Below are 57,489 nucleotides of genomic sequence, written 5' to 3'. Positions count from 1 at the left end.
AACTGTCCGAATAAGCAATCGTGTCTTCGCCGATTTCTGACAGCACCATGAATTCATGGTTGTCTTTACCGCCGATTGCTCCGGAATCCGCAATGACTGCTCGGAAATTCAATCCGAGGCGGGTGAAAATATTGGTATAGGCCTGCATCATCACATTATACGTTTCGTCCAGGCTTTCAGGCGTCGCGTGGAATGAATAGGCATCTTTCATCAGGAATTCACGGCCGCGCAGCAATCCGAAGCGCGGGCGTTTTTCATCGCGGAACTTGGACTGGATCTGGAACAGGTTCAGCGGCAGTTTCTTATAGGATTTGATTTCATCGCGCAAAAGGCTCGTAATGACTTCCTCATGCGTCGCACCGAGCGCAAATGCACGGTCATTCCGGTCTGTAAGCCTCATCAGCTCATCGCCATACGAATACCAGCGGCCGGTTTCCTGCCAAAGTTCAGCTTGCTGAAGTGCCGGAAGGAATACTTCCACACTGCCCGCCGCTTCCATTTCTTCACGGATGATGGTCTCCACTTTCTGGAGGACGCGCTTTCCGAGCGGAAGGAACGAATAGATGCCGCTTGTGTTTTGGCGGATAAAGCCTCCGCGCAATAAGAGCTGATGCGATTTTACATCCGCATCAGCCGGTGTTTCTCTTAATGTTGGGATAAAAGTTGCTGTTTGTTTCATTCCGGAATGCACCTCGACTGACTATTGAATTTTTTAGAAGAAGAATTTTTGGATATCGTTCCATGTAACGATGATCATGAGCAGCATGAGCAGCATGATTCCTACAAAATGCACCATGCCCTCTTTTTGGCTGTCCACCGGTTTTCCGCGAAGCGCTTCAAGGATGAAGAACATCAAGCGCCCGCCGTCCAATGCCGGAAGCGGCAGCAAGTTCATGATTCCTAAGTTGATGCTGAGCATACCCGCCCAGCTCATCAATGTGAAGATGCCGTATTTCGCAACTTCTTCCGTCGTTTTATAAATTCCGACCGGCCCCGACAAGGCATCGATCGTGAACTGCCCGGTTACGAGCATGCCCAGCAAACGGAAGATTTCTTTGAACCAAAAGATGGTCTGTTCAGCACCGTATACGAATGAGCCGAAGAAATCCTTTTCCAGCGGACTTTGGTACAGCACGCCGATAACGCCGACTTTTTCCGGAGATTCTTCAGAAACTTCCGGTGTGATCGTAAACGCCATCTGCTCTCCGCCGCGCTCCACTTCGAACTCGAGCGGATTCCCTGCATTTTCCTGTACGATGCCGACAAGCTCGTTCCAAGAAGCGATCGCTTCTCCGCTAATGGCCGTGACCAAGTCGCCGTCCTGCATGCCGGCAGCTTCTGCCGGACTGTCTTCCGCCACTTCTGTAATGACAGGTTCATTGGTCGGAATGCCTTGCATCAAGGCAATCGCTGTAAAGATGAAAAATGCCAGGATGAAATTGAATAGCGGGCCAGCCAAGATCGTCATGAACCGGTGCCCGACGCTTTTCGAATTGAACTGGCGGTCATATGGGGCAAGAATGGTTTCTTTGCCGTTCTCTTCCACAAGTGCCTCACGGGCCACCTCGATGCGGACGAATTTCTCGTCTTCATCGTACCCTTTGATGTACAGCTCTTTTTCCAGATCGGCTTCTTCCACTTCCAGGAACAAGATATCCGGATGCATCGTCTTCTGGTTCATGATGACTTTCGTCGCCACGCCGTCTTTGTTCAACAGGACGCCGATGCGGTGGCCGGCTTGGATATGGATAGCATCCATCTCTTCACCCGCCATGCGCACGTAGCCGCCGATCGGCAGCAGACGCACGGTGTAAAGTGTCTCGCCTTTTGTGATCCCCAATATTTTCGGCCCCATGCCGATTGCAAATTCCCGCACCAATATGCCGGCGCGCTTCGCGAAAAGGAAATGGCCGAGTTCATGGAAAAAAACCAGAGCACCGAAAATTATGATAAACGCTAATACTGTTTCCATTCAAACCCATCCTTATTAACCTTTTTCGGTTTTGTCTTAAGCTATTTTAGCATGTTTTTAACGGATTTTCTTGTTTCAGCGTCTACCTCTAAAATTGTCCCCAAGTCCGGTTTTGATACCGTCTTATGGCTGTCCATGGCACTTTCGATCATTTCCTCGATCTGCAGGAACTTAATTTCTTCATTCAAAAACATGGCCACTGCCTGTTCATTCGCCGCATTGAAAACGGTGGTCATCGTACCGCCTTCGCGCCCGGCATCAAATGCCAATTGCAATGCCCGGAACCGTTCGTAATCCATTTCCTGGAAATTCAATTTCCCGATTTCCGCCAAGTTGAGGCGTTTCGCTTGAGGACGCGGCAGGCGGTCCGGATAAGTAAGGGCATACTGAATCGGAACACGCATGTCGGGCGTCCCCAATTGGGCCATGACGCTCGTGTCCTGGAATTCCACCATGGAATGGATGATGCTTTCCCGGTGCAGGAGGACATCAATGTCGTCATATGCGAAATTGAAAAGCACGTGCGCTTCAATCACTTCCAGCCCTTTGTTGACCATACTTGCGGAATCGATTGTGATTTTCGCTCCCATGGACCAGTTCGGATGCGCCAGCGCTTCCTTCACAGTGACATGCTGCAATTGATCACGGGTCAAATCGCGGAAGCTGCCGCCGGAAGCTGTTAAGATCAGCCGGCTTGCCTGTTCGAGCTTTTCCCCGTTCAAGGCTTGGAACAGCGCTGAATGTTCGCTGTCCACCGGCAAAATTTTCGCACCATATACAGAAGCGCTTTCCATGACGAGATGCCCGGCTGTCACCAATGTCTCTTTATTGGCGATGGCGATCGTACGGCCGAGTTTGATGGCCTCGAGTGTCGGCTGAAGCCCGACGCTCCCGATGACGGCATTGACCAGGACATCTGCATCGTATGTAGCGGTCTCGATCAGGCCTTCACTGCCTGAAACGACAGAAACGCCCGGAAATTCGCTACGCAAAGCGGCAGCATCTTCTGCCCCTTGCACGCAAACGATTTCCGGCCGGAATTCCCGAATGATGTCTCTTGCCATTTCTATGTTTTTCCCGGCTGAAAAGCCGGTTAATTGGAACTTATTCGGATGTTCCCTTATGATATCTGCTGTCTGCACACCGATCGAACCAGTGGCTCCGAGCAAGATGATGCTTTTGCGCATTCAGAAGCTCCCTTTCTTAAATGAAATGTAAAAAGTGCAGCAGCGGCATGACGAACAGGATGCTGTCGAAGCGGTCCAATATCCCGCCGTGCCCGGGCAAAATATGTCCGGAGTCCTTGACGTTGAAATGCCTTTTAAGCGCAGATTCGACCAGATCGCCGAGCTGCCCGAAAATCGATGCTGCGATGGTGACGATTACAATGATAAGAATCGATTTGTCCAAATCGACGAAATAATTCAAAACGAGCGCCACAGCGATCGCCCAGATAATGCCGCCCACAAATCCCTCGATTGTTTTGTTCGGGGAGATTTCCGGCCATAATTTGCGCTTGCCGATTTTCCGTCCGGTGAAATAAGCCCCTGAATCGGTGAACCAGACCACTAATAAGGCATAGACAACAAAAGCTAGCCCTTCGATGCGTGTTTCGATGAAATAGTAAAATCCGACGCCGATATATAAAGTACCTAATATAGCAAATGCGGCATCGTCAAATGTAAAGCTGTTTTTGACCACCACCGTATGGATGAGCAGCAGAATGACCGCAATAAAGGCAAATTCCACTTTGACATATCCGGTGAGTTCATAGATGTGAACTGCCCATTCGTCCGGCATCATAAATGCATACAAAGCGATCAGGGAGATCAGCCCGGGGATGCTAAACAAGCTTCTGCCTTTCATATTCAACAGTTCCTGCAGCCCGACGGTTGCGAGTGCGAACGTCATCAGAATAAACGGGATCCCGCCGTAGATGACGAACGGAATGAAAAGAGCGGCCGCAATGATTCCAGTAATGATGCGCTGTTTCAATTTGCTTCTTCCCCTTTCAATCCTCCAAACCGGCGATTCCGTTTCTGGAAATCTTCAATCGCTTCAAGCAGCGATTCTTCTCCAAAATCCGGCCATAAAGTTTCGGTGAACCAGAATTCCGTATACGCCAACTGCCAGAGCATGAAATTGCTCAGGCGGACTTCCCCGCTTGTACGGATCAGCAAATCCGGCTCCGGCAGGTCATTTGTCATCAATCCGGCTGTAATATGGTCTTCCGTGATATCTTCAAGATTCAACGTGCCAGCTGCAACTTGCGCTGCGATGTTTTTTACTGCATCAACAATTTCTGCACGGCTGCCATAATTCAAAGCAAAATTCAGCACAAGCCCGGTATTGTCTTTGGTCGCTTCCTTCGCTTTGCGGATCGCTTCCAGTGTATGTGCAGGCAAGTTATGGTGGTACCCCATCATTTCAACCCGGACATTCTCTTCGATCAATTCCGGCAGAAACACCGATAGGAATTCTTCCGGCAAACGCATGAGGAAATCCACTTCCATTTTCGGGCGCTTCCAATTCTCAGTTGAAAAAGCATAAAGCGTCAAAACGCCTACGCCCAGTTCGTTGGCCAGCTTCGTGATTTTGCGCACCGTCTTCATACCTTCATGATGGCCCGCAACCCGCGGAAGAGACCGCTTTTTCGCCCATCGACCATTTCCATCCATGATGATGGCGATATGGGATGGAACACCCATTGCTGCAACTTCTGAAACGAAGCCTTCATTTTCAATTGCAGGATCTGCCATCCTTTTTAATAATTTATTGAACATATTTTAATCCTCCACCTATTGCAAATCGGCATGTCTAAAGCTTATCATATCAAAAAAAACAGGGTTGTGCGCTTTCTTTCTGGCTGTTGCCACATTTTTGGCAGAAAAAAAGCGTCCTGCTAGACAGGACGCTTTGCGTGATTAAAAGTTCTGTTTAAACTTCCATAATCTCTTTTTCTTTGTCTTTCGCCACATCATCGATTTTCGCAATGTACGAATCCGTCAATTTCTGAACGTCGTCAGAATAGCTGCGCAAATCATCTTCTGTGATTTCACTTTTCTTCTCAAGCTTCTTAAGATCATCGTTCGCATCGCGGCGAATGTTGCGGATTCCGACTTTCGCTTCTTCCGCTTCTTTTTTCACTTGCTTGACCAGATCCTTGCGGCGCTCTTCTGTCAATGCCGGAATCGCCAGGCGGATGACAGAGCCATCGTTCGACGGGCTCAACCCAAGATCAGACTTCAGGATCGCTTTTTCGATGTCGCCCAAGACCGATTTGTCGTAAGGCTGGATCATGATCAAGCGTGCTTCCGGTACGGAAACACCGGCCACTTGGTTGATCGGAGTAGGTGCACCATAATAATCCACTGTCAATTTGTTTAGAATTGAAGGGTTTGCGCGTCCAGCACGGATGGAAGAAAGTTCACGTGAAAAAGCTGAAAGTGCGTTTTCCATTTTCGTCTTCGTATCGTTCATCACTGTTTTTGGCATTATAATGTTCTCCTCACCACTGTCCCGATTTTTTCACCGAGAACAGCCCGTTTTATATTTCCGTTTTCCATAATTGAGAATACTACGAGTGGGATGTCATTGTCCATACATAGGGTAGAAGCGGTGGAATCCATGACCTGCAAGCCTTGCTGGATGACGTCGAAATACGATAATTCTTCGTATTTCACTGCATCCACGTCTGTTTTCGGATCCGCTGAGTAAACGCCATCCACATTGTTTTTAGCCATCAGAATGACATCAGCTTCAATTTCTGCAGCGCGCAGTGCAGCTGTCGTATCGGTTGAGAAGTAAGGATTGCCGGTGCCTGCCGCAAAAATGACAACACGCTTTTTCTCCAAGTGGCGAATCGCCCGTCTGCGGATATAAGGTTCGGCTACCTGGCGCATTTCAATAGAAGAAAGCACGCGGGTTTCGACGTCCTGTTTCTCCAAGGAATCTTGCAGCGCCAGAGAATTCATCACTGTTGCGAGCATTCCCATATAATCTGCAGTGGCACGGTCCATGCCCATTTCAGAGCCGATCTTGCCTCTCCAGATATTGCCGCCGCCGACCACAACTGCCACTTCCACACCAAGTTCCACTACATCTTTCACCTGGCTAGCCACCGATTTGATGATTTCAGGAGATAAACCGAATCCCTTTTCCCCAGCCATCGCTTCTCCACTAAGTTTTAATACAATGCGTTTATATTGTTGAACACTCATCGGTACCCTCCATTACACTTTTATTGAAAAATAGGGAACACATGCTGTGTTCCCTGGGTGGATCATATGCTTTTCGAACTTATTTTTTGTTGACTTGGCTCATAACTTCATCAGCAAAGTTATCTTCGCGTTTTTCGATGCCTTCGCCGACTTCGTAGCGGATGAATTCTTTTACTGTTCCGCCAGTTGAAGCTGCAAAGTCACGTACTTTCTGGTCAGAGTTCTTAACGAACGCTTGGTCCAAAAGGCAAACGTCTTCGAAATATTTGCCAAGGCGGCCTTCAACCATTTTCGCAACGATGTTTTCTGGCTTGCCTTCGTTGAGAGCTTGCTCAGTCAAGATTTTGCGCTCGTGTTCAACTTCGTCAGCTGACACTTCGTCGCGTGAAACGTATTTCGGGTTCAAAGCAGCGATATGCATCGCGATGTCGCGTGCAGCTTCTGCGTTTGTAGAGTTTTCAAGTACAACCAATACTGAAATGCGGCCGCCCATGTGCAGGTAAGGACCGAAAGCGTCAGCATCTGTTTTTGTGCGGATTTCGAAACGGCGCAAAGTGATTTTTTCACCGATCTTCGCGATTGCGTTCGAGATGTGGTCAGCAACAGTCAAGCCGTTTGACATTGTTGAAGCAGTAGCTTCTTCAATTGTAGCTGGCTTCGTGTCGATCAAATGCTCGCCCAATTCTTTTACAAGTGTCTGGAAGCCTTCGTTTTTAGCAACGAAATCAGTTTCCGCGTTCACTTCGTAGATTACAGCTTCGTTGTCTTTCACAAGGATGTTTGTAATCCCTTCAGCAGCAATGCGGTCTGCTTTCTTAGAAGCGCTTGAAAGGCCCTTTTCGCGCAAGAAGTCGATAGCTGCGTCGATGTCGCCATCTGTCTGCACTAGCGCTTTTTTGCAATCCATCATACCTGCGCCTGTTTTTTCACGCAATTCTTTTACCATTTGTGCTGTAACTGCCATGATTGAATTCCTCCTTAGGATATGAACAATTTCTCAAAAAAAGGTGATAAGTGGGTTTCGCCGCTTATCACCTGTAACACTTGTGAATTACTCAGCAGCTTCAGCTGGAGTTTCTTCGTCTTCTTCCGGTTTAGACTCAAGCAAAGCGTCCGCCATTTTACCAGTTAAAAGTTTAACAGCGCGGATTGCATCGTCGTTTGCAGGAATTACATAATCGATTTCATCAGGGTCGCAGTTTGTATCAACGATACCTACGATCGGGATGTTCAATTTCATTGCTTCTGCAACAGCAATGCGTTCTTTGCGTGGGTCAACTACGAACATAACGTCCGGCAGTGAACTCATATCACGGATACCGCCAAGGAATTTAACAAGGCGTTCGTGTTCTTTTTTCAATTGAACTACTTCTTTTTTCGGTAGAACTTCAAAAGTTCCATCTTCTTCCATGCGCTCGATCTGTTTCAAACGGCTCACACGTTTTTGGATTGTACCGAAGTTTGTAAGTGTTCCACCCAACCAACGCTGGTTGATGTAGTAGTTGCCAGAACGTTCAGCTTCTTCTTTGATCGCGTCCTGAGCTTGTTTTTTCGTTCCAACGAATAGTACTTTACCGCCTTCTTCGCCCACTTGTTTCATGAAGTTATAAGCTTCTTCCAATTTGCGGACTGTTTTTTGAAGGTCGATGATGTAGATACCGTTACGCTCAACGAAAATATATTTTTTCATTTTCGGGTTCCAACGGCGAGTCTGGTGGCCAAAGTGTACACCAGCTTCAAGCAATTGTTTCATAGAAATTACTGACATGTGTGTTTCCTCCTGATAGGTTATTTTTTCCCTCCGCATTCTTCTTCTCTGTACCGTTACTTTTGAAAAAGCACCTGCGGCACAAATCCGAATGCGTGTGTATTTAACACCATTTGAAATTATACCACGGCCCTCATACGGACCGCAACAAGTTTCTCTTATAAATTAGCGGAAACGCTTCGGGCATTCGCTTCCCACTAATTCATCTGGATAGTTCATTTAGAATACGGAGCACCGGAACGATGAAGCCAGCAAAGAAAGCAAAATAAAAAAGCACCGGAAAGGATCCGGCGCTTTAGATTTTATGCTTAGTTCATTTTCAATTGTTCAAGCTCTGCAAGGAATTTCGTGTTCAATACTTTGATGTATGTCCCTTTCATCCCAAGCGAACGTGATTCGATAACGCCGGCACTTTCAAGTTTGCGGAGTGCGTTGACGATTACAGAACGTGTGATGCCGACGCGGTCAGCGATTTTTGAAGCGACAAGCAAGCCTTCGTTGCCGTCCAGCTCTTCAAAAATGTGCTCGATCGCTTCAAGCTCACTGTATGAAAGCGAAGAAATCGCCATTTGAACAACCGCTTTGCTGCGTGCTTCTTCTTCAATGCGGTCGCCTTTTTCGCGAAGGATCTCCATGCCGACTACAGTCGCACCGTATTCGGCAAGAATAAGGTCATCGTCATGGAATTCTTCTTTGACGCGGCCAAGTAGCAATGTGCCCAGACGCTCGCCGCCGCCGATAATCGGAACGATCGTAGTCAAAGCATCTTTAAACAATTCACGCTCTTCGACAGGGAAGATTGTGTGTTCACTGTTTACATCAAGGTTAGCAGACGTTTCAGTGATGTTTGAAAGGTTTTGTGTGTATTCCAACGGGAATTGGCGCTCTTCGAGCATCCCTTTCATGCGTTCGTTTTCGATTTGCTGGCTGACAGCAAATCCTAGCAATTTACCTTTACGGCTAACTACGAACGTGTTGCATTCAATTACTTCGCTCAATGTCTCAGCCATGTCTTTAAAGTTCACAGGTTTCCCTGCCGCTGCTTGAAGCATTGAGTTGATTTTTCTTGTTTTTTCCAATAAATTCATTTAAATGAACCTCCTACGGTTTTCATGCAGTATTTATTAAATATTCTAAAGGTTTTTACTCTTTAAAGATACTGAAACGCCTTGAATTACAGGATAAATTGTGACAAATCTTTGTTTTTTGCCACATTTTCAAGCTTTTCATTCACATATTGAGGCGTGATGTCGATTTGGGCAGGCGAAATTTCACTTGCTTCAAATGACAGCTCCTCCAATAAGCGTTCTAAAATGGTGTGAAGCCGTCGGGCACCGATATTATCGGTCTCCTGGTTCACATCATAGGCGATTTCAGCCAGTCTAATAATTGACGCATCATTGAAGTTTATCACAACTCCCTCTGTTTCGAGAAGTGCTTTGTACTGATTTATCAATGAATGCTTCGGTTCTGTTAAGATTTTGACAAAATCATCAACTTCCAGCTTCTGCAGCTCCACGCGGATCGGGAAGCGCCCTTGCAATTCCGGAATCAGATCGGACGGTTTGGACATATGGAATGCCCCTGCTGCCACAAACAGCACATAATCGGTCTTCACGGCGCCGTATTTCGTGTTGATGGTCGATCCTTCCACAATCGGAAGAATATCGCGCTGCACGCCTTCGCGCGAAACATCCGCCGAAGATGAGCTGTTCTTGCTCGCAATCTTATCCATCTCATCGATGAAGATGATGCCCTGCTGTTCGGTCCGCTCGATGGCTTCTGCCGCCACTTCCTCGTCATCAACCAGTTTAGCCGCCTCTTCAGCAGCCAGTATCCGGCGTGCTTCTTTCACTTGGACTTTGCGTTTTTTCTTTTTCTTCGGCATCAAAGAAGACAAGGCGTCCTGCATATTCGCACCCATCTGCTCCATTCCCGAACCTTGCAGGGCGTCAAACATACTCGGAATGTTTTCCGAAACTTCAACAGTCAGCCAGTTTTCTTCCAGCTTTCCAGCTTTGAGGTCAGCTGCAATTTCACGGCGCTTGACCCGCACTTCCACTTCAGCCACCGGATCTTCCTCTTCCTGGTCCATCTTCTGCCCGAAAAGCATTTCGAGCGGATTCTGGCCATTCGGCTTTTTCTTCAAGGAAGGGGCGAGCAATTTGACGATGCGGTCGTTCGCCGCTGCTTCCGCCTGCTCTTTCACCGCTTCAAAACGCTCTTCTTTGATCATGCGGACAGCCGCTTCCACCAGGTCGCGCACCATCGATTCCACGTCCCTGCCGACATAGCCGACTTCCGTGAATTTGGTCGCTTCCACTTTAACGAAAGGGGCACCGGTCAGTTTGGCGATCCGGCGGGCGATTTCCGTCTTGCCGACGCCTGTCGGCCCGATCATCAGAATATTTTTCGGTATCACTTCATCGCGCAATTCGTCATCGAGACGGCTTCTGCGGTAGCGGTTGCGGAGTGCAATCGCGATGGAGCGCTTCGCATCTTTCTGCCCGACAATATACCGGTCCAGATGGTCTGTGATTTGCCTAGGAGTCAGATCTTGCTGTTTTTTCATTTCGCCAGCTCCTCCACTACGATTTGATGGTTGGTGTAGACGCAAATATCCGCTGCTGTCTCCAGTGCAGACTGGGCGATTTCATAAGCAGTCAGTTTGTCGCCTGCATATTTCTTCAATGCACGGCCGGCTGCCAGTGCGTAATTCCCGCCCGAGCCGATGGCCAGGATCCCGTCATCAGGCTCGATGACTTCCCCGGTTCCGGAAACCAACAGAAGCTCATCTGCATCCATGACGATCAGCATCGCTTCAAGCTGGCGGAGCATCTTATCGCCGCGCCATTGCTTTGCAAGTTCGACTGCTGCGCGCTGGAGGTTTCCGTTGTATTCCGTCAGCTTGCCTTCGAACATTTCAAATAGCGTGAAGGCATCCGCCACGGAACCCGCAAATCCGGTCAATACTTTGCCATTGTATAGCCTCCGCACTTTCCGCGCCGTGTGCTTCATGACAACTGCATTGCCGAATGTCACTTGCCCGTCGCCGGCCATCGCGCATTCCCCGTTATGCCGTACTGCAAATATCGTGGTTGCATGAAATTCGTGCATTTGGATATCCCCTCTCTAAGCTCTTGGATGTGAATTCAAATAGGTCTTCCGTAAATGCTCTTTTGTAACATGAGTATAGACTTGGGTGGAACTCAGATGTGAATGGCCCAAAAGTTCCTGGACCGTCCGCATGTCCGCCCCGTTGTTCAATAAATGCGTTGCGAACGTGTGGCGGATCATATGGGGATAGATCGCCGAATTGGCGGACGCTTTTTTCATGCATTCGTTCAGTATATGGCGGATGCCGCGGTCCGTTACCGGTTCGCCGCGGTTGTTGACGAATAAGCTTTGGTGATCCTGCTTCTTCATCAGCTTAGGACGCACTTCTTCGATATAATGTTCCAAGGCATCGTGTGCAAACCCGCCATACGGAATGTAGCGCTCTTTGCGGCCTTTCCCCATGACTTTGACGATATGCATCGTCCGGTCAAGATCCTGCATCCGGATCGACACGCATTCACTGACCCGCATGCCGGTCGCATACAGCAATTCCAGCAGCGCGGTGTTCCGTTTGGACAGCTTATCCTCTCCCTGGACCGATTTGAACAGCACTTCCATCTCTTCTTCATAGAAGAATTGGGGCAGCCGTTCTTCTTTCTTCGGGTGATAGAGCGACCGGAAAGCCGCTTCGCTCAGCCCAAACTCCCGGCTGCCATACCGGAAAAAGGAACGGATAGATGAAATCTTCCGGGATATGGTGGTGCGTGACAGCTTCGTTTCATAAAGCTTCGTAACATAATTTCTCGCGTGCAGGTATTCCACTTCCTGCAATTCACCGATTCCTTCCTGTTCCATAAACAGAAAAAAATCCTCCAAGTCTTTCTCATAGTGGTGGACGGTGTGTTCGGAATAATTTTTTTCAAGTTGGATGTAGGCCATGTAAGATTTAAGCAGTCCGTGTTTATCCATTTCTCGTGAGCCCACCTTTTCCGCAAATACAAAAGCCTCTAAATTATAACAACATTTAGAGGCTTTTATCAATTAAACAGTTACGGTATTCATAAAATTGTGAATAGCTTTCAACGCCCGGTCTGCGTGTTTTTCTGCGCGTTCCTGCTTCGATTTGATGCGTTCCCCGAGGTCCGGGAACAGGCCGAAGTTGACGTTCATCGGCTGGAAGTTTTTGCTGTCCGCTTCTGTGATATAGCGCGCCATGCTGCCTAAGGCCGTTTCAGCCGGCATAACGATCAACTCTTCTCCTTGCGCCATACGGGCCGCATTGATGCCGGCCAGCAAACCGCTTCCTGCCGACTCGACATAGCCTTCCACGCCGGTCATTTGCCCGGCAAAGAAGATGGTCGGGTTGGCTCGCAGCTGGTATGTCGGCTGGAGCACTTTCGGTGAATTGATGAATGTGTTGCGGTGCATCACACCATAGCGTACGATTTCCACATTCTCGAGGCCCGGGATCAATTTCAAGACCTCTTTCTGAGGTCCCCATTTCAAATGCGTCTGGAAACCGACGATGTTGTAAAGCGTACCAGCTGCGTCATCCTGGCGCAGCTGGACGACTGCATACGGGCGCTTGCCTGTTTTCGGGTCTTCCAGTCCGACCGGTTTCATCGGGCCAAACGTCAGCGTTTTCTCGCCTCTCGCCGCCATCACTTCAACCGGCATGCAGCCTTCGAAATAAATCTCTTTTTCGAATTCCTTCAACGGAACCACTTCCGCTTCGACGAGCGCTGTGTGGAAGCGCTTGAACTCCTCTTCTGTCATCGGGCAGTTCAAGTAAGCCGCTTCCCCTTTGTCGTAGCGGGATTTCAAGTAGACCTTGTCCATATCGATGCTGTCTTTTTCAATGATCGGCGCTGCCGCGTCGTAGAAGTAAAGATAGTCTTGGCCGGTCAAATCACGGATTTTTTCAGCAAGCGCCGGAGAAGTCAACGGCCCCGTAGCGATAATCGTGATGCCTTCAGGGATTTCTGTGACTTCTTCGTTGATCACTTCAACCAGTGGATGGTTCCGGACTTTATCGGTCACCATGCCGGCAAATTCGTGGCGGTCAACTGCCAATGCGCCGCCTGCAGGGACAGAAGCCTTGTCTGCCGACTCGATGATAACGGAATCGAGCTGGCGCATTTCTTCCTTGATGACGCCTACTGCATTTGTCAATGAATTGGCGCGGAGCGAGTTGCTGCATACCAATTCCGCAAATTTATCCGTGTGGTGTGCAGGCGTCTGCTTCACCGGACGCATTTCATAAAGCCGGACATTGATGCCGCGTTTTGCTACTTGCCAAGCCGCTTCGCTCCCTGCGAGGCCAGCCCCAATTATATTTACATACTTTTCCATTCTGAAACACCTCTATCGATTATTGAACTTCTTCTTTATAGTCGCATTTCGTACACGTAATCTGCACGCCTTTTTTCACTTTTTTCTCTACGAGCAATTCGCTGCATTTCGGGCATGGCCGTTCGATCGGCTTGTCCCATGAAACGAATTCGCATTCCGGGTAGCGGTCGCAACCGTAGAATACGCGGCGTTTTTTGCTCTTCCGCTCGACGATCTCGCCTTTTTTGCATGTCGGACATGTAACGCCGATGTGCTTGACAATCGCTTTCGTATTCCGGCAATCCGGGAAATTGCTGCAGGCCATGAATTTGCCGTAGCGCCCCAGCTTGAACACCATCGGGGATCCGCAAAGTTCGCAGTCTTCCCCTGCAGGCTCATCTTTGATCTGGACTTTTTCCATTTCGTTCTCGGCCACTTCAAGATCTTTTTCGAAATTTTTGAAGAACGCATCGATGATGTCTCTCCATTCGATTTCGCCGTCTTCGACGCTGTCGAGGTCATGCTCCATCTTCGCCGTAAATTCGATGTTCAGAATATCCGGGAAAAATTCAAGAACCAATGCATGCACAATTTCGCCCAGTTCAGTCGGGATGAACCGTTTCGCATCTAGCGCAACATATCCGCGTTTCTGGATTGTGTCCAAGGTCGGGGCATATGTTGACGGGCGGCCTATGCCTAGCTCTTCAAGCGTGCGAACCAGGCGCGCCTCGGTATAGCGCGGAGGCGGCTGTGTGAAATGCTGTTTCGGCTCGATGCCGACAGCTTTTACAATATCACCTTCTGCCATCTCAGGCAAAATATTGTCTTTTTCGTCTTTCTGGTCATCAGTTCCTTCAATATAAAGCTTCATGAAGCCCGGGAATTTCACCTGTGACCCATTCGCCCGGAACACCGCTTCGCCGTTTTGCAGCTCGGCCATCACCGTATCAAGAATGGCAGGCGACATCTGGCTTGCCACAAAGCGGTCCCATATCAATTTATACAATCGGTAAAGGTCCCGGGACAGGATGCTCTTCAGCGATTCCGGCGTCCGCATGACACTTGTCGGGCGCACCGCTTCGTGGGCGTCCTGCGATTTTGCTGATTGTTTGGCCGCAGTCGTTTTCGTGACATAGTCGTCTCCATAATTCTGCGTAATAAAGTCAAGAGCGTCCCTTTTCGCGGTATCCGAAATACGCGTTGAATCCGTACGCATGTATGTGATCAACCCGGTGATGCCTTCTTTCCCGACGGAAATACCTTCGTAAAGCTGCTGTGCCAGCATCATGGTCTTTTTCGCACGGAAGTTCAGTTTGCGGGCAGCCTCCTGCTGGAGGGATGAAGTTGTAAAAGAAGGGGAAGGATTTCTCTTTCTTTCCTTTTTGACAACGCGGTTTACAGTGAAGTCGTCGCCTTTCATGGTGGCCATGACGGCTTTCACGTTTTCTTCATTCTGCAGTTTCGCTTTTTCGTCTGCTGTGCCGTAATACTGGGCTTCAAATTTCTTTTTCGCTTTTTCAAATTCGCCCGTGATGGACCAGTATTCTTCCGGTTCGAAGTCCTTGATTTCGTTTTCCCGGTCGATGATCAAGCGGAGGGCTACCGACTGGACGCGTCCAGCCGACAAGCCTTTTTTCACTTTTTTCCAAAGAAGCGGACTGATGCTGTAGCCTACCAGCCGGTCGAGGATGCGGCGTGCCTGTTGGGCATCCACGAGATCCATATCGATTTTCCTTGGGTGTTTGAACGATTCCTTGATGGCATCTTTTGTAATTTCATTGAATACCACCCGGCAGTCCGAGTCCTGATCCACTCCAAGGGCATGGGCCAAGTGCCATGCAATTGCTTCCCCTTCGCGATCCGGGTCAGCCGCCAGAAAAACTTTTTTCGCTTTTTTCGCTTCTTTTTTCAAATCCTGTAAAATCGGGCCTTTGCCTCTGATCGTGATATACCGGGGTTCGTAGTTGTTTTCTACGTCTACTCCCATTTGGCTTCGGGGCAAATCGCGCAAATGTCCCAATGACGCGCGGACTTTATACTTTTTCCCTAAATACCGTTCAATTGTCTTCGCCTTTGCCGGCGATTCAACAATCACCAAAAAATCCGCCATACTTTTTCCTCCTCATAGAGGTTTCTTAAAATTTGCTAAAAGAATTACCTGATGCAAAATGTATAACAGTTTTTACCGGATTGCAAGGCTTTTCGTTTTAAGCCATTATTTTTCAACCGTCAATTGCCTGTATTCCTCTGCAATTTGGCTGCCTTTCCAGACCGGTTTTGCGCCTTCCAGAATCAATTTATGGGGGCCTTCCGACAGCGGGGACCGGATGTCGCCCGGCACTGCAAAAACATCTTTTCCATGGTCGAGGGCATGTTCAATCGTGCTCAGCGTACCGCTTTTCGGCCGCGCTTCCGTCACGAGTACGCCTCGGGACAATCCACTGATGATCCGGTTGCGCATGGGGAAATTCCAGCGCTCCGGGCGCATATAAGGCGGATATTCCGTAATGGCTAAAAATTTTTCTTCTATTATATTATGCAGTCCGGTATTTTCTCTCGGGTAGGGATGCAAAAAGCCGCTGCCGCAAACCGCAATGGTTTCGCCGGCGAGTTTGATGGCAGTTTCATGGGCCATCGCATCGGCGCCTTTCGCCAACCCGCTGACGATCAGGAACCCTTCGTCGATAAGTTCCGGCAAAATGGCATTCATGGCTGTACGGGAATATGGAGTGGCTTTGCGCGAGCCGATCACTGCCAGCTTCCGGGGGAAAAGAAGCAACTCGGGACGGCCTTTCGCGTAAAGCACGGCTGGGGGATCGGCCAGCTCCGTCAAAGATTCGGGGTAATAAGGATGCTGATAAGATACGGGGGTTATCTTATGTTTGGCGTAGATGTCCCGAAACGGAATCCGCAGCGCTTCGAGATAAGCCGATTTCAACTTTCCGGCTTGCCCTTGGCTGATCTGAAGAATAAATGCCAGTTCAGCGGAGCTCTTCTTGCCGAGAGCGATCAGTTCGGGATCGTCCGCCATCAATCTCTTTAAACGGTTGAGCGGTTTGGGGTAGACGTAATGAAGTGCGTACAGGCGCTGCAAGAAATCTTCGTTCATCTTATTCCTCCTTGTTTTTTGGGATAAAAAGAAGGCGCATCAGCAAGATGCGCCTTACTCTTATATTAATGTGTTTTGCAGCGGTCGTACAAGCCATTTTCTTTGATGACACGGATTAAAGTTTCACCGATTACTGATGGCGTTTCTGCAACCTGGATGCCAGCTTCGTTCATTGCTTTGATCTTGTCTGCAGCTGTACCTTTACCTCCGGAAATGATCGCACCAGCGTGGCCCATGCGTTTTCCTTCTGGAGCCGTTTGTCCGCCGATAAAGCCGACAACCGGTTTTGTCATGTTTTCTTTGACCCAAGCAGCAGCATCTTCTTCAGCTGTGCCGCCGATTTCGCCGATCATGACAACCGCGTAAGTATCTTCGTCCTCGTTGAATGCTTTCAAAACATCGATGAAGTTTGTTCCGTTGACCGGATCTCCCCCGATACCGACAGCAGTCGACTGGCCGATGCCTTCTTGAGACAATTGGTGAGTCGCTTCATACGTCAAAGTACCTGAGCGTGAAACAACGCCAACGTGCCCTTTTTTGTGGATGTAGCCAGGCATGATGCCGATTTTGCATTCTTCCGGCGTGATGACGCCTGGGCAGTTCGGTCCGACTAGGCGGGTTTTCTTGCCTTCCATATAGCGCTTCACTTTGACCATATCCAATACCGGAATATGTTCAGTGATGCAGATCGCCATATCCAAGTCAGATTCAACCGCTTCAAGAATTGCATCAGCAGCAAAAGGAGCCGGTACATAAATTACAGAAACGTTTGCTCCTGTAGCTTTAACAGCGTCTTCAACTGTATTGAAAACAGGTACGCCTTCTACTTCCGTGCCACCTTTGCCTGGAGTAACTCCGGCAACGATTTTAGTTCCGTATTCAAGCATTTGCTTTGTGTGGAAAAGGGCAGTTGACCCTGTAATCCCTTGCACAAGCACTTTCGTGTCTTTATTAATATATACGCTCATTTTTGTCCCTGCCCTTCTTAGCCTACAAGTTCTACGATCTTTTTAGCGCCTTCTGCCATTGTGCCGGCAGCGACGATATCAAGACCTGATTCGTTCAGCAGTTTTTTGCCTAGTTCAACGTTTGTTCCTTCTAGACGAACGACTAGAGGTACGCTCAAGCTGACTTCTTTGGCAGCTTGGATTACGCCTTCAGCAATGATGTCACACTTCATGATTCCGCCGAAAATGTTAACGAAAATCCCTTTTACATTCTTATCAGAAAGAATGATCTTGAAGGCTTCCGTTACTTTTTCAGCGGTCGCACCGCCCCCAACGTCAAGGAAGTTAGCGGGTGTTCCGCCGTAGTAGTTGATCGTGTCCATTGTTGCCATAGCAAGCCCGGCGCCGTTAACCATACAGCCGATGTTCCCGTCTAAAGAAATGTAGCTCAAGTCATACTTGGAAGCTTCGATTTCTTTTGGATCTTCTTCGTCGTAGTCGCGCATTTCCATGATGTCCTGGTGACGGCCTAATGCGTTTGCGTCAAAGTTGAATTTCGCATCCAATGCTACAACTTGTCCGTCTCCTGTAACTACTAGAGGGTTGATCTCAACGATTGCAGCATCTTTATCAATGTAAGCCTGGTAAAGGCCAAGCATCAGCTTAGCAGCTTTATTGACAAGTTTCGCCGGGATGTTCATTTTGAATGCCATGCGGCGTGCCTGGAAGCCAGTCAAGCCGACAACCGGGTCGATTTCTTCGTAGAAGAGGCGCTCCGGGTTGTTTGCTGCTACTTCCTCGATGTCCATTCCGCCTTCTTCAGAACCCATAAGAGTTACACGTGAAGTTTCGCGGTCAAGAACTAGACCAAGGTAGTACTCTTTTTCGATGTTGCTTCCTGCTTCGATGTACAGGCGTTTGACTTCTTTGCCTTCAGGACCTGTCTGGTGCGTTACGAGCACTTTTCCAAGAAGCTCTTTCGCGTAAGCGCGCACTTCATCCAAATTCTTGGCAAGTTTGACGCCGCCTGCTTTACCGCGGCCACCTGCGTGGATCTGGGCTTTCACCACAACAACATCAGTACCAAGTTCTTTAGCGGCTTTGACTGCTTCTTCTGGTGAAAAAGCGACATAGCCTTCAGGAACTGCTACTCCATATTGTTTTAGGATCTGTTTCCCCTGATATTCATGGATATTCATCTTTCGTCCTCCAATCAAACATCTGTATCGTAATTTTATTGCCTTTACCATTGTATTAAAGTTGCCATAAAATGTCCACAGTTGTCGGCTATACTCCAAAAAACTTGAAATATTCCAATATCTCCGGCCTAAGGCAGCGAATGTTCCGCTTCCAATATGGACTTCACCGGTTCGAACGTTTTCCGGTGGATCGGGCAAGGGCCGTGCAGCCTCAGCGCTTCGACATGGTCTTTCGTCCCGTAGCCTGAATGCCGGTCAAATCCGTATACCGGATATTCTGCAGCGTATGCATCCATGATGGCATCCCTCCCAGTTTTGGCGAGGATCGAAGCGGCGGCGATGCACAGGCTCTTGGCATCCCCTTTGATGATCGACTCACAGCGCACGCCTCCTTCAAGCATCATGGCATCCGCCAGAATGACTGCAGGCGCCGGCTGGAGCTGGGCAGCCACTTCTGCCATCGATCGCTTCGTCGCCTGGTAGATGTTCAGCTCGTCGATCTTTTCAGGGGGCTGGATATGTACTGCGTAACTTACCGCCAGTTCCTTGATGAGTTCTGCCAACCCTTCCCGCTTCGCTTTCGAAAGCTTTTTCGAATCATCCAGCCCGGCCAACCGGCTGCAGTCTTCCGGCAGGATGACCGCAGCCGTGACGACCGGCCCTGCAAGCGGCCCTCTCCCCGCTTCATCGATGCCGCACACCAAGTCGCCTGCATTCCCTTTAAAGGAACGGTCGAATGCCAATTTCGTTTCGAGATCAAGAAGCAATTTTTGCCGCTGTTCTTTTTTCCTCCGCCAGCTGGCCACGAGCGCTTGTACGCTTTTGCGCGGGTCCGCCTCGACGGCTTCCATCCACGGCTGCCAGTCTTCCGCCGCCTTCAGCATTTCTTTGATTTCTGCGGTCGTCTTCATTTCGGTCACGCTCCTTTCCTCTTCTCCGGATGCGCCCAATCGGATGCAGTAGCCGGCAAACAAAAAAAGGCCGAGCCCAATTGCTTGGGTTCAGCCCTGTATGCTATTCCTCATCAACGATCATTTCATCGCGGTAATCGAATGTCACTCGTCCGAGATACTGATTGCGGATGTCGCGGATGATCGCTTCGGCGGTCATTTCGTAGTCGACTTCCCCGCCCGCCGATACAAAGCTCCGCTTTTTGCCGATATGGTCGAAGGTCTTAACGATCTCTTCATCCACAGCGTCGATGCCATAGCGCTCTTTCAACCGCTCCGGGTACCGCTGCTCCAGGAATTTCAGCGCATAAATCGCCAGTTCCTGCATCTGGATGACCGAATCTTTTATGGCGCCGGTAACAGCCAATTTGAAACCGATTTCCGGGTCTTCGAATTTCGGCCAAAGAATGCCGGGTGTATCCAAAAGTTCGATTTCCTTGCCGACTTTGATCCATTGCTGGGCTTTTGTAACGCCCGGCATATTGCCGGTCTTGGCCAGGCTTTTCTTCGACAGGCGGTTGATCAGCGTCGATTTCCCGACATTCGGGATGCCGACGATCATCGCCCGGATAGCACGCGGTTTGATGCCTTTTGCAATCATGCGGTTCCATTTTTCTTCGAGGATTTCCTTGGACGCTTTCGTGACCGCCTGCAGCCCTTTTCCTTCGAGGGAATTGATGGCGACGGCACGTGTGCCCTGCTCTTCAAAATAGCGGATCCATTTTTTTGTTTCAGTTTCATCTGCCATGTCCATCTTGTTCAAGATGATCAAGCGCGGCTTCTGATTGATGACTTGATCAATCATGGGATTGCGCGAAGATAAAGGCAGCCGGGCATCGACCAGCTCAAAAATGATATCCACCAATTTGAGCTTTTCCGTCACTTCTCTTCTTGCTTTGGCCATATGCCCTGGAAACCATTGAATCGTCATAAAAACACTCCTTAGTTAACGACGCCGGCTTCTTCCATCGGCCAGAATATGAAACTCGTACTGCCGATGACTTCCTCTATCGGCACGATTCCGATATGCCGGCTGTCCTTGCTCTGTCTGCGGTTATCACCCATCACGAATACATATCCTTCCGGGATCGTGCTCTGGTTCGTAATGTCCTCCAACGTAAAATCTTCTGTCAGCGTTCCGGTAATGCCCTGTTTATAAGTATCGAGATACGGTTCTTCCACCGCTTCCCCGTTGATATAAAGCTGGTCATTTTCATAAGCGACATGGTCGCCAGGCAACCCGATCACACGTTTAATATAATCTTTTTCTTCAGGTGCATGGAAAACGATGATATCGAACCGGTCCGGCTCTCCGACTGAATAGCCGATTTTATTGACGATCATCCGGTCTCCGTGTTCCAATGTCGGCATCATAGATTCTCCGTCGACAACTATTGGCGTGAAAAAGAATACCCGGATTATTGCAGCAAGCCCAAAAGCGATCAACAGCGCTTTAGACCATTCCCAGACTTCATTCTTTTTCTTTGCTTCACGTTCCATGCGCGTTCCTCCCTAAACTTTCTGGTTTAATTGTACAAGGATTATACACTTTTAGCAAAGAAAAGCGACAGCGGCCGCGCTTGGCCCGGCAAGGCCCGGAAGGCTTGGCCGAACGGCGTTCATAGCCTTTCGCCCCGGGACCGCGCCGGCCTCGGGAGGCCGTCCGCCGGTATTGTCGGCACAAAAAAGAAAGAGGGCGCATTCGCCCTCTTCCACTAGTGCAATCTTATCGAATTTCTTTGATGCGAGCTGCTTTACCGCGTAGGTTGCGCAAGTAGTACAATTTCGCACGACGTACTTTACCACGGCGAGTAACTTCAAGCTGTGCAATTTTCGGCGTGTGTACAGGGAATGTACGCTCAACGCCAACACCATAAGAGATTTTGCGGACAGTGAATGATTCACTGATCCCGCCCCCACGGCGGCCGATTACGACTCCTTCGTATACCTGGATCCGTTCGCGAGTTCCCTCGACAACCTTCACGTGTACACGAACAGTGTCTCCCGGACGGAAATCTGGAAGATCCGTACGAAGTTGTTCTTTAGTAATGTCTGCAATAATGTTTTGCATGTTTTTTCTCTCCTTCTACAGATGCTCTTGCACACAATTGCTGCTGCAGCGGAACACCGTGATCCTGTACTTCACATAAAAGTACAGACTCCATAGTATCACTAAACCGCAGGTTGTGCAAGGGACATTCCGTATATCATTTTATTTTTTTAAACCGTCTAAAATCTTTTGCTGCGATGGCGTCAGTTCGATTTCCTCCAGCAGATCCGGTCGGCGTTCGAGCGTGCGCTTCAGCGCTTGCTCTTCGCGCCAATGGTCCACTTTCCCATGGTTTCCGGAAGTCAGCACTTCCGGCACCGTCCATCCGCGGAAATTGGCCGGACGGGTATACTGAGGATGCTCCAGAAGCCCCGTAGAGAAGGAATCGCGCACAGGGGAATCAGCATTCCCCAGAACACCTGGAAGCAGCCTGACGACGCTGTCGATGACCGTCATGGCCGCCAGTTCTCCTCCGGTCAGCACAAAATCCCCGATGGAGATTTCATCGGTCACCAAATGCTCCCGGATCCGCTCATCATAGCCTTCGTAATGGCCGCAGATAAAGATGAGCTCTTCTTCTTTTGCAAGCTCCTCCGCTTTCTTCTGCGTAAAGCGTTCGCCTTGCGGGCACATCAGGATTACGCGCGGGTTTTTGACTTCGGCCAATGATTCGACTGCATTGAAGATCGGCTCCGGCTTCAGGACCATTCCCGCTCCGCCCCCGAACGGATAATCGTCGACTTGCCGTTTGTTGTCGGCGAATTCGCGGATATCCACTACGTTGAGTTTTACGGCCCCTTTGTCTTGGGCTTTTTTCATAATCGATTGGCTGAAAACGCCCTCGAACATCGGCGGGAATAACGACAGAACATTTATATTCATTCGTTCAACAAGCCTTCCATCACTTCGATGGTGATTTTCTTTTCATCGACATCGATTTCTTTGACGACGTCTTCAATATAAGGGATGTAATGCTTTTTCCCGGTTTTCGGGGTCACTTCCCAGACATCGTTCGCGCCGGTCTCCAAAATGTCGCTGACCTTCCCGATTTCACGCCCCTCTTCCGAGTAGACGGTACAGCCAATGATTTCATGGTGATAAAAGGCATGATCCTCAAGTTCCGTCAGATCGTGTTCAGCAATGCGCAAATACGAGTCTTTGAACTCGACGACATCGTTGATGTTCGGATAGCCTTCGAAGGTCACCAGCTCGAAATTCTTATGCTGGCGGTGGCTTGCGATGGTCACCATGATCGGTTTTTTCGCATCCGGCTTGAACAGCCCAAGCTTTGTGCCGACCGCAAAACGTTCATCCGGAAAGTCTGTACGGGACAATACCCGGACTTCTCCGCGGATTCCGTGAGTGTTCACGATTTTTCCTACATTAAACCATTCCATGCGCTAAACTCCTTTGCAAATTCAATCCAGACTGACAAAAAAGGAAGGAACCTAGGCTCCTCCCTTTTTTGCTAATCCACAATATCGACGTAAGTTTTTTTCTTATGATAATTGCCTGCTGCTGAGTACACGATGGAGCGGATCGCTTTCGCCACCCGTCCTTGCTTACCAATCACTTTCCCTGTATCGTCTTGATTCACAGAAAGCTTGTAGACAATACGGCTTGCATTTTCGTCGGTTTCGACGCGTACATCATCCGGATGATCAACCAATGGTTTCACAATGTCTTCAATCAGCTGCTTCATAAGAAAGTCTCCCTTACTTGCTTAATTTTTCGTTATGGAATTTTTCCATAATGCCGTTTTTAGAAAACAAGTTGCGGACAGTGTCAGATGGTTTTGCGCCATCGTGAAGCCATTTCAACGCCAATTCTTCGTTGATTTTAACTTCAGCTGGAACTGTCAGCGGGTTGTAAGTACCTACTGTCTGGATTTGACGGCCGTCACGTGGAGCACGTGAATCAGCAACTACGATACGGTAAAAAGGAGACTTTTTAGCTCCCATACGTTTCAAGCGAATTTTTACTGCCATTTCTTAAAGCACCTCCGAATAGTTTCACACAAGATATTATATTAGCAAGCTTTAAATAGTTTGTAAAGTATTTTTTCTTAACACCTAAAATTTTATTTGAAAAGCGAGTCCAAACCAGGCATCGACATTTTCTTCTTGCCTTTTTGGGTCATGCCGGACATCTGTTTCATCATCTTTTTCATGTCCTCGAACTGCTTGAGCAGGCGGTTGACGTCCTGGATCGTCGTGCCGGATCCTTTGGCGATCCGCTTGCGGCGGTTGGAGTTGATGATCTCCGGCGTCGTTTTCTCCTGGGTCGTCATCGAGCGGATGATCGCTTCTACACGCCCCATCTGGCTCTCGTCGACCTTGGCATTTTCCAGGCCTTTGATCTTATTGGCGCCCGGGAGCATCTTCAGGATTTCATCGAGCGGCCCCATCTGCTTGACCTGGTTCATCTGGTCAAGGAAATCGTCGAATGTGAAAGAAGAAGTCCGGAACTTCTCTTCCAATTCCCGTGCTTTTTCTTCATCCACGTTCGATTGCGCTTTTTCAATCAGCGACAGCATATCGCCCATGCCGAGGATGCGGGACGCCATGCGCTCCGGATAGAACGGTTCAAGCGCGTCCAGCTTCTCGCCCATCCCGACAAATTTGATCGGTTTCTGGGTGACGGAACGGATCGACAGCGCCGCACCGCCGCGCGTATCGCCGTCGAGCTTCGTCAGCACGACGCCGGTGATGCCAATCGCCGCATCGAAGTTCTGTGCGACGTTGACCGCATCTTGTCCGGTCATGGCATCGACAACCAGGAAAATTTCATCCGGCTCTTTAAGCGCACGGATGTCCTTCAGCTCCTGCATCAGCGCTTCGTCGACATGCAGGCGGCCTGCTGTATCGATGATGACGGTGTCCAAATGCTGTTCTTTGGCATATTCAATCGCTTGGCGGGCTATTTCCACCGGCGAGACGTCCGTGCCTTTCGAGAAGACAGGGAGCGACAATTGCTTGCCGATCGTCTCAAGCTGCTGAATAGCTGCCGGGCGGTAAACGTCCGCCGCCACCAAGAGCGGCTTGCGGTTGTTCTTCTTGCGCAGCTGGCTCGCGAGTTTCCCCGTAGTGGTCGTTTTACCGGCCCCTTGCAGTCCGACCATCATGATGACGGTCGGCTGTTTGGTCGAGAACACAATTTTGCTTTGCTCGCCGCCCATCAACTGGGTCAATTCGTCTTTTACGATTTTCACGACCTGCTGGCCCGGCGTCAAACTTTCCATAACATCGATGCCGATGGCGCGTTCGCTGACTTTCTTCACGAATTCTTTTACCACTTTTAAATTGACGTCCGCTTCGATCAAGGCAAAACGGACTTCGCGCATCATTTCTTTGACGTCTGCCTCTGACACTTTCCCTTTGCCTTTGATCTTTTGGACAGTGCCTTGCAGGCGGTCAGCTAATCCTTCAAATGCCATTGCTTTCGCCTCCTAATCCCATTCTTTCAGCTGGGTGAGGAATTCCCCTACCCGTTCGTCTGTAAATGGATGTTTTTCGAACTCTTTTACGAGCTGTTGGCGTTTCTGGAACTTCTCGAACAATTGCAGCTTGTGCTCATATTCTTCGAGCATCGCCTCGGTCCGGCGGATGTTGTCGTACACCGCTTGCCGCGTAATATCATAGGCTTCCGCGATTTCCCCGAGGGAATGGTCGTCCAGATAATAAAGCTCCATATAACTGCGCTGTTTAGGTGTCAGCAATTCCTGATAGAAATCAAACAGGTAGTTCATGCGTGTCGTTTTTTCCAGCCCCATCATTGCAGTTCACCTCGTTTGCTCTTCTATCTACGATACTGAAAACCGTTTGAAGCGTCAAGTAATTTTACTTGTCTCCCTCAGCCGATTCCATCGCTTCTTCCCGGTCCAGCCCTTCTGCAAACAGGCCGTACACGTATTTCTGCGGATCGAACGGCTGCAGGTCGTCCATTTGCTCGCCGAGCCCGACAAATTTCACCGGAATCTTCAATTTGCTGCGGATGGCCAGCACGATGCCGCCTTTTGCGGTGCCGTCCAGCTTCGTCAAGACAATGCCTGTCACATCCGTCACTTCTTTGAACATTTCCGCTTGGATGAGCGCGTTCTGGCCAGTTGTGGCGTCCAGTGCGAGCAGCACTTCATGCGGCGCACCCGGAATCTCGCGTGCAATGACGCGATGGACTTTTTCCAGTTCTTTCATCAGATTCACTTTGTTTTGAAGCCGCCCTGCCGTATCGCAGATCAAGACATCGACACCGCGCGATTTGGCCGCGCGGACCGCATCGTACATAACTGCTGCCGGGTCGGACCCTTCGCTTTGCTTGATGACATCCACGCCGACGCGTTTGCCCCAGACGTCCAATTGTTCGATCGCCCCTGCCCGGAACGTATCGCCTGCCGCCAGCAGCACCGTCTTCCCTTCGCCTTTCAGACGGTGGGCAAGTTTCGCGATGCTGGTCGTCTTGCCGACGCCGTTGACGCCGACAAAAAGAATGACGGTCAACTCGTTGTCCAAGTTCAGCCCGGTCGTTTCTTCTTCGCCGGCTTCGTAGATTTCCACCAGTTTCTCAGAGATGACCGATTGCACCGATGAGGTGTCTTTTACATTTTTGCGCTGCACTTCATAGCGCAGTTCATCCATCAATTCCATCACGGTTTCGAATCCGACATCTGCCTGAAGAAGGATTTCTTCAAGTTCTTCGAAGAAATCTTCATCGACTTTGCGGTATTTAGCGACCAGGTCGTTGATTTTTGATGTAAAGCCGGTGCGGGTCTTTTCGAGCCCTTCTTTGTACTTCTCTGTCGACTCTTCAGCTTCGGCATTGCCGGCAAATTTATCTTTCAGCTTTTTAAAGAAACTCATTACTTCACTCCTCGGTTAAGTTTGTTCCTGCAGTTTAACAGATACCAGCTTCGAGATGCCTGATTCCTGCATCGTAATGCCATACAGCACATCCGCGCCTTCCATTGTGCCTTTGCGGTGCGTGATGACGATGAATTGCGTGTCCGCGCTGAATTTCTTCAAATACTGGCTGTATCTGACGACATTCGATTCATCAAGCGCCGCCTCCACTTCATCCAGTACGCAAAACGGCACCGGGCGGATATTGAGGATGGCGAACAGCAGCGCGATGGCCGTAAGCGCACGTTCCCCGCCGGACAGCAGGCTAAGGGTCTGCAGTTTCTTGCCCGGTGGCTGTGCAATGATCTCGACGCCGGTCAGCAGCATATCATCGGGATTCGTCAATACGAGATCTGCTGAGCCGCCTCCGAACAACTCCTTGAACACCCGCTGAAAATGGCCGCGGATGGCGTGGAACGTCTCGTCGAACCGGCTTGTCATTTCTTCATCCATTTCACGGATGACGGTGCGCAAAGTTTCCTTGGCTTCGTTCAGGTCGTTGCGCTGTTCGGTCAGGAAGCTGTGGCGTTCGGAGACATGCTCGAATTCTTCGATGGCCCCGATATTGACCGGCCCCAATTCCTCGATCGACTGCTTCAGCAGCTTCACTTTGCGCCTAACAGCACTTTCCTCATCGTGCAAGCTGAAGCGCTGGGCTTCGTCGAGCGACAATTGGTAGTTGTTCTCAAGCTGCGCGAGGTATCCCTGGATCTGGACATCGATGCGGGTCGCTTTGACTTCGCAGATGCGGATGGCTTCGACGTACCCTTTGTAGATCCGCTGGGTCTCTTTCAGCTGCTCTTCGAGCGCATTGAGCTCTTCCTGCTTCGCGGTCCGTTCGGACTTCAGCGTTTCGATTGTCCCTTGTTCCGCTTTTTTCTGGCCGCTCCATTTTTCGATCTCTGCCAGGATTTCTTCATCGGAGTACACTTTTGCCGCTTCTTCCGATTGGATCCAATTCAGTTCTTTCTGTATCGCTTCCAGTTTCTGGTCACTCTTCAGCTTGCGTTCGAGGAGCTCGGCTTCGCTTTCGGTCAGCTGCGCCACCCGTTCCTTCATGACGGCATACATCGATTTCTGGTCCGCCAATTTGCTCATGACGCTGTCACGCGCCGTGTCGCTTTGCTGCTTGAGCTGCGTCAATTCATCAATTTGCTGTGAGATGGACGAGAGTTCCCCGCTGATCTGGGCCAGGCGCACCGTTGCGGAATCCCGCTTTTCGGCTACTGCCGTCAAATCGATCGTCCGGCTGCTCTGTTCCGCCTGGAAAAGGCGATAGCGCTCCTTGGTCGTTTTGAAGACCGCTTCCACTTCCCGCAAAATCATGGCGCGTTCCGATTCAAGGTCGCGGTACTTTTCACCTTCTGACCGCAAATTGTTGAGCTGCTGTTCCAATGCATTGACTTCCGATTGTTCTTTCCGGATCGTCTTTTCCGCCCCTTGCACAGTGCTGTCGAGCTCTTTCAGCTGGGCTACCAATCCTTCCAGTTCCGCTTTGCGCGTGAAGAACGACGCCTGTGTTTTATTGGCGCCTCCGGTCATCGAACCGCCGGCATTCACCACGTCGCCTTCAAGCGTCACGACCCGGTAGCGGTTCATGGTCATTTTGGCGATGGCGGATGCCCCTTTCAGATCGGTGGCGATGATGACATTGCCCAATAAATTCTCGACAATCATGCTGTACGCGTCATCAAAGCCGACCAGTTCATAGGCCATTTTGACAAATGACTGATGCTGTTGGATCGACGCGATGCTGCCAGGTGCCAGCTTCCGCGATTTCATGACGGTCATAGGCAGGAACGTCGAACGGCCTGCGCGTTTTTTCCGCAGGAATTCAATCGCTTCCCGGGCATGCTGTTCCCCTTCGGTGACGATGTGCTGGCTTGCAGCCCCTAATGCGGTCTCGATCGCTTTTGCGTAATCCTGGTCCACTTGGACGATTTCCGCAACCGCTCCGACAATGCCGCCAAGCTGGCCTTTGTCACGGGCAACAAGCACTTCCCGGACGCCTTGGAAAAATCCGGAGAAGTCCGCTTCCAGCTCCTGGAGCGTATCGATGCGCGAACCTAATTGCTTCTGGGACTGATACGCCTGGAAAAGCATTGTCTGCTTTTTATCGAATGCCTGTTTTGCCGACAGAAAAGCCGCTTCGGCTGTTTTGTACTGCGCACGCTTTTCTTCGAGCAAATGCTGGATTTCCTTATGTTTCGCTTCCGCTGCCTGCTTCTCTTTTTCAAGCTTCTCCAGTTCAGAAGAGAAATCCGCTTCTTGGAGCGCTATGCGGCTGCTTGAATCCGATAATTGCTTTTCCTGCAGCTCAATATTTTTTAATTCATTTTTCACGGTTGCCTGTTCGTTCATCAAATCGAAATAGGCGGATTTATGCTCTTCAATGTCCTGATCGATGTCCGCAGGCGTTCGGTTCAATTGGTCTTCCAACGCTTTGAGCGTCCGGCGTATGGCCTGCTGCTCCGCTTTACGCGCTTCGAGGAGAGCCAGGTGCTCGCTGTGTTTTTTCGCAAGCGCGGCATTCTCCAGCTTTTCCGCTTCAAGATTCCCGGACAGCTGCTGCGCCTGCCGGTGGGCATTGTTTTTCTTCTCGGACATCAGCAGCTTGCGGCCTTCCCATTTCTCGCTTTCCCCGCTGGCAACGACCAGCGCATTCTGCGAATGGTCAATGCGGCTGTCGAGGGCTTTCAAAGCCGCACGTATACCTGAAACCGCAGCTTCTTTTTCTTCAATCTCGACTGCGAGCTGCCGCTCTTTATCGGCATGCGCTTTCGCTTCTCCGTCCAGTCCTGCCAATTCATGCTGAAGCTGCGAAATGTCGTGCGCCAAAAGCGCGATATCCGCATCTTTCAGCTGCTCGTTCATGTCCAGGAAATCACTGGCTGCCGATGCCTGGATCTGCAGCGGTTCCATGCGGCCGTCAAGTTCGTGGAGGATATCGAGAACCCGGTTCAAGTTCTCATCGGTTTCGTTCAACTTCGATTCCGCTTTCCGCTTCCGCTGCTTGTATTTCAGCACACCCGCGGCTTCTTCGAAAATCGAGCGGCGCTCTTCGGCTTTGCTGTTGAGGATTTCATCGACTCGCCCTTGGGAAATGATCGAGAAGGCCTCTTTGCCAAGGCCGGAGTCCATGAACAGATCGGTGATGTCCTTCAGCCGGCAATTTTGCTTGTTCAGCAAATACGCGCTTTCGCCACTGCGAAAAACCCTCCGCGTTACGCTGATTTCGCTGTAATCGAGAGGGACTTGGCCGTCCGTATTATCCAGGATCAAAGTGACTTCTGCAAAATTCAACGGCTTTCTGGAATCGCTGCCAGCAAAAATGACGTCTTCCATCTTTGCCCCGCGCAGCGATTTTGCCGATTGTTCGCCGAGAACCCAGCGGATGGCATCGGTTACGTTGCTCTTGCCGCTGCCGTTCGGCCCGACCACTGCGGTCACGCCCGGAACGAAATCGATGCCGATCCGGTCGGCGAACGATTTGAATCCCATGACTTCTAAACGTTTTAAATACATCACTTAATCCTCCATTGCTTCCTGCAATTTGCGGATTGCCAACTGAGCGGCCTGCTGTTCCGCTTCTTTTTTCGAGCGGCCGTTCCCGACGCCGAGCTCCTGCTCAGCGAGCGACACCCGTGTGACAAATACCCGGCTATGTGCAGGCCCTTTTTCTTCGATGATCTCGTAGGTCAAAGCGCCGCTGTTTTTCTGTTGGACCAGTTCCTGCAGCTGGCTCTTATAATCCATCACATTCGAAAAAGCCCCGACTTCGACTTTCGGGAACAAAACGGTTTCCAGAAATGCGACCACGGCTTCAAGCCCTTGATCGAGGTATAATGCGCCGATCAGCGACTCGAACACGTCAGCTAAAAGTGCGGGCCTTGTCCGGCCGCCTGTCTGTTCCTCACCTTTTCCAAGCAGGATGTAGTTCCCGAGATTGAGCTCATTGGCAAACGTCACCAATGACGGTTCGCAGACGATGGCTGCGCGCAGTTTTGTCAGTTTCCCTTCGCTCATCTCCGGATATTTTGCATACAAAAAGTGAGAGACAGACAGTTCCAGAACAGCATCTCCTAAAAATTCAAGTCGTTCATTGTCCAGGTAATGGCGTCTGCGGTGTTCGTTCACATAGGACGAATGGGTAAACGCCTGGTATAGCAATGCCGGCTGCTCGAATTGGATGTTCAAGGTTCTTTGGAGCTCGTCGAAAGCCGCACGGGCGCTTTCTTTGATCGCTCCGGGTTTTTGTGTATGGGGTTTTCTTTTCATTGCCATTTTTTATCTGCCTTCCTATAACGTTCTGCCTTTGATTTTACCTTGTTTTATGGGTTTGTGCAAAAAATGAATTGGCGCCCACCCGCTTCTTGCAAAGCCGGTGGACGCCAAGTTACATTCGGTCTATTACGCTTGTTTTTTCTCGATATACGATACTGCGTCGCCTACGGTTGACATACCTTCTGCGTCTTCGTCAGAAATTTCCATGTCGAATTCGTCTTCAAGTTCCATGACCAATTCAACTACGTCCAATGAATCTGCACCAAGGTCGCCTGTGAATGAAGCTTCTAGCTTAACTTCGCTTTCTTCCACACCAAGACGATCCACGATTACTTTTGTTACGCGCTCTAATACTGTTGACAATGCCGTCACCTCCCCTCAAATCAGTATACAGAATTTTTTCTTACATGACCATGCCGCCGTCAAGATGCAGCGTCTGGCCAGTCATATAGGACGAATCGTCCGATGCCAGGAACAGCACCGCTTTCGCCACTTCTTCGGGTTTGCCGAAACGGCCAAGCGGGATTTGCGATAGCATCGTCTTCTGGATGTCCTCGCCCAGCTTGTCTGTCATATCCGTCGTGATAAATCCTGGAGCCACCGCGTTTGCCGTGATGTTCCGGCTTGCCAATTCGCGCGCCGTCGTTTTCGTAAGGCCGATGACGCCCGCCTTTGCCGCCACGTAATTGGCCTGCCCTGCATTGCCCATAACGCCGACGATGGAAGCGATGTTGATGATCCGGCCTGCGCGCTGTTTCATCATTTGGCGCATCACGGCTTTCGTGCAGACAAAGACGCCTTTCAGGTTGGTGTTGATGACATCATCCCACTCGTCGTCTTTCATGCGCATCATGAGGTTATCACGGGTGATCCCGGCATTGTTGACCAGAATGTCGACCGATCCGAATGCCTGCATGGCTTCGTCGACAAGCGCCTTCACCGCCTCGGCATCCGAAACATTCGCCTTGACCGCAATGGCTTCGCCGCCGCCCGCTTTGATTTCCTCTACAACCGCTTCCGCTTTTTCCTGGCTGCCGCTGTAATTCACGACGACCTTCGCGCCGGCAGCTGCCAATTTACGGGCGATTTCTGCACCGATTCCGCGCGAGGCCCCAGTGATTATGGCTGTCTTTCCTGTTAAGTCCGTCATTTTGCCAGCTCCTCTACCGCTTTTTCAAGAGTTTCCACATCGTATACCGGCAAAGTCTGTACGGAACGGTCGATTTTCTTGACCAATCCGCTCAGCACTTTCCCCGGCCCGACTTCGACAAAGACCGTAACCCCTAGATCGATCATTTCCCGTACCGACTGCTCCCACAGGACCGGGGAATACAATTGGCGCACCAAAAGCTCCTGGAATTGCGAGGCATGGGTTTCGCTTTTCGCCGTCACGTTTGTCACGACGGGGATAATTGCGTCTTCAAGAAACGCTTCGCTCAGCACTTTGGAAAGCGACTGGGAAGCCGGCCGCATCAATTCCGAGTGGAACGGCCCGCTGACGTCGAGCGGAATCGCCCGTTTGGCGCCTTGTTCTTTCGCCACAGCGCACGCCTTGGCGACACCTTCTTTGGTGCCGGAAATGACGATCTGCCCTGGACAGTTTAAATTCGCCAGTTGGACAACGCCGTTCGTGTCTGTCACTTTATTCGTGATTTTTTCCAGTTCTTCGCTGCCCATGCCGAGAATCGCAGCCATGGCGCCTTCTCCGGCCGGCACTGCTTCGTTCATGAACAAGCCGCGTTTATGGACGATGCCCACCGCTGTTTCAAACGGCAGGACACCGGACGCCACAAGCGCACTGTATTCTCCCAGGCTATGGCCGGCTGTATAATCAGGGAAAATGCCCGCCCGGTTCAGCCTTTCGGTAATCATCGCACTCACCGTCAAAAGCGCCGGCTGTGCGTGGTATGTAAGCGTCAGGTTTTCCTGCGGGCCATGGAGCATCATTTCCGAAAGGTTGACGCCCAGCTCTTTGTCGGCTTCTTCAAAAAATCGGCGGCTCCGTTCATCGGCAAGAAAGCTTTCGCCCATGCCGACCGTCTGCGAGCCTTGTCCTGGATAGATAAATGCAATTTTAGTCATGAGGGTTCTCCTTTTTCAGCGTGCTGTATATCGTACCTGTCACATCGTGCTCCACCATGGTCCTCGCCTGGCGGATGGCGTTGAACAATGCGTTGGCATTCGACGAACCGTGCGCTTTGATGACCGGCGCCTTCAGCCCGAACAGCCCGGCACCGCCGTATTCGCTGTAGTCGAGCATGCCTTTCAGGCCGCGCATATCATCTTTTACCAACAAGGCGGCCATTTTCGTCTTCGCTGATTTATTGAAAACATCTTTGATCATGGCAAACACGTTCATCGCGGTTCCTTCAATCGTCTTGAGCACCATATTGCCGGTAAAGCCGTCCGTTACGACGACATCAGCAGCGCCATTCAACAGGTCGCGCGATTCCACGTTGCCGATGAAATTGATCGGCGCGTCTTTCAGCAGCGGAAATGCCGCTTTGGTCAATTCGTTGCCCTTTTTCTCTTCCGTCCCGATGTTCAGCAAGCCGACGGTCGGGTTTTGGATGCCGCGTACTTTTTCCGCATAGATGCTGCCCATGACGGCGTACTGGACCAGATGCTCCGGCCGGGCTTCGGCGTTCGCTCCCATGTCCAGCATGACAAACCCTTTGCCGTCGATTGTCGGCAGCGTCGGGGCCAGCGCCGGACGGTCCACGCCTTCGATCCGGCCGACGACAAACAATCCGGCCGACATCAAAGCGCCGGTATTTCCGGCAGACACGCAGGCATCAGCGCGCCCTTCTTTGACCGCTTGCGCCATCTGCACCATCGAAGAATCTTTTTTCCGGCGCACCGCGCGCACCGGGTCGTCTTCCGCTTCGATCACTTCTTCGCAATGGATGACCTCCAAGCGGTCGTGGCTTTTCAGAAACGGCTTCATCCGTTCCTGCTGGCCGTACAATTGAATCTGCAGATCGCTGAATTCGCCTAAAGCTTTGTAGACGCCTTCAATGATCTCTTTCGGGGCGTTGTCTCCGCCCATTCCGTCTACTGCAATAATCATTTCCCGTCACCTTCGCTTCGTTCCGTCATTCGGTACATTTCAAATGTCCCGATAAATACAGTCGCCTGATCGACAGACGACACCACTTTTACAAATGCCCGGTTCTTTTCAGGCTGCCGTTCGATCACTTGCGCTTTCGCCACCACCCGCTGCCCCGCTCTGACCGGCCGCAAAAACTGCAGCTCCGATTTCACGGTCAATGCCAGTTCATCGTTCATCACGGCCACAGCCAGGGAATTTGCCTGGGCAAATAAATGATGTCCACGGGCAATCTGGTTGCGCTGGAAGACATGTTCCGGCTTTACATCGAATATGGAAATCGCTTTTTCATCCAGTTCAATATCGATAATCTCGCCGATGACTTCGTCAATCGGCAATGATTTGACTTCATCCTCGAATGTTTTGACAGCAACATGCTTGATGCGTTCCCGCAGCTCGGGGATCGCCAATTCCATCCGGTCCAGCCGGATCGTCTGAACACTGACGCCGAAATTGGCCGAAAGTTCCTCGTCCGTCACGAACGGATTCGCATTGATGGAAGCTGTCAGTGCTTGCTGCCGCTCTTTTTTGGTCTTTTTCACTTTGTCACCGCCCGCTATTAGCACTTGGTCCTAATATGAGTATATTAATAACAAAAAAAGAATGCAAGGATAATATTGCCCCTGCATTCTTAGTCCAGCCTTCCACCGGCAAGCGCTCCCGAAGTTTCGAGGTGCTCCCGCAGGCATTTCGTTTCTTCACTGGTCCAAAACTCTTCGGAGTTCACCATCGCTTCGGCATCTTTCCGGGCCGTTTCCAGCGCCCGGTAGTCATGCACCAGATCCGCCATCTTGAACTCCGGCAATCCGCTTTGCTTGCGCCCAAAAAAGTCGCCGGGCCCGCGCAATTGAAGGTCTTTTTCCGCCAGCACGAACCCGTCGTTCGTCTCGGTCATGGAAGACATGCGCTCTTTTCCGACTTCCGTCTTCGGATCGGCGAGCAGCACGCAATAGGATTGGTCGCTGCCGCGCCCGACGCGTCCGCGCAATTGGTGCAGCTGCGACAAGCCGAAGCGTTCCGCGTCGTAGATCAGCATAAACGTCGCGTTCGGAACATTGACGCCGACTTCGACGACCGTCGTCGAAACGAGCACGGAGATCTTCCCTTCCGTAAATTCCCGCATGGTCGATTCCTTCTCGTCGCTCGAAAGGCGTCCGTGCATCAGGCCGACCGTAAACTTCCCGTGGAAAACACTCGACAGCTGCTGGAAAAGCTCCACCGCGTTCTGGTAGTCCATTTTGTCGGACTCCTCGATGAGCGGACAGATGACATACGCCTGCCTTCCGGCTGCCAGCTCTTTTTCCATTCGCCCGAGTATTTTGCCGAACATTTCTTTCTTCATCCAATACGTCTCGATTTCTTTGCGCCCTGACGGCATTTCATCAATGACCGACACATCCATTTCACCGAATGCAGAAATGGCGAGCGTCCGGGGAATCGGAGTGGCTGTCATGAACAGCACATCGGGATTATAGCCTTTGTCTTTCAGCACCCGGCGCTGGTCGACGCCGAAACGGTGCTGTTCATCGGTAATGACCAGTCCGAGCTTCTTGAACTGCACATCCGGTTGGATGAGGGCGTGCGTACCGATCAGAATATCAATCTCCCCTGCAGCCAGCTGCTCCATGAGAAGCCCACGTTTCTTCCCTTTCACCGAACCTGTCAGCAAGGCGATTTTCACCGGGAAGGCGGCAAACCACTCAGCAAGCGTATTGGCATGCTGCTCCGCCAAAATTTCGGTCGGCGCCATGAGGGCGCCTTGCTGGCCGGCCGTAACTGCCGCGTACAGCGCAATGGCGGCCACCACCGTTTTGCCGGAACCTACGTCACCTTGAAGCAGCCGGTTCATCCGGAAAGGCTCTTTCATGTCTTTCGAGATTTCATTGACTACCCGTTTCTGGGCGCCGGTCAGGTCATAAGGCAGCGATTGGATGAAATTCCGCAATTCGTTCAGATCGTAGTCGATAAAAGAACCGCCTTCTTCTTCCCGGTTCTTCTTGCGCAGCGCCTGCATCTTCAACTGGAACATCAGCAGCTCTTCGTAGACAAAACGCCGGCGCGCCTGTTTCAGCGCCTCGCCGTCGGACGGGAAATGGACCGACTCCAACGCTTCGGCGAACGATTCGAGGTGATACGCCGAACGGAGACGCTCCGGCAGGCAATCCTCCAGATCCTCTTTCGCCGAATCGAGCGCCTGGCGCATCAGTTTTCGGAACGTCTTCTGATGGATGCTGCCTTTCAGGCTGTAAACCGGCTCGAAATCGGCGCCGCCGGTCCGCGGGCCGATCGTATGGCTCTGGACCGTGATGACCTGGCGGCCGCGGTCCCATTTGCCGGCAAGCGTCACGATTTCGCCGATATGCAATTTGGCTTTCACGTAAGGCTGGTTAAAGAAAATCGCTTTGATCAAATGGCGGCCCACCAGCACTTGCACCGTTGTCCGGGATTTGTTCCTCCCTAAAAAAAGGACGGAAGGTTCACTTTCGACCCTTCCCTCCACAGTCACCCGTTCATTATGCGGCGTATCCGCCAGATCCTTCAGCTGGAAATCTTCATGGCGGTACGGAAATGTCATGATCAGATCATGGATCGTCTCAATTTTCATTTCCTGTAAAGTTTCCGCAGCTTGTCTGCCGACCCCTTTTAACGTGGCGACAGAATCTTTACTTCCCACTGCCGACCACTGCTCCGCCGAAAATTTTCGCTTCCAGCCATTTGCCGGTCGGTGTTGCGGCAAGTCCGCCTTTTGCCGTTTCCCGTAATGCGCTTGGCATCGTTTTGCCGATTTCGTACATGGCACTGATCACTTCATCACACGGAATGCGGCTGGTCACGCCTGCAAGCGCCATATCCGCCGCAACCACTGAATTCGCCGCGCCCATGGCATTGCGCTTAACGCAAGGCACTTCAACAAGGCCCGCTACCGGGTCGCACACCAATCCGAGCATGTTCTTCAATGTAATCGCAAATGCCTCGGAACATTGCTGCGGCGTACCGCCTGCCATTTCAACGATCGCCGCTGCTGCCATTCCGGCAGCCGATCCGACTTCCGCCTGGCATCCGCCTGCAGCTCCGGAAATTGAGGCGTTGTTCGCCACCACGAAACCGAATGCGCCGGAGGTGAATAAATAACGGATCATCTGCTCACGCGTCGGATTGAGCTTGTTCTGGACTGCGAACAGTGTTCCCGGGACGACACCCGCAGAGCCGGCTGTCGGCGTCGCACAGATTGTGCCCATTGCGGCGTTCACTTCGTTTGTTGCAACCGCTTTGCTGACCGCATCAAGCATCAGGTCGCCGGACAGCGAATTGCCTTTTCTCATGTATTCCTGCAGCAGGACCGCATCGCCGCCCGTCAGCCCGGAAACCGAATGGACGCCTTTCAGGCCTTTTTCGACCGCTTCTTCCATGACCGTCAAATTGCGGTCCATCTGTTTGATGATTTCTTCGCGCGAACGGTCGGTGATCATCATTTCCTGCTCTATCATAATTTCCGAAATCAGTTTGTTCTCTTTTTCCGCACGTTCAACCAGCTCTTTAACATTTCGAAACAAAGGTTCCACTATGTTGGCCTCCTTCTTAATCAGCGATCCGTGTTACTTGTGTGATATTCGGCAATTCTGCCAGTTCGTCCATCACTTCTTTATCGACATTCTGATCCACTTCGATCACCATCAGCGCCATATGCCCTTTTTCTTTCCGGGACACTTCCATATGACCGATATTGATATCGTATTTGTACAAGCAATTCGCGACATTCGCGATGCAGCCCGACCGGTCATTATGCACAACCAGAATTGCCGGATGCTCGCCCGACAGTTTCAGCGGAAAACCGTTCAGTTCCGTGATCTCGATTTTCCCGCCGCCGATCGAGATGCCCATCATGGACATTTCGGACTCGTCGTCGCCGATTACAACGCGTGCCGTGTTTGGGTGTTCGACATTTGCAGTCTCCGGGATAAACTCGAATTCCATGCCGACCAGTTCCGCTTCTTCGAACGATGTCTTGATGCGTTCGTCAAATGTATCATAATCCAACAAGCCGCCGATGATGGCGACGTCGGTGCTATGGCCTTTGTAAGTTTCTGCAAACGATCCGTACAAATGGATCTTCGCCCATTTCGGCTGCCGCCCGAATAAATCCCGCGCGACTCTTCCGATGCGTGCAGCTCCTGCAGTATGCGAGCTCGAAGGGCCGATCATGACCGGCCCGATTATATCAAATACAGATTTGAACTTCATTGCCCAAACCCCTTCCCTTCGGTTACGTATACCTTTAGTGTACATGAAATTGCCATATTTCACAAAAATAATAAAGCCTATGAATGCGCTCTCTTTCAAGCGCCCGTAAAGCTTCCGGCCGTCTGCCCTCCAAACGCAGACCGGATAAAAGCTATTGTGCGAACAGCCGGTTCCAAAACACGCCTTCCTCCAAGGATTCGGAAACAGACAACACGTGCAGCCCCGGTCCTGCAAGGCTTCCATCAAAAAACTGCAGGGATTCCGGAATGTCCGGAATCCCTGCAGCTGGCACAGCCTGAACGGCCGGCTGTATGCCCTTATTCGACTGAAATGATGTACGGATAAAGCGGTTGTTTGCCGTCATGGATTTCCACTTCGATGTCTTCGTTAAGCGATTCGATGAATGCGCCCAATTTTTCAGCGTCTGCAGAAGTGACATCTTCACCAAAGAGGATCGTCACGATTTCCGAATCCTCATCAATGAGTTTCTTGGCCAGTTCTTCTGTCACACGCTGCAGGCTTTTATCTGAAATGACGATTTTGCCTTCTGAGATGCCCATGAAGTCATCTTTCTTGATCTCAATGCCGTCTATGGATGTATCACGTACCGCAAACGTCACAGATCCCGACTTCACGCCTTTGGATGCAGAAGCCATCGTCTTATGGTTGTCTTCGACTGAAGCGTCGGGATTAAATGCCAGAAGCGCCGCCATTCCCTGCGGAACGTCTTTTGTCGGAACTACGGCCGCTTCGATATCAAGCAATTGCGCTGCCTGTTCGGCAGCCATGATGATGTTTTTATTGTTCGGAAGAATCAGGACGCGTTCTGCCCCGATCGATTTAACAGCGTTCACAATATCTTCCGTCGACGGGTTCATCGTCTGCCCGCCTTCGATGACGTAAGACGCGCCGATGCTGCGCAGCAGTTCCGCAACTCCTTCGCCCATGGCCACCGTAACGATTGCATAAGGATGTTTCGCTTCCGCTTTCGGCGCATCCTTGCGGAAATCTTCGCCGACGATGTCGATATGCTGCTGGCGCATGTTTTCGATTTTCATCGAGATCAGGCTGCCATATTCCTGGCCGTATGTAAGTACTTTGCCGGGTTCTTCTGAGTGGATATGGATTTTTGCGATTTCATCATCAGAAATGACCAAAAGGGAATCGCCGTAAGCACTCAAATCCGTGCGGAATGAAGCTTCGTTGAATTCTTTTTTGCCTTCTTCGAATTTGACCATGAACTCGGTGCAATAGCCGAAAGCGATATCTGACGTGTCCATAAAGCCGGCAATGTTTTTATGGTGCTCGGCGCTGACCAGGTCGTCCATCGTGTTATGGGCATGCTTTTCAGGCAGCTGCTCCCCTTTTAGGGCTGCAAGGAATCCTTCGTATACGTACACGAGCCCTTGGCCGCCGCTGTCGACAACACCGACTTCCTTGAGCACCGGCAACAGATCCGGCGTCCGTTCAAGGGAAGCTTTCGCTTCTTCGACTACCCCTTCAAACAAAGCGATGACGTCGCTTTCCGTTTTTGAAAGTTCCATGCCTTTGGCGGCTGAATCTTTTGCCACCGTCAAAATCGTCCCTTCCACGGGTTTCATGACCGCTTTGTAAGCCGTCTCCACGCCGTGCTGCAATGCTTCGGCCAGCTTCTGCGCCGACAATTCCGGTTCAGCTACAATAAACTTGCCGAAACCGCGGAACAATTGGGAAAGAATAACGCCGGAATTTCCGCGCGCTCCCATAAGAAGGCCTTTTGACAAGGCCTCCGCTGTCTTTCCGATATGTCCTTGCGCGTTCGCTGCTGTTTCTTTTGCACCTGATGTCATTGATAAGTTCATATTCGTTCCGGTATCGCCGTCCGGCACCGGAAAGACATTCAATGCATCTACATAATCCGCGTTCTGGTAAAGATGGTGCGCGCCCATCTGGACCATTTCCGCAAATTGAATTCCATTTAATGACTTCATAGCCGCTTTTTCCTCCTCTTACGGGTTCGTGACACGAACTCCCTGAACAAAAATATTAACCGCTTTGACAGGCATGCCAAGGGTTTTCGTGACAGTATATTTCACTTTGGATTGGACCTGGTAAGCCACTTCAGAAATTTTGGTTCCATAACTGATGATGACATACATATCAATGAGCAAATCGTTATCTTCCTGGCGGACGATTACGCCTTTTGCGAAATTCTCTTTGCGCAAGATGTCCGTCAGTCCGTCCCGGATTTGATGTTTTGTAGCCATGCCGACAATGCCGTAGCATTCGATCGCTGCGCCGCCGGCAATCTGAGCGATCACATCATTGGAAATATCGATTTGGCCGTATTCGTTTTTCAATTCAATCGACATCGGAATTCCTCCTTGAGTCCTATTCACTCTTTTTATTCTACATGAAACCATTATACAAGAAAAGCGGGCGTTTAGGGTGTAAAGGTTTTTTTCTTGAAAGAGGGGTGAAAAGGAGTTGCAAAGGGTTAGGGTCTATGGTAAATTATTAAAGTATGTGAAACGAAAAACGAACTGAAATTCTATTATAATTTTCAGCTTCACTTGTGAGGAGGGACTTACATGCCTAAAGTATGTGCAGTTAGTGGACGCAAAGCTCGTGCAGGAAACGCCCGTTCACACGCGTTGAATTCGACAAAACGTACATGGGGAGCAAACCTTCAAAAAGTTCGCATCCTTGTAGACGGTAAACCGAAACGTGTATGGGTTTCAGCAAGAGCATTGAAATCAGGAAAAGTAGAGCGCGTATAATCGCTCAAGGATCATGCCGGGCCGACATCAGTCGGACCGGCATTTTTTCATGGACACACAAAAAAGAACGCCGTTGAAACGAAATCGTTTCTCCGGCGTTCTTTTTTTGTTTTACAACGGCTTCAAGTCTTTTAAAGCCCCGAAGCCGGCGAATGTCCATTCCTTCAATCCCGGCTTTCAATGACCATGCACTGGCCCTGCACGAACGAAACGGTCCCTTCCTTTTCGAGCTCGTTGCTGACAAAGCGGGTGGACCCGAACGGGACGGTTTCATCCGCCACTTCGTACTTGAAATGGCGGAGTGTGAACCCTTTCACTTCTTCGCCGAAAGGATAGAACGAAACGTAGCGGTAAGCCGCGTCCCGTTCCAGTGTATGGGTGCCAGGAGGCAGGAACCGGATGCGGTTCTGCTTGTTGATGATTGCAAAGCGGATATCCGGATGCTTCAGCTGGACATCAAACATGGCATGAAGCGCGCTCATATAATGGTCGAGCCGGCCGCCGGTTACGCCGGTAATGATCACTTGCCGCGGCGAAAACTCCAATGCTTTGGCGAGCGCCAGTTCAGTATCCGTTTCGTCTTTTTCCGCTTCCGCTTTTTCAAAGCCGGGCAGCGACGACACGATCTCCTCCAGTTGGGCCGGGGTAACGGAGTCAAAATCCCCTACTGCCGCTTTCGGGGATATCCCTTGCCCAAGGAGCACCAACGTGCCCGCATCCACTCCGATGAATGCCGCTTCCGGCCATGCATTCAGGTCCGGGAGCTCTTCAGCCGGCCCGCTGCCGACAATGACGACCGTCACGAAATCGCCACTTCTCCAGCCTGTTTGATCGCCTGCAATGCGGCTTTCCGGTCTTCTTTCCCGAATATCGCAGAACCGGCAACAAATACATTCGCGCCGGCTTTGGCACAAGGAACGATCGTTTCTTCATTGATCCCGCCGTCGATCTGGATATCAATCGACAATCCCTTTTCCCGGATCAGCTTGGACAATTGCTCCACTTTCGGAACCACAGATTCGATGAACTTTTGTCCGCCGAAACCAGGGTTGACAGTCATGAAGAGCACCAGGTCGATTTCCTCCAAAATCGGAAGGATCGACTCAATCGGCGAATGCGGGTTTAAGACCACGCCGGGTTTAACGCCAGCAGCGCGGATCATTTGGATCGTCCGGTGCAAATGCGGATTCGCTTCCACGTGCACGGTGATGTAATCCGCTCCGGCTCTCGCAAAATCCTCGATATAGCGGTCTGCATTTTCAATCATCAAATGGACATCCAGCGGAAGTTTCGTCAATGGGCGCAAAGCCTCGACGACGATGGCGCCGAATGAGATGTTCGGCACGAAATGGCCGTCCATGACATCAATGTGGATCCAATCCGCTCCTGCTTTTTCCACTTCCAGAACTTCTTCTCCCAATTTCGAAAAATCTGCTGCGAGTATAGACGGTGCAATTTTAATCATTAGAGTACCTCGGCTTTCTCGTCATAATTTCTTCTAAAAACTTCAGGTAATGCTTGTAGCGGTATTCCGGGATTTCCTTGCTTTCCACTGCCGCTTTGATGGCGCATTTCGGCTCGTTCAGATGGAGGCATTCGCGGAATTTGCACTGGTTCGACCGTGCGGCGAATTCCGGGAAATATTCGGACAGCTCCTCTTTTTCCACCGTATCAAAATCAAAAGAACTGAAGCCGGGCGTGTCTGCCAACAGGCCGTTATTGACCTCGATCAGCTCGACATGCCGCGTGGTATGCTTCCCGCGGTTCAGCGCTTTGGAGATAGCGTCCGTCTTCAGCTCCAGAGCCGGCAGGATCGTGTTGAGCATCGTGGACTTGCCGACGCCAGACTGTCCGGCCAGCACGCTGATCTTCCCTTCAAGAACCGGCATCAGACGCTCCTGCAAAGCGGGGTCGCCGATAAAGGTCGGAATCACTTCATAGCCGATTTTTTCATAGTCGGCTATGTATCCCGCAAGCTTTTCTTTTTCGTCTTCTTCTAAAAGATCCATTTTCGTGATGCAAATGATCGGCTGAATATCGTGCGATTCAATCGCTGTCAGGAACCGGTCAAGGAGCATCGGATGGAAATCCGGCTGCTTTGCGGAAAAGACAAGGATCGCCTGGTCGACGTTCGAGATCGGCGGCCGGACCAGTTCATTTTTTCGTTCATACACATGAGTGATGGTGCCTTCTAAATCATTGTCCGCTTCGTAATCGACGTAATCGCCGACGAGCGGCGAGATCTGCCGGTTGCGGAATACGCCCCGGCCTCTGCACTGGATATAACGCTCCCCGTTCTCATCCAGTACGTAATAGAATCCGCTTAGCGCTTTTCTGATTTGTCCTTTTGGCATGCTTGCTTTCACTCCTCTTTTTCGTACGGTTTATCTCGTTTCTAGTAATTATTCGACGTTGTCGTAAGGAATGGTCTCTTCGAGGATCACTTGTGAATTCCGGACGATCCGGTAAGTCGCACTGCCGCCTTCGGCAATCTGCAGTTCCAGTTTCCGTGATTCATCCCCGGTGATCGTAAATTCCTCTACCGGTTCCACCATTGTATCGTCGTTATCCTGGACATAAATCTGGATTGTCTGCGGAGCCGGCTCTTCGCCTTCAGCCGGCGGTTCCGCGGCTTCATAAGGAATTTCCACCGTATGGATATACGTCTTCAGCGGCAGCGGCGCTTTCCCTGAAGACAAGACCACTTCAATCGTGCTTCCTGCCTCAAGCTGGCCGCCTGCAGGCGGATTCTGGGTAAGGACTGTGCCTTCCGCTGCGCTGTCCGAAGCTTCTTCACCGATGATGCGGATGTTGAAGCCGGAAGTGCGGGCGTATTGGTTCAGATCCGCTTCCGAAAAGCCGGCAAGGCTTTCCACTGCCCGCATATCTTTCCCTTTGCTGACGATGAGTTCTACATCCGTTTCAGATGCGATGACTTCTTCTCCAGCTTCCGGCTCCTGCTCCAGGATCGTCCCTTCAGGCTCATCGGAGAATTCCTCAGTCTGGTTCACTGATTTGTAATTGCCTTCATCTAGCAGCGCTAGCGTCTGTTCGATGTCCCGGCCTACGTAATCCTGGAATTCGACCGATTCCTTCCCGCTGCTGACGAACAGCTGGATTTCGGTTTCCCGTTCCCGCATCTTGTCCGCTTCGGGAATCGTCCGGATGATCCGCCCTTCTTCCACTTCTTCAGACGGCTGCTCTTCCTCTTCGCCGACCACAAACCCTGCCGCCTGCAATTCTTCGGCCGCTTCGTTCCGTTCCATGCCCGAAACATCCGGCACGGCTACAAGGCGCGGGCCGAAAAGATCCGGAAAGGCGATTGCTGCCACCAGCCCGGCGAGGACAAGAAATCCGATGATGCCGACTGCCCATGGCATTTTCCGCTTCTTTTTCTTGACGGGTCCGGCAGGCTTCGCCACTTTCACATCTGCATCTCCCGCAGCAGGAGGGATCATTTTCGTTTCTTCTACATTCGCAAATACTTTCGGATCTTTGATCACCGGCATCGCTTTTGTCGCGTCGTCATCATGCGGCACCGCAAATTTCGGTTCGTTAAGCCGCTCCGGCAGCAATACGGTCGCCAGATCCTCTTCCAGTTCATCCGCCGACTGATAGCGGTGCTGCGGATTTTTGGCCGTCGCTTTCAGCACGACGTTCTCAAGGCTCTGCGGCAATGAAGGCACAATTTCACGCAGCGACGGCGTTTCCGTCTGCAAATGCTTCAGTGCAATCGATACAGCCGATTCGCCGGAAAAAGGCAGCCGGCCCGTCAGCAATTCGAACATGACAATGCCAAGCGAATAGATGTCGGATTTCTTATTGGCAGCACCGCCCCGTGCTTGTTCCGGCGACAAATAATGGACTGTGCCGAGGACCGAATTGGTCTGCGTATAGGACGTGGCACTGAGCGCCATGGCGATGCCGAAATCCGTGATTTTGACATTGCCGTCCGCATCCATGAGGATATTCTGCGGCTTGATGTCCCGGTGGACAATCTGGTTCTGGTGGGCGTGCGCCAAAGCCGATGCCAACTGTTTCATAATCTTGACCGCCTGTTCCGGCGGCACGGGTGAGTGGTCGATTATGTATTCTTTCAGTGTTTTGCCGGGCACGTATTCCATTACGAGGTAGTGGATCGAACCTTCTTCCCCGACATCGAAAATGTTGACGATGTTCGGATGGGCAAGGCTCGTCGTCGACAGGGCCTCGCGCTGGAACCGCCGGCGCAGTTCTTCTTCGTTCGAGAAATCATAACGCAGGACTTTGATGGCGATGTCGCGGTCCAAGATCATGTCATGGGCCAGGTAGACATTGGACATCCCGCCCCCGCCGATCAATTCCAGAATCTTATAGCGGCCATTTATGCTTTTGCCGATCAGCATGCCTACACCTCCTCATCCTTCAAAGATAGAAGAACGAATGAGATATTGTCCTCTCCTCCCATGTCGTTCGCCAGCTTGACCAGTTCTGCCCCTTTTTGGGTCAGCGGTGATTCCGAAAGAATGATGGAGGAAAGTTCTTCTTTTGTGATTTTATTGCTCAGGCCGTCCGAACAGATCAGCATGAACGATAGGCTTTCTGTGGAGAAATGGAGGATCTCCCCATCGATGACCGGATCGGTGCCGAGCGCTTTGACGATCCAGTTTTTCTTCGGATGGTCCTCGGCTTCTTCCTGGCTGATTTCGCCGCTGTCCACCAGCACATTGACATAGGAATGGTCCCGCGTCAATTGCTCGATCGAGCCGTTGATGACATAGGCGCGGCTGTCGCCGATATGGCACATGACACAGTCGCCGGCTTCAATCAAAGCTGCAATCAACGTCGTGCCCATGCCTTTGCAGCCGGGATTCTGCTCTGAATAATCATAAACCAGCCGGTTGACGTTCTGGACATTCAGCGAAAGCCAGGATTTTTTCTGGTCGACCGTCAAGAATGATTCCGGATTTTCCTCAAGAAAAAGCTTCCCCAAGGTGTCCACTGTCATCTGGCTCGCCACGTCGCCTGCGTTGTGGCCGCCCATTCCATCAGCGACCAATGCCAGCAGCAGGCCTTCCGGACGTTTCAGGACCGCTACACGGTCCTCATTGATTTTTCTTTTTTTTCCAGTATCACTTTCCAAGACATATTGCACCAACTTCAGGCACCCCATTCCTTAACTGATCTTGCCATTCTCTTATCATGCCATGCGCTTTTTGCGGAAAGCGGAAATGAAAAATCCGTCGCCCCCAAAGTCCTGCGGGAATACCTGGACAAAGCCGGTGTTTTTCAAGCCCAGCTCTTCCGGCAGGGAAACTTCGATTTTCTCCATTTCCGGGTGGTCCTTCAAGAAGCGCTCGGCAGTGCCGCGGTTTTCCGTAGAATCCACAGTACACGTGCTGTAGACCATGATGCCATCAGCCTTCAGCAATCGGGCCGCCTGGTCCAGCAGTTCCAGCTGGATTTCCTGCAGCCGCGCGAAATCCTCTTCTTTTTTCGTATATTTGATATCAGGCTTCCGTTTGATGACGCCGAGCCCGCTGCAAGGGGCATCAACCAGGATGCGGTCGAATTTTTCCTCGCCGAACCGCTCCACACTTTTTTTGCCGTCTCCGGCTTCCGTTTGGATGACCGTGTGGCCGAGCCGTTTCGCCGTTTCATCAATCAGCTTGATTTTATGCTTATGAAGGTCCATCGCGAATAGATTCCCTCGGTTCTCCATTTTTTCGGCGATATGCGTTGTTTTTCCGCCAGGCGCCGCACACATATCCAGGACGTCCATATCCGGCTCCACCTGCAATGCATAAGCAGGCAGCATCGAACTTTCATCCTGTATCGTGATAAATCCTTTTTCAAACGTCGCCGTCCTTACCGGCTGCCCTTCTGTGACGATGAGGCATTCCGGCACCAGCTTGCTCTGTACCGCATGGAGGCCCTCTGATTCGAGCATTTCGATCACTTCTTCGGGTGTTGCCTGCACCGTATTGACGCGTACTGTCTGGGAAGGCGCTTTATTGTTTTCAAGTGCCATTTCACGTGTTTTCTCCAGCCCGAATTGCTCGGCCCAGCGTTTGATCATCCAGACCGGATGGCTCGTCTCGATCGCCACTTTTTCATACGGATCGCTGATGGTATTGTAGGAGCGGACGCCGTTCCGCTGGATGGAGCGCAAGACGCCGTTCACTACCGATGCGACACCGCCGTGACCGCGGCGTTTGGCGATTTCCACCGCTTCGTGGACCACTGCATGTGCCGGAATCCGGTCAAGGTAAACAATTTGGTAAAGTGAAAGCCGCAGCAAGGTTTTCACCCATGGCTCGATTTTGCCTTTCAAATAAGGTTCGAGGTAAAAATCGAGGGTCATCTGATGCTGGAGTGTCCCGTAGGTGATTTCCGTCAGCAATCCTTTGTTCTTATCTGCGATGCCGTAGCTCTGGATTGTCTGGTTCAGCAAGAGATTGCTGTATGCCTGGTTGTTTTCCACAGCCCATAGGATCGAAAAAGCCGCATCCCGTACATTGCCTTGCAATTTTTTGTTTTTCATTCGAATACGTCTCCTGCCTGGATTTTAGGTCCTTTTAGATAATCGGCGGCACTCATGCGCTTTTTGCCGGCCGGCTGCAGATCCGTAATGGCCAAAACCCCTTCGCCCGTCTGAACTAGAATGGCGTTATCCGTCAGCTCGAGCACTTCACCCGGACACCCGGATTTACGCGAGGCAGCGGGTTCAGTCCACCAAATTTTCATATTCTGGTCATTGAATGTGGTGAACGCTACAGGCCACGGATGCAGTCCCCGGACTTGGTTATAGATCGCTTCTGCAGATTTCGACCAGTCGATTCTTTCCTGTTCGCGCGAAATATTGCGGGCATAGGTGACTCGTTCTTCATCCTGCGGCGTACGCGGATTCGTTCCTTCTATTATAGAAGGCAATGTTTCCCGCAGCAGCTCCATACCGACCACACTCAATTTCTCGAACATGGAGCCGGTGTGGTCTTCTCTTTCGATCGGAATCGCTTTTTGTGAAATGATATCACCTGCATCCAGACGGTCCACCATGTACATGATCGTAACGCCGGTTTCTTCCTTGCCGTCGATGATCGCCTGATGGATCGGGGCACCGCCCCGGTATTCCGGCAGCAGCGAAGCATGGACGTTAATCGCACCAAGTTTCGGCGCTTGCAGCACTTCGCTCGGCAAAATCTGGCCGAACGCCGCTGTAATGATCAAGTCCGGCGAAAGGTCCAGCACATGCTGGAGCTCTTCCGGATTTTTCAGTTTTTCCGGCTGGTAAACCAGCAAGCCGAGGCGCAGCGCCTCTTCTTTGACAGGGGTCGCCGTCAGCACTTTTTTGCGGCCAACTGGGCGGTCCGGCTGTGTCACAACGGATACGATGTCATAGCCTTCTTCCGCCAGCATGCGCAGAATCGGCGCCGAAAAGGCAGGCGTCCCCATAAAAACGATTTTCGTCAAACTTGTTCCTCCTCTGTTTCAGCAGCCTCAGCTTCTGCAATCATGGCGTCCAGCTCTTCCTGAGTCACGTATTTGGAGATTTTGCTGGTGAACAGGATGCCGTCCAAATGATCCATTTCGTGCAGGATCGCCCGCGCTTCGTAGCCTTCCGCTTCAAGCTCATACCATGAGCCGTCGCGTTCCTGTGCCTTGATCTTGATATGGTCCGGACGTTCGACTTCGCCGAAAATGCCGGGGAAACTCAAGCAGCCTTCGATATCGGTATCGAGCCCTTCGAAAAGCGCCAATTCGGGATTGACCATTTCAATCGGCTCCTGGCCTTCGTTGAAATCAACGATGGCTACGCGCAGCCCAACATTGACCTGCGGGGCAGCTATGCCGACGCCGTCATTTTCCAGCATCGTCTCATGCATATCATCAAGCAATTTGCTTAGTTTTTTATCGAACTTTGTTACGGTTTCACATTTCTGCTCCAAAATCGGATTCGGATGCTTTACGATTTCTAGGATGGTCATTTGGGGTTCCTCTTTTCTTTTTACATCACCGATGTCGGGTTCATATCAATCGATAGCGTGGCGCCTTTTTTGATCCACTCGGAACGGTGGATTTTGATCAATTGCTGCATGACATCGGCCAATTTCGGTTCTTTTTTGTATTTTATCAAACATTGATAGCGATATCTATTGTTCACACGGGCGATCAGCGAAGCGGATGGCCCGATGATGATTGTGCTTCCAGCGAGCTGCCCCTGCAGGAAACGGACGGTTTGTTCCGCATACCCGGCGACCGTCATCAAATCCTCATGGGTAAACTGGATATTGACGACGTAATAATACGGCGGATAGCCGCTCGCTCGGCGCATTGCCATCTCCTGGTCATAAAACGGCTCGTATAGTTGGTCTTTCGCTAGAGTGATTGCATAGTGTTCAGGCGTATAAGACTGGACGTACACCTCGCCGGGCAATTTGTCCCGCCCTGCGCGCCCGCTGACCTGCGTCAGCAATTGGTAGGTCTTCTCTGCCGCCCGGAAGTCGGGCAGGTGGAGTGTCGTGTCCGCAGACAGGACGCCGACCAATGTGATATTCGGAAAATCGAGCCCTTTGGCGATCATTTGGGTGCCCAGCAGAATATCTGCTTTGCCTTCGCCGAATGCCGACAGGATTTTCTCATGTGCGCCTTTATTGCGCGTCGTATCGACGTCCATGCGCAGCACGCGGGCGCCGGGAACCAGTTTCGCCAGTTCTTCTTCTACTTTCTGCGTCCCGGTCCCGAAAAACCGGATGTGTTCGCTTTGGCATTCGGGGCATGTATGCGGCACAGGTTCATCATAGCCGCAATAATGGCACTTCATCAATTCGCTCGACCGGTGATAGGTGAGCGATATGTCGCAGTTCGGACATTGCATGACCGTCCCGCAGTCGCGGCAAAGGACAAATGACGAGTAGCCTCGCTTGTTGAGGAATAAAACCACTTGCTCTTTGCGCTCCAGGCGCTCCCGTATCGCTTCTGCGAGCGGAATCGAGAACATCGACCGGTTGCCGTTTCGCAATTCCTCTCGCATGTCGACGATGTGGACCGTCGGCAGCGGCTGGTTTTTCGCGCGTTTTTCCAGCACCAGCAGTTCATAGACGCCTTTTTGCGCCCGTGCGTAGGATTCAAGGGACGGCGTCGCACTGCCCAGGATGACCGGGCAATTGTGCTGCCCGGCACGCCAGATGGCGACGTCGCGTGCATGGTAGCGCGGCGAATCGTCCTGTTTATAGCTTGATTCATGCTCTTCATCGAGAATAATCAATCCAAGGTTCTCAAACGGCGCAAAGATCGCCGAACGTGCACCGACGACCACTTTCACTTCCGCTCGCTGGATCTTCCGCCACTCATCGTATTTCTCCCCGGCAGACAAACCGCTGTGCAGGACGGCCACCAGATCGCCGAACCGTTCCTTGAAGCGCAGCGTCATCTGCGGCGTCAGCGAGATTTCCGGCACAAGCATGATCGCTTCTTTGCCTTCTTTCAGCACCTCGTCGATGGCCTGCAGATAAATTTCGGTTTTCCCGCTGCCTGTGATGCCGTGGAGCAGGAAAGTCTTCGGCGTATGGAGCGCTCCGCGGATTGCATCAAAAGCCGTTTGTTGGGCTTGGGTCAATTGCAGGAACCCTTTCCGCTCGATTTCCGCAAGCAGTTTGGGATCGCGGTAGGATTCTTCATTGCGGATAACTGCAGCCCCTTTATCCGCTAAACCGTAGATGGTCGGAAGCGTCGTATCGGCTGCGCGCTGCAAGTCGGAAGACTCGATCGCCTGTCCAATATGCTCCTTGAAAAATTCCATCAGCTTGATCTGCTGCTTGGCATTCGGACGGATGTCGATCGCTTCAAGCTGTTCCAGCGAATCGGCAATATGGATCATCCGCACCTTTTTGACGGCGGTCTGCTGGGAAATGTCGGTATCCGCAACGACCGTGCCGCGCTCTAATTCTTTTTTCAGCAAAGCATAAACTTCTACGGCGTCCTGCGCGCGCACAAACGGACGGTTGCCGAAATAAACCCGTAGCGGCTCCGGAATCTCTTCCAAAGGCGCATTCAGGACAAAACGTTTTTCATATTTCGCCCGAAGGGCGGAAGGAATCATCACTTGCAGGGCATCGATTTCAAAACAGACGGTCTGCTTTTTCATCCACTTGGCCATCGCCAGCAATTCATCGTTCAAAACCGGCACGACATCCATCAATTCATGGATCGGCTTCAAGCGGGATGGATCGAATTCGGATGTTTCTTTAATATCCGTCACAAAACCGAGCACTTTGCGGTTGCCGAAAGGCACTTTGACCCGCATGCCCGGCTCCACAAGCACTTCCAGCTCTTTCGGTACAGCATAGTCGAATGGGCGGTCAATGGGATGGGCGGCAACGTCAACAATCACTTCAGCGATCATAGCGCATTTCCCTTTCCATTATCGCTGCCAGCAAACGGCGCGCCAGCTCCTCTTTCGGCATCATGCCGAAAGCCTGTTCAAAACCGCCTGCCCCGAAAAGCGTCACGCGGTTCGTATCCGAATCAAAGCCGGCTTGGGCTTCGCTCACATCGTTCGCAATGATATAATCGGCATTTTTCCGTTCGAGTTTGTCTTTAGCGTAATGGGCGACGTCATTCGTCTCTGCCGCGAAGCCGATCAGCAATTGCTGCTGTTTTTCCCGGCCGAGCGTCTGCAGGATGTCGACGGTGCGTTCAAGTTCGATGACGGCACCGCCTTCTTTTTTCTTCATTTTCTGCGTCTCTGCATGCACCGGGCGGTAATCGGCAACCGCAGCAGACTTGATCACGACATCCGCATCCGCATATTCCGCTTTTACGGCCTGAAGCATCTCTTCCGCACTTTCGACCCCGATCCGTTTTACGCCTCTAGGGACGGGCAATGAAACCGGCCCGCTGATCAGAATCGTTTCCGCTCCCATTTGGGCTGCCGCCTGTGCCATGGCATAGCCCATCTTCCCGCTTGAAAAATTCGTCAAAAACCGCACAGGATCAATCCGTTCCCGCGTCGGCCCTGCCGTTACAACGACTTTTTTTCCAGCCAACAGTTTCGGGCGGGAAAAATAATCGGTGACGAGCCCCGTGATTTTTTCCGGTTCTTCCAGCCGGCCTTTACCGACATAGCCGCATGCCAAAAAGCCTTCGGATGGCTCAATAAACTGGATGCCGTCCTCATGGAGCTGTTGGATATTGCGCTTGACTGCCGGATGGTCGTACATATGGACATTCATCGCCGGCGCCACCCAAATCGGCGCTGTTGCTGCCAGCAAGGTCGTGGTCACCATATCATCGCCGATGCCATTGGCCAGTTTGCCGATGACGTTCGCGGTCGCAGGAGCCACAATTACAAGATCGGCCCAATCGGCCAAATCGATATGGGCAATGACTGATGAGTCTTTTTCGTCAAACGTATCAAAATAGACGTCGTTTCTCGACATCACTTGGAAAGACAACGGCTGGACAAACTGGCGTGCCGATTCGGTCATGATCACTTTGACCACAGCTCCGGCCTGAGACAGTTTGCTGACCAGCGCTACCGCTTTATAAACGGCGATGCCGCCGCTAACACACAATAGGATTTTCCGATTCGCCAACAACGTAAACACCCTTTCTAAACAACAAACTCCCAAAGAACATATTTGCTCTGGGAGTCGTCGGTTGCGATTAATGGTTAAATTTCATCTTCGTAAATTGCGAATTCGTCTTGCTGTTCGATCTTCAATGCCCCGGCAGCCACTTCTTCAAGCGCTTTCCCTACCGATTTATGGGAAACATAAGAATCCAACTTCTCGTCGCCATGTTCGTGCAATTGGCGTGCGCGCTTGGAAGCGAGCGCCACCAAAGAGTATTTCGAATCGATCTGGCTTTTCAATTTATCAACGGATGGGTATAACATCAGGCATTCTCCTTTAGCATATCAAGATATCGTTGCTCTACACGTTCACGCTTGCAATGTTCAGCGATGATGATCGCATTAATGCGGTCGCACGCTTTTTCAACTTCGTCATTGACGACAACATAATCATATAAATTCATCATTTCCAATTCCTGCCGGGCTGCGGCAAGGCGGGAAGCAATCACTTCATCCGACTCGGTGCCGCGCCCGACCAGCCGGTCCTCAAGCTCTGTCAGGCTTGGAGGCGCCAGGAAGATGAACAGGCCGTCCGGTACTTTCGAACGCACCTGGGCTGCCCCCTGCACTTCGATTTCAAGGAAGACATCACGGCCGGCATCGCGCATCTTATTGACATATTCTAGCGGCGTGCCGTAATAATTCCCGACAAACTCGGCATACTCAAGCAATTGCCCCTGGTCAATCAATTCTTCGAATTCACTGCGTGTCTTGAAAAAATAATCGACTTCATCCACTTCCCCTTCGCGCGGAGCGCGGGTGGTCATTGAAATGGAGTATTCATAATTCGTATCTGGCTGCGAGAACAGCTCTTTTCTGACAGTGCCCTTGCCGACACCCGAAGGCCCTGATAATACAATCAGCAGTCCGCGTTGTTTTCTCATTTTATCCCTCATTCATTCCGTCGTCATTTTCTTCTGCCCGCGCAATGACTGTTTCAGCCGATATCGCAGAAATCACCACATGGTCGCTGTCCATGACCAAAATGGATTTGGTTTTCTTTCCGCCTGTCGCATCCACAAGCAAGCCTTTGCTGCGGGCTTCTTGGACCAGCCGTTTGGAGGGCGCGGAATCTGGTGTCACAATCGAAACGATCCGATTCACCGATACGGCATTGCCACCGCCTAAAGAAACAAAATTCGCCGATTTTTTCACAGACATCACCGCCACCTAAAACTGATCGTTGATCTTCGTTTTCTATCTAACTGTCTTATTATATCATAATACACTGTGAAAATGATAAGATGGAACAAAACGATTTGAAAGAGGGATTTTTGATGGCATTTGATGGATTATTTACAAAAGCGATGACTACGGAGCTCCAAGGGCTCGTGTCAGGCAGGATTTCAAAAGTTCATCAGCCCAACCAGCTTGAACTATTATTGCAGATTCGCGCACAAGGAAAAAACCATAAATTATTGATTTCGATCCACCCGTCTTATTCCCGGATCCACTTGACGGGAATGGCGAACACCAATCCGTCGGAACCGCCGATGTTCTGCATGCTGCTGCGCAAGCATATCGAAGGCGGCATCATCACCGGCGTCGAACAGCACGGCCTGGACAGGCTGATCATCCTGAAGATCAAAAGCAAAAACGAAATCGGCGACGATATCGAGCGGGAACTGCATGTCGAGATGATGGGCCGGCATTCGAACGTCATCCTGGTGGATGCGGAGCGCATGATGATCTTGGACAGCCTCAAGCATCTGCCGCCGAGCGTCAACTCGTTCCGGACAGTGCTTCCTGGCCAGCCATATGTATTCCCTCCGTCCCAGGAAAAAGAAGATCCGTTTGCAGCACCTGAAAAACTGGCGGGCTTAGACGAAAAGGAGCTGCTCAGTACATATGCCGGATTCTCCCCGCTCCTTGCCAAAGAGCTCGCCCATCGAATGGCAGATTCGGAAAACCAGCAGGAAGCTGCCCGCCGCTTCCTGCACGAATTCCTGAATCCAGAGCCTGCCGGCTATTACGCCGAACTGGACGGCAAAAGTTATTTCTCGGCCGTACCGCTGACGCATCTGGGCGTCGAAGGGCTTTCCTTCCCGACGCTCGGCGAACTTCTGGACCGCATGTATTATGCGAAAGCCGAACGCGACCGGGTCAAGCAGCAGGCCGGCGATCTGGAGCGTTGGCTGCAGAATGAAATCGCCAAGCTGAAATCAAAACTGAAAAAGCTCCAAAAAGAGCAAGACCAAGCGGAGAAGCGCGACCAGCTCCAGCTAAACGGCGAACTGATCATGGCGAACCTCCACCGCATCACCAAAGGGATGAAGGAGATCGAAGCCGACAATTACTATAACGATGAAAAAGTGACGATTGCGCTTGATCCGCGGAAAACGCCAATCGAGAATTCGCAAAAGTACTACTCGCGCTACCAAAAAGCGAAAACCGCATTGGTCAAAACGCAGGAACAGATCGAGAAGACAAATGAAGACATCGAATATTTCGAGACGCTCATGCAGCAAGTCCAGCAAGCCGGCCTCGCGGACATCGAGGAAATCCGCGAAGAGCTGGCAGAGCAAGGATTCATGAAAGCCCAGAAATCGAAGAAAAAGAAAAAACCGGTGAAACCAGCCGTAGAATCCTATGTTTCAAGTACAGGCATCCCGATTTCAGTCGGCAAAAACAACAAGCAGAACGATTATGTGACTTTCAAAGTCGCTGCCAAATCCGATACATGGCTCCATACGAAAGAAATTCCGGGATCCCACGTCATCATCCATGCCGAGGAACCGGACGAAACCTCGATTTTGGAAGCTGCCACCATCGCCGCTTATTTCAGCAAAGCGCGCGAATCGAGCTCGGTGCCAGTCGACTATACGGAAGTCCGCCAAGTGAAGAAGCCCAACGGTGCAAAGCCTGGCTTTGTCATCTACTTCGAACAGAAAACCGTTTTTGTCACGCCGGACGAAGATCTGGTCATCAAATTGAAAAAATGAATTTTAAGGGGCTGTCCCTGAAAAGCCAGAAAAAGGCTTTCGGCGGCAGCCCTTTTTACTATTATTCCCCATCAAAAAAAGGATCCTTTCTATTCAATATAATGAGGACCCTCCTTAAAGTTAACATAATAATAATATTGAAAATACAGTACTGGGCGGCATTGCTTCCATGCGAACTAAATGCTATCTTTTTAAAGGACTTAACTTTTAGGAGGCTCTTACATCATGATTAATTTATCATACAAGCCGAAATGGCTCATGGCCGCAGGTGCTGCATCTCTGGTTTTATTGGGTGGCTGCGGAAATTCAGGCAGTGGATCTGAGGACAACGCCGAAACCAAAACTGCCTGGGATGAAATCCAGGAACAGGGTTCATTGACGGTCGCCACTTCGGGTACACTTCTGGCAACGTCGTTCCGCGATCCCGACTCGGACGAACTGACGGGCTTTGAAGTCGAAGTCGTCCGTGAACTCGGCGAGCGGCTCGAATTGGACATCGAATTCAAAGAACTGGGCTTTGATGAAATGCTGACCAGCGTTAACACCGGACAGATTGACATCGCAGCTAACGATATCGAAATTACAGAAGACCGCCTCGACAACTTCATCTTCTCAACACCGATCAAATATTCCTACGGGACAGCCGTTGTTCGCAAAGATGACCTTTCCGGCATCCAGACCCTGGAGGATATCAAAGGCAAAAAAGCAGCAGGGGCATCCACCTCGATTTATATGGAAATTGCACGTGACTACGGTGCGGAAGAAGTGACGTATGACAACGCGACAAATGAAATTTATTTGCGGGATGTATCCATCGGACGGACAGATGTCATCTTGAATGATTATTATTTATCGACTTTTGGCGTCGCTGCTTTTCCTGATTTGAACATTACGATCCACCCGGACATCAAGTACAGCCCATCAGAAGTCGGCCTCGTGATGAATAAAGACAATACGGAACTTGCAGAAAACGTTAATGCTGCATTGGAGGAAATGCTCGAAGATGGCACCATTTCCGAGATTTCCGCCCAATTCTTTGCCGGAGCGGACGTTTCTGTGAAGCCGGATATTGAGTAAGCCATATTGGAGGTTTTATAATGAGTGACATAGAATGGGGGCTGCTTTTCGATCCGCAACTAGCCATCGATTCCCTTCCATACGTTCTTGGCGGCATCGGTTATACACTGCTTATTTCCGTTGCAAGCATGGTGTTCGGGCTGCTGATCGGTTTTTTCCTTTCCCTTGCACGGACAGCACCTTACAAAGTTATCGAATGGCCGGCACGCCTGTATATATCCTTTATGCGCGGCGTTCCCATCTTGGTCATTCTCTTCCTATTGTACTTTGCCCTCCCTGTAATCGGTGTGGAATTCACTGCCCTGCAGGCAGCATTGATCGGCTTCACCATCAATAGCGCCGCTTATATCGCTGAAGTGTTCCGTTCTTCGCTCGCCTCGGTCGATAAAGGGCAATGGGAATCTTCGCGCGCGCTCGGCATGTCCTATTGGCAGACCATGCGCCGCATCATCCTGCCGCAGTCGGTCCGCATCGCCATCCCGCCGCTGTCGAACGTCTACCTGGACCTGATCAAGGCTTCTTCACTCGCCGCGATGATCACGGTGCCGGAAGTGTTCCAGAAAGCACGCATCGTCGGCGCCCGCGAGTACGATTTGCTGACGCTGCTGATTCTGGTCTCGCTTATCTATTGGGCAGTTTGTTCCCTGATGACGATTCTTCAGAATTACCTGGAGAAACGTTTCGAAGAATATTTATGAGAATCGACAAGCATCTTGCAAAAGATGCTTGAGCTTGTAGACAAAAGAATAATTTTTCAATTCGATGAATAAAACAAATGGAAGCTGTGTTGGATCCTCCACTTCAGGCGGACGCTTTCCGCGGGCTCGCGCCGAACTAACTCGGACTAGCGTCCGAGTGGATTTCGGCACTTCGCTATCCCGCAGGAGTCGCCGCCTTCCGTTGCGGATCCTGAAGTCAGCGGCTTGTTCCCAGCAGGCCAAAGCAGGATTAGTATTCTTATCTC

The 57,489-nt window shown here is 51.0% G+C and carries 59 protein-coding genes (1 of these 59 only partly in view); 4 read left to right on the top strand and 55 right to left on the bottom strand.

Annotation, left to right across the window (positions count from 1 at the left end):
• The 41 genes from ACTL32_RS11995 to ACTL32_RS11795 all read right to left on the bottom strand — a co-directional run.
• A protein-coding gene (locus ACTL32_RS11995) for a proline--tRNA ligase (protein ID WP_441341708.1) crosses the window boundary here: on the bottom strand, positions 1–679 show its start. The gene continues 1,025 nt to the left of window position 1, outside the view; only the first 679 of its 1,704 coding nucleotides appear in the window; the start codon lies at positions 677–679; its stop codon lies beyond the left edge, outside the window.
• Between the two features lie 33 nt (positions 680–712).
• The gene (gene rseP, locus ACTL32_RS11990) at positions 713–1,972 is read right to left on the bottom strand and encodes an RIP metalloprotease RseP (RefSeq protein WP_441341707.1); all 1,260 of its coding nucleotides are present in this window, start codon (positions 1,970–1,972) and stop codon (positions 713–715) included.
• A 41-nt stretch (positions 1,973–2,013) separates the two neighbouring features.
• On the bottom strand, positions 2,014–3,159 hold the full coding sequence (gene dxr, locus ACTL32_RS11985) for a 1-deoxy-D-xylulose-5-phosphate reductoisomerase (RefSeq protein WP_441341706.1): 1,146 nt from the start codon (positions 3,157–3,159) through the stop codon (positions 2,014–2,016).
• Positions 3,160–3,175: 16 nt separating this feature from the next.
• A complete protein-coding gene (locus ACTL32_RS11980) occupies positions 3,176–3,967 on the bottom strand; it encodes a phosphatidate cytidylyltransferase (protein ID WP_441341705.1) in 792 nt (263 codons plus the stop codon).
• Positions 3,964–4,731, bottom strand: a complete 768-nt coding sequence (locus tag ACTL32_RS11975; RefSeq protein ID WP_377339621.1) for an isoprenyl transferase — start codon at positions 4,729–4,731, stop codon at positions 3,964–3,966. Before ACTL32_RS11975 ends, ACTL32_RS11980 begins: the two co-directional genes overlap by 4 nt.
• 178 nt (positions 4,732–4,909) lie before the next feature.
• A complete protein-coding gene (gene frr, locus ACTL32_RS11970; RefSeq protein ID WP_204892495.1) occupies positions 4,910–5,467 on the bottom strand; it encodes a ribosome recycling factor in 558 nt (185 codons plus the stop codon).
• On the bottom strand, positions 5,467–6,192 hold the full coding sequence (gene pyrH, locus ACTL32_RS11965) for a UMP kinase (RefSeq protein WP_204892496.1): 726 nt from the start codon (positions 6,190–6,192) through the stop codon (positions 5,467–5,469). Before pyrH ends, frr begins: the two co-directional genes overlap by 1 nt.
• 79 nt (positions 6,193–6,271) lie before the next feature.
• Positions 6,272–7,156: a translation elongation factor Ts gene (gene tsf, locus ACTL32_RS11960; protein ID WP_204892497.1), complete on the bottom strand. Its 885-nt coding sequence runs from the start codon at positions 7,154–7,156 to the stop codon at positions 6,272–6,274.
• 87 nt (positions 7,157–7,243) lie between these two features.
• On the bottom strand, positions 7,244–7,960 hold the full coding sequence (rpsB, locus tag ACTL32_RS11955) for a 30S ribosomal protein S2 (protein WP_204892498.1): 717 nt from the start codon (positions 7,958–7,960) through the stop codon (positions 7,244–7,246).
• Between the two features lie 308 nt (positions 7,961–8,268).
• Entirely contained in the window at positions 8,269–9,048 is a 780-nt protein-coding gene (codY, locus tag ACTL32_RS11950; protein WP_441341704.1) for a GTP-sensing pleiotropic transcriptional regulator CodY, read from the bottom strand.
• An 86-nt stretch (positions 9,049–9,134) separates the two neighbouring features.
• Positions 9,135–10,532 carry an HslU--HslV peptidase ATPase subunit gene (hslU, locus tag ACTL32_RS11945; protein ID WP_441341703.1) on the bottom strand — a complete coding sequence of 466 codons (1,398 nt, stop codon included), beginning with the start codon at positions 10,530–10,532 and terminating at the stop codon, positions 9,135–9,137.
• A complete protein-coding gene (gene hslV, locus ACTL32_RS11940; RefSeq protein ID WP_204892501.1) occupies positions 10,529–11,077 on the bottom strand; it encodes an ATP-dependent protease subunit HslV in 549 nt (182 codons plus the stop codon). The genes hslU and hslV overlap by 4 nt, the downstream gene beginning before the upstream one ends.
• 15 nt (positions 11,078–11,092) lie before the next feature.
• Positions 11,093–11,986 (bottom strand): tyrosine recombinase XerC, encoded by an 894-nt coding sequence (gene xerC, locus ACTL32_RS11935; protein ID WP_441341702.1) that lies wholly within the window; start codon positions 11,984–11,986, stop codon positions 11,093–11,095.
• Between the two features lie 72 nt (positions 11,987–12,058).
• A complete protein-coding gene (trmFO, locus tag ACTL32_RS11930; RefSeq protein WP_441341701.1) occupies positions 12,059–13,369 on the bottom strand; it encodes an FADH(2)-oxidizing methylenetetrahydrofolate--tRNA-(uracil(54)-C(5))-methyltransferase TrmFO in 1,311 nt (436 codons plus the stop codon).
• Between the two features lie 19 nt (positions 13,370–13,388).
• Entirely contained in the window at positions 13,389–15,458 is a 2,070-nt protein-coding gene (gene topA / locus ACTL32_RS11925) for a type I DNA topoisomerase (RefSeq protein ID WP_441341700.1), read from the bottom strand.
• Positions 15,459–15,563: 105 nt separating this feature from the next.
• Positions 15,564–16,457 carry a DNA-processing protein DprA gene (dprA, locus tag ACTL32_RS11920; RefSeq protein WP_441341699.1) on the bottom strand — a complete coding sequence of 298 codons (894 nt, stop codon included), beginning with the start codon at positions 16,455–16,457 and terminating at the stop codon, positions 15,564–15,566.
• A gap of 65 nt (positions 16,458–16,522) precedes the next feature.
• Positions 16,523–17,425, bottom strand: coding sequence for a succinate--CoA ligase subunit alpha (gene sucD / locus ACTL32_RS11915; protein ID WP_204892506.1), 903 nt, complete (start codon positions 17,423–17,425; stop codon positions 16,523–16,525).
• Between the two features lie 17 nt (positions 17,426–17,442).
• Positions 17,443–18,603, bottom strand: coding sequence for an ADP-forming succinate--CoA ligase subunit beta (gene sucC, locus ACTL32_RS11910; protein ID WP_204892507.1), 1,161 nt, complete (start codon positions 18,601–18,603; stop codon positions 17,443–17,445).
• Positions 18,604–18,731: 128 nt separating this feature from the next.
• Positions 18,732–19,514 carry a ribonuclease HII gene (locus ACTL32_RS11905; RefSeq protein ID WP_441341698.1) on the bottom strand — a complete coding sequence of 261 codons (783 nt, stop codon included), beginning with the start codon at positions 19,512–19,514 and terminating at the stop codon, positions 18,732–18,734.
• 103 nt (positions 19,515–19,617) lie between these two features.
• Positions 19,618–20,484, bottom strand: a complete 867-nt coding sequence (gene ylqF, locus ACTL32_RS11900; protein WP_441341697.1) for a ribosome biogenesis GTPase YlqF — start codon at positions 20,482–20,484, stop codon at positions 19,618–19,620.
• 11 nt (positions 20,485–20,495) lie between these two features.
• Complete coding sequence (lepB, locus tag ACTL32_RS11895) at positions 20,496–21,053, bottom strand: signal peptidase I (RefSeq protein ID WP_204892510.1); 558 nt, start codon at positions 21,051–21,053, stop codon at positions 20,496–20,498.
• A 226-nt stretch (positions 21,054–21,279) separates the two neighbouring features.
• Positions 21,280–21,624 (bottom strand): 50S ribosomal protein L19, encoded by a 345-nt coding sequence (gene rplS, locus ACTL32_RS11890; protein WP_204892511.1) that lies wholly within the window; start codon positions 21,622–21,624, stop codon positions 21,280–21,282.
• Positions 21,625–21,765: 141 nt separating this feature from the next.
• Positions 21,766–22,485 (bottom strand): tRNA (guanosine(37)-N1)-methyltransferase TrmD, encoded by a 720-nt coding sequence (gene trmD, locus ACTL32_RS11885; protein ID WP_441341696.1) that lies wholly within the window; start codon positions 22,483–22,485, stop codon positions 21,766–21,768.
• Entirely contained in the window at positions 22,482–23,000 is a 519-nt protein-coding gene (gene rimM, locus ACTL32_RS11880; protein ID WP_204892513.1) for a ribosome maturation factor RimM, read from the bottom strand. Before rimM ends, trmD begins: the two co-directional genes overlap by 4 nt.
• Before the next feature lie 71 nt (positions 23,001–23,071).
• Entirely contained in the window at positions 23,072–23,305 is a 234-nt protein-coding gene (locus tag ACTL32_RS11875) for a KH domain-containing protein (protein ID WP_204892514.1), read from the bottom strand.
• A 13-nt stretch (positions 23,306–23,318) separates the two neighbouring features.
• Positions 23,319–23,591: a 30S ribosomal protein S16 gene (rpsP, locus tag ACTL32_RS11870; RefSeq protein WP_204892515.1), complete on the bottom strand. Its 273-nt coding sequence runs from the start codon at positions 23,589–23,591 to the stop codon at positions 23,319–23,321.
• A gap of 92 nt (positions 23,592–23,683) precedes the next feature.
• Positions 23,684–25,039 carry a signal recognition particle protein gene (gene ffh / locus ACTL32_RS11865; protein ID WP_204892516.1) on the bottom strand — a complete coding sequence of 452 codons (1,356 nt, stop codon included), beginning with the start codon at positions 25,037–25,039 and terminating at the stop codon, positions 23,684–23,686.
• Between the two features lie 12 nt (positions 25,040–25,051).
• Positions 25,052–25,375 carry a putative DNA-binding protein gene (locus ACTL32_RS11860; protein ID WP_204892700.1) on the bottom strand — a complete coding sequence of 108 codons (324 nt, stop codon included), beginning with the start codon at positions 25,373–25,375 and terminating at the stop codon, positions 25,052–25,054.
• Between the two features lie 67 nt (positions 25,376–25,442).
• Positions 25,443–26,459 carry a signal recognition particle-docking protein FtsY gene (gene ftsY, locus ACTL32_RS11855; protein ID WP_441341695.1) on the bottom strand — a complete coding sequence of 339 codons (1,017 nt, stop codon included), beginning with the start codon at positions 26,457–26,459 and terminating at the stop codon, positions 25,443–25,445.
• Positions 26,460–26,474: 15 nt separating this feature from the next.
• Positions 26,475–30,023, bottom strand: a complete 3,549-nt coding sequence (gene smc / locus ACTL32_RS11850; RefSeq protein ID WP_441341694.1) for a chromosome segregation protein SMC — start codon at positions 30,021–30,023, stop codon at positions 26,475–26,477.
• A 3-nt stretch (positions 30,024–30,026) separates the two neighbouring features.
• Complete coding sequence (gene rnc / locus ACTL32_RS11845) at positions 30,027–30,782, bottom strand: ribonuclease III (protein ID WP_204892519.1); 756 nt, start codon at positions 30,780–30,782, stop codon at positions 30,027–30,029.
• A 126-nt stretch (positions 30,783–30,908) separates the two neighbouring features.
• Positions 30,909–31,145: an acyl carrier protein gene (locus tag ACTL32_RS11840; protein WP_204892520.1), complete on the bottom strand. Its 237-nt coding sequence runs from the start codon at positions 31,143–31,145 to the stop codon at positions 30,909–30,911.
• A gap of 40 nt (positions 31,146–31,185) precedes the next feature.
• Positions 31,186–31,932 (bottom strand): 3-oxoacyl-[acyl-carrier-protein] reductase, encoded by a 747-nt coding sequence (gene fabG / locus ACTL32_RS11835; protein WP_441341693.1) that lies wholly within the window; start codon positions 31,930–31,932, stop codon positions 31,186–31,188.
• Positions 31,929–32,864, bottom strand: coding sequence for an ACP S-malonyltransferase (fabD, locus tag ACTL32_RS11830; protein ID WP_441341692.1), 936 nt, complete (start codon positions 32,862–32,864; stop codon positions 31,929–31,931). The genes fabG and fabD overlap by 4 nt, the downstream gene beginning before the upstream one ends.
• The gene (gene plsX / locus ACTL32_RS11825; RefSeq protein ID WP_441341691.1) at positions 32,857–33,852 is read right to left on the bottom strand and encodes a phosphate acyltransferase PlsX; all 996 of its coding nucleotides are present in this window, start codon (positions 33,850–33,852) and stop codon (positions 32,857–32,859) included. Before plsX ends, fabD begins: the two co-directional genes overlap by 8 nt.
• Positions 33,849–34,433, bottom strand: a complete 585-nt coding sequence (gene fapR / locus ACTL32_RS11820; protein WP_204892524.1) for a transcription factor FapR — start codon at positions 34,431–34,433, stop codon at positions 33,849–33,851. Before fapR ends, plsX begins: the two co-directional genes overlap by 4 nt.
• 89 nt (positions 34,434–34,522) lie before the next feature.
• Positions 34,523–36,565: an ATP-dependent DNA helicase RecG gene (gene recG / locus ACTL32_RS11815; RefSeq protein WP_441341690.1), complete on the bottom strand. Its 2,043-nt coding sequence runs from the start codon at positions 36,563–36,565 to the stop codon at positions 34,523–34,525.
• Positions 36,555–37,454: an L-serine ammonia-lyase, iron-sulfur-dependent, subunit alpha gene (gene sdaAA, locus ACTL32_RS11810; RefSeq protein WP_441341689.1), complete on the bottom strand. Its 900-nt coding sequence runs from the start codon at positions 37,452–37,454 to the stop codon at positions 36,555–36,557. The genes recG and sdaAA overlap by 11 nt, the downstream gene beginning before the upstream one ends.
• Positions 37,455–37,470: 16 nt before the next feature.
• Positions 37,471–38,133: an L-serine ammonia-lyase, iron-sulfur-dependent subunit beta gene (gene sdaAB, locus ACTL32_RS11805; protein ID WP_204892527.1), complete on the bottom strand. Its 663-nt coding sequence runs from the start codon at positions 38,131–38,133 to the stop codon at positions 37,471–37,473.
• A gap of 317 nt (positions 38,134–38,450) precedes the next feature.
• Complete coding sequence (locus tag ACTL32_RS11800) at positions 38,451–40,103, bottom strand: DAK2 domain-containing protein (protein ID WP_441341688.1); 1,653 nt, start codon at positions 40,101–40,103, stop codon at positions 38,451–38,453.
• An 18-nt stretch (positions 40,104–40,121) separates the two neighbouring features.
• Positions 40,122–40,484 (bottom strand): Asp23/Gls24 family envelope stress response protein, encoded by a 363-nt coding sequence (locus ACTL32_RS11795; RefSeq protein ID WP_441341687.1) that lies wholly within the window; start codon positions 40,482–40,484, stop codon positions 40,122–40,124.
• Positions 40,485–40,703: 219 nt separating this feature from the next.
• On the opposite strand from ACTL32_RS11795, the gene rpmB reads away from it, so the two are divergent.
• The gene (gene rpmB, locus ACTL32_RS11790) at positions 40,704–40,892 is read left to right on the top strand and encodes a 50S ribosomal protein L28 (protein ID WP_235196596.1); all 189 of its coding nucleotides are present in this window, start codon (positions 40,704–40,706) and stop codon (positions 40,890–40,892) included.
• Positions 40,893–41,056: 164 nt separating this feature from the next.
• Here rpmB and ACTL32_RS11785 read toward each other — a convergent pair whose 3' ends face one another.
• The 13 genes from ACTL32_RS11785 to ACTL32_RS11725 all read right to left on the bottom strand — a co-directional run bounded on the left by ACTL32_RS11785 (position 41,057) and on the right by ACTL32_RS11725 (position 53,667).
• Positions 41,057–41,695 (bottom strand): thiamine diphosphokinase, encoded by a 639-nt coding sequence (locus ACTL32_RS11785; protein ID WP_441341686.1) that lies wholly within the window; start codon positions 41,693–41,695, stop codon positions 41,057–41,059.
• On the bottom strand, positions 41,692–42,357 hold the full coding sequence (rpe, locus tag ACTL32_RS11780) for a ribulose-phosphate 3-epimerase (RefSeq protein WP_441341685.1): 666 nt from the start codon (positions 42,355–42,357) through the stop codon (positions 41,692–41,694). The genes ACTL32_RS11785 and rpe overlap by 4 nt, the downstream gene beginning before the upstream one ends.
• Positions 42,350–43,246, bottom strand: coding sequence for a ribosome small subunit-dependent GTPase A (gene rsgA, locus ACTL32_RS11775; RefSeq protein ID WP_441341684.1), 897 nt, complete (start codon positions 43,244–43,246; stop codon positions 42,350–42,352). The genes rpe and rsgA overlap by 8 nt, the downstream gene beginning before the upstream one ends.
• Positions 43,247–43,294: 48 nt before the next feature.
• Entirely contained in the window at positions 43,295–45,277 is a 1,983-nt protein-coding gene (gene pknB / locus ACTL32_RS11770; protein ID WP_441341683.1) for a Stk1 family PASTA domain-containing Ser/Thr kinase, read from the bottom strand.
• A 2-nt stretch (positions 45,278–45,279) separates the two neighbouring features.
• Positions 45,280–46,026 (bottom strand): Stp1/IreP family PP2C-type Ser/Thr phosphatase, encoded by a 747-nt coding sequence (locus tag ACTL32_RS11765; protein WP_441341977.1) that lies wholly within the window; start codon positions 46,024–46,026, stop codon positions 45,280–45,282.
• A gap of 45 nt (positions 46,027–46,071) precedes the next feature.
• Positions 46,072–47,415, bottom strand: a complete 1,344-nt coding sequence (gene rsmB / locus ACTL32_RS11760; protein ID WP_441341682.1) for a 16S rRNA (cytosine(967)-C(5))-methyltransferase RsmB — start codon at positions 47,413–47,415, stop codon at positions 46,072–46,074.
• Positions 47,412–48,344 carry a methionyl-tRNA formyltransferase gene (gene fmt, locus ACTL32_RS11755; protein ID WP_441341681.1) on the bottom strand — a complete coding sequence of 311 codons (933 nt, stop codon included), beginning with the start codon at positions 48,342–48,344 and terminating at the stop codon, positions 47,412–47,414. The genes rsmB and fmt overlap by 4 nt, the downstream gene beginning before the upstream one ends.
• Complete coding sequence (def, locus tag ACTL32_RS11750; RefSeq protein ID WP_441341680.1) at positions 48,341–48,859, bottom strand: peptide deformylase; 519 nt, start codon at positions 48,857–48,859, stop codon at positions 48,341–48,343. Before def ends, fmt begins: the two co-directional genes overlap by 4 nt.
• 20 nt (positions 48,860–48,879) lie before the next feature.
• On the bottom strand, positions 48,880–51,276 hold the full coding sequence (gene priA, locus ACTL32_RS11745) for a primosomal protein N' (protein WP_441341679.1): 2,397 nt from the start codon (positions 51,274–51,276) through the stop codon (positions 48,880–48,882).
• Positions 51,266–52,471, bottom strand: coding sequence for a bifunctional phosphopantothenoylcysteine decarboxylase/phosphopantothenate--cysteine ligase CoaBC (gene coaBC / locus ACTL32_RS11740; RefSeq protein ID WP_441341678.1), 1,206 nt, complete (start codon positions 52,469–52,471; stop codon positions 51,266–51,268). The genes priA and coaBC overlap by 11 nt, the downstream gene beginning before the upstream one ends.
• 74 nt (positions 52,472–52,545) lie before the next feature.
• Entirely contained in the window at positions 52,546–52,770 is a 225-nt protein-coding gene (gene rpoZ, locus ACTL32_RS11735; protein ID WP_441341677.1) for a DNA-directed RNA polymerase subunit omega, read from the bottom strand.
• The gene (gene gmk / locus ACTL32_RS11730) at positions 52,770–53,390 is read right to left on the bottom strand and encodes a guanylate kinase (RefSeq protein ID WP_204892541.1); all 621 of its coding nucleotides are present in this window, start codon (positions 53,388–53,390) and stop codon (positions 52,770–52,772) included. The genes rpoZ and gmk overlap by 1 nt, the downstream gene beginning before the upstream one ends.
• Before the next feature lies 1 nt (position 53,391).
• Positions 53,392–53,667, bottom strand: a complete 276-nt coding sequence (locus tag ACTL32_RS11725) for a DUF370 domain-containing protein (RefSeq protein WP_441341676.1) — start codon at positions 53,665–53,667, stop codon at positions 53,392–53,394.
• 116 nt (positions 53,668–53,783) lie between these two features.
• On the opposite strand from ACTL32_RS11725, the gene ACTL32_RS11720 reads away from it, so the two are divergent.
• From ACTL32_RS11720 to ACTL32_RS11710, 3 genes are all read left to right on the top strand, one after another.
• Entirely contained in the window at positions 53,784–55,448 is a 1,665-nt protein-coding gene (locus ACTL32_RS11720) for an Rqc2 family fibronectin-binding protein (RefSeq protein ID WP_441341675.1), read from the top strand.
• Between the two features lie 225 nt (positions 55,449–55,673).
• Positions 55,674–56,525, top strand: a complete 852-nt coding sequence (locus ACTL32_RS11715; protein ID WP_441341674.1) for a transporter substrate-binding domain-containing protein — start codon at positions 55,674–55,676, stop codon at positions 56,523–56,525.
• Between the two features lie 20 nt (positions 56,526–56,545).
• Entirely contained in the window at positions 56,546–57,223 is a 678-nt protein-coding gene (locus ACTL32_RS11710; RefSeq protein WP_441341673.1) for an amino acid ABC transporter permease, read from the top strand.
• On the opposite strand, the gene ACTL32_RS11705 is transcribed toward ACTL32_RS11710, so the two are convergent.
• Positions 57,218–57,489: hypothetical protein (locus ACTL32_RS11705; protein WP_441341672.1), on the bottom strand; the 272-nt coding region annotated here is incomplete at its 5' end. The two genes, ACTL32_RS11710 and ACTL32_RS11705, sit on opposite strands and share 6 nt — an antisense overlap.

Source organism: Planococcus sp. FY231025 (genome assembly GCF_052078085.1).
In the GTDB taxonomy this organism is placed as follows: domain Bacteria; phylum Bacillota; class Bacilli; order Bacillales_A; family Planococcaceae; genus Planococcus.
Note: the sequence above shows the minus strand (reverse complement) of the source record. Positions and strands in the feature narration are given on the sequence as shown.

What these genes read in the sequence shown, in the direction of transcription:
- rseP (WP_441341707.1), bottom strand. Translation starts at nt 1,972, where the DNA reads ATGGAAACAGTATTAGCGTTTATCATAATTTTCGGTGCTCTGGTTTTT.
- dxr (WP_441341706.1), bottom strand. Translation starts at nt 3,159, where the DNA reads ATGCGCAAAAGCATCATCTTGCTCGGAGCCACTGGTTCGATCGGTGTG.
- ACTL32_RS11975 (WP_377339621.1), bottom strand. Translation starts at nt 4,731, where the DNA reads ATGGCAGATCCTGCAATTGAAAATGAAGGCTTCGTTTCAGAAGTTGCA.
- frr (WP_204892495.1), bottom strand. Translation starts at nt 5,467, where the DNA reads ATGCCAAAAACAGTGATGAACGATACGAAGACGAAAATGGAAAACGCA.
- pyrH (WP_204892496.1), bottom strand. Translation starts at nt 6,192, where the DNA reads ATGAGTGTTCAACAATATAAACGCATTGTATTAAAACTTAGTGGAGAA.
- tsf (WP_204892497.1), bottom strand. Translation starts at nt 7,156, where the DNA reads ATGGCAGTTACAGCACAAATGGTAAAAGAATTGCGTGAAAAAACAGGC.
- rpsB (WP_204892498.1), bottom strand. Translation starts at nt 7,960, where the DNA reads ATGTCAGTAATTTCTATGAAACAATTGCTTGAAGCTGGTGTACACTTT.
- codY (WP_441341704.1), bottom strand. Translation starts at nt 9,048, where the DNA reads ATGAATTTATTGGAAAAAACAAGAAAAATCAACTCAATGCTTCAAGCA.
- hslU (WP_441341703.1), bottom strand. Translation starts at nt 10,532, where the DNA reads ATGAAAAAACAGCAAGATCTGACTCCTAGGCAAATCACAGACCATCTG.
- hslV (WP_204892501.1), bottom strand. Translation starts at nt 11,077, where the DNA reads ATGCACGAATTTCATGCAACCACGATATTTGCAGTACGGCATAACGGG.
- xerC (WP_441341702.1), bottom strand. Translation starts at nt 11,986, where the DNA reads ATGGATAAACACGGACTGCTTAAATCTTACATGGCCTACATCCAACTT.
- trmFO (WP_441341701.1), bottom strand. Translation starts at nt 13,369, where the DNA reads ATGGAAAAGTATGTAAATATAATTGGGGCTGGCCTCGCAGGGAGCGAA.
- topA (WP_441341700.1), bottom strand. Translation starts at nt 15,458, where the DNA reads ATGGCGGATTTTTTGGTGATTGTTGAATCGCCGGCAAAGGCGAAGACA.
- dprA (WP_441341699.1), bottom strand. Translation starts at nt 16,457, where the DNA reads ATGAACGAAGATTTCTTGCAGCGCCTGTACGCACTTCATTACGTCTAC.
- sucD (WP_204892506.1), bottom strand. Translation starts at nt 17,425, where the DNA reads ATGAGCGTATATATTAATAAAGACACGAAAGTGCTTGTGCAAGGGATT.
- sucC (WP_204892507.1), bottom strand. Translation starts at nt 18,603, where the DNA reads ATGAATATCCATGAATATCAGGGGAAACAGATCCTAAAACAATATGGA.
- ACTL32_RS11905 (WP_441341698.1), bottom strand. Translation starts at nt 19,514, where the DNA reads ATGAAGACGACCGCAGAAATCAAAGAAATGCTGAAGGCGGCGGAAGAC.
- ylqF (WP_441341697.1), bottom strand. Translation starts at nt 20,484, where the DNA reads ATGACGATTCAATGGTTTCCAGGGCATATGGCCAAAGCAAGAAGAGAA.
- lepB (WP_204892510.1), bottom strand. Translation starts at nt 21,053, where the DNA reads ATGGAACGTGAAGCAAAGAAAAAGAATGAAGTCTGGGAATGGTCTAAA.
- rplS (WP_204892511.1), bottom strand. Translation starts at nt 21,624, where the DNA reads ATGCAAAACATTATTGCAGACATTACTAAAGAACAACTTCGTACGGAT.
- trmD (WP_441341696.1), bottom strand. Translation starts at nt 22,485, where the DNA reads ATGAATATAAATGTTCTGTCGTTATTCCCGCCGATGTTCGAGGGCGTT.
- rimM (WP_204892513.1), bottom strand. Translation starts at nt 23,000, where the DNA reads ATGGAATGGTTTAATGTAGGAAAAATCGTGAACACTCACGGAATCCGC.
- ACTL32_RS11875 (WP_204892514.1), bottom strand. Translation starts at nt 23,305, where the DNA reads ATGAAGCAGCTGATTGAAGACATTGTGAAACCATTGGTTGATCATCCG.
- rpsP (WP_204892515.1), bottom strand. Translation starts at nt 23,591, where the DNA reads ATGGCAGTAAAAATTCGCTTGAAACGTATGGGAGCTAAAAAGTCTCCT.
- ffh (WP_204892516.1), bottom strand. Translation starts at nt 25,039, where the DNA reads ATGGCATTTGAAGGATTAGCTGACCGCCTGCAAGGCACTGTCCAAAAG.
- ACTL32_RS11860 (WP_204892700.1), bottom strand. Translation starts at nt 25,375, where the DNA reads ATGGGGCTGGAAAAAACGACACGCATGAACTACCTGTTTGATTTCTAT.
- ftsY (WP_441341695.1), bottom strand. Translation starts at nt 26,459, where the DNA reads ATGAGTTTCTTTAAAAAGCTGAAAGATAAATTTGCCGGCAATGCCGAA.
- smc (WP_441341694.1), bottom strand. Translation starts at nt 30,023, where the DNA reads ATGTATTTAAAACGTTTAGAAGTCATGGGATTCAAATCGTTCGCCGAC.
- rnc (WP_204892519.1), bottom strand. Translation starts at nt 30,782, where the DNA reads ATGGCAATGAAAAGAAAACCCCATACACAAAAACCCGGAGCGATCAAA.
- fabG (WP_441341693.1), bottom strand. Translation starts at nt 31,932, where the DNA reads ATGACGGACTTAACAGGAAAGACAGCCATAATCACTGGGGCCTCGCGC.
- fabD (WP_441341692.1), bottom strand. Translation starts at nt 32,864, where the DNA reads ATGACTAAAATTGCATTTATCTATCCAGGACAAGGCTCGCAGACGGTC.
- plsX (WP_441341691.1), bottom strand. Translation starts at nt 33,852, where the DNA reads ATGATTATTGCAGTAGACGGAATGGGCGGAGACAACGCCCCGAAAGAG.
- sdaAB (WP_204892527.1), bottom strand. Translation starts at nt 38,133, where the DNA reads ATGAAGTTCAAATCTGTATTTGATATAATCGGGCCGGTCATGATCGGC.
- ACTL32_RS11800 (WP_441341688.1), bottom strand. Translation starts at nt 40,103, where the DNA reads ATGAAGTCATTAAATGGAATTCAATTTGCGGAAATGGTCCAGATGGGC.
- ACTL32_RS11795 (WP_441341687.1), bottom strand. Translation starts at nt 40,484, where the DNA reads ATGTCGATTGAATTGAAAAACGAATACGGCCAAATCGATATTTCCAAT.
- rpmB (WP_235196596.1), top strand. Translation starts at nt 40,704, where the DNA reads ATGCCTAAAGTATGTGCAGTTAGTGGACGCAAAGCTCGTGCAGGAAAC.
- rpe (WP_441341685.1), bottom strand. Translation starts at nt 42,357, where the DNA reads ATGATTAAAATTGCACCGTCTATACTCGCAGCAGATTTTTCGAAATTG.
- rsgA (WP_441341684.1), bottom strand. Translation starts at nt 43,246, where the DNA reads ATGCCAAAAGGACAAATCAGAAAAGCGCTAAGCGGATTCTATTACGTA.
- pknB (WP_441341683.1), bottom strand. Translation starts at nt 45,277, where the DNA reads ATGCTGATCGGCAAAAGCATAAATGGCCGCTATAAGATTCTGGAATTG.
- rsmB (WP_441341682.1), bottom strand. Translation starts at nt 47,415, where the DNA reads ATGAAAAACAAAAAATTGCAAGGCAATGTACGGGATGCGGCTTTTTCG.
- def (WP_441341680.1), bottom strand. Translation starts at nt 48,859, where the DNA reads ATGACCATCCTAGAAATCGTAAAGCATCCGAATCCGATTTTGGAGCAG.
- priA (WP_441341679.1), bottom strand. Translation starts at nt 51,276, where the DNA reads ATGATCGCTGAAGTGATTGTTGACGTTGCCGCCCATCCCATTGACCGC.
- rpoZ (WP_441341677.1), bottom strand. Translation starts at nt 52,770, where the DNA reads ATGTTATACCCATCCGTTGATAAATTGAAAAGCCAGATCGATTCGAAA.
- gmk (WP_204892541.1), bottom strand. Translation starts at nt 53,390, where the DNA reads ATGAGAAAACAACGCGGACTGCTGATTGTATTATCAGGGCCTTCGGGT.
- ACTL32_RS11725 (WP_441341676.1), bottom strand. Translation starts at nt 53,667, where the DNA reads ATGTCTGTGAAAAAATCGGCGAATTTTGTTTCTTTAGGCGGTGGCAAT.
- ACTL32_RS11720 (WP_441341675.1), top strand. Translation starts at nt 53,784, where the DNA reads ATGGCATTTGATGGATTATTTACAAAAGCGATGACTACGGAGCTCCAA.
- ACTL32_RS11715 (WP_441341674.1), top strand. Translation starts at nt 55,674, where the DNA reads ATGATTAATTTATCATACAAGCCGAAATGGCTCATGGCCGCAGGTGCT.
- ACTL32_RS11710 (WP_441341673.1), top strand. Translation starts at nt 56,546, where the DNA reads ATGAGTGACATAGAATGGGGGCTGCTTTTCGATCCGCAACTAGCCATC.